Annotated in this window: 48 protein-coding genes (1 of these 48 running past the window's edge); 26 read left to right on the plus strand and 22 right to left on the minus strand. The window is 48.1% G+C overall.

Going from position 1 to position 57,671, the window contains the following annotated elements; genetic code table 11:
• Positions 1-180 precede the first annotated feature (180 nt).
• Both ACUZ8J_RS09685 and ACUZ8J_RS09690 read left to right on the plus strand, forming a co-directional pair.
• The gene (locus ACUZ8J_RS09685; protein ID WP_446694927.1) at positions 181-645 is read left to right on the plus strand and encodes a hypothetical protein; all 465 of its coding nucleotides are present in this window, start codon (positions 181-183) and stop codon (positions 643-645) included.
• Between the two features lie 91 nt (positions 646-736).
• On the plus strand, positions 737-1,093 hold the full coding sequence (locus ACUZ8J_RS09690; RefSeq protein ID WP_374919190.1) for a hypothetical protein: 357 nt from the start codon (positions 737-739) through the stop codon (positions 1,091-1,093).
• Between the two features lie 156 nt (positions 1,094-1,249).
• On the opposite strand, the gene crr is transcribed toward ACUZ8J_RS09690, so the two are convergent.
• The 5 genes from crr to ACUZ8J_RS09715 all read right to left on the minus strand — a co-directional run bounded on the left by crr (position 1,250) and on the right by ACUZ8J_RS09715 (position 6,052).
• Positions 1,250-1,759 (minus strand): PTS glucose transporter subunit IIA, encoded by a 510-nt coding sequence (gene crr / locus ACUZ8J_RS09695; protein WP_011622534.1) that lies wholly within the window; start codon positions 1,757-1,759, stop codon positions 1,250-1,252.
• A gap of 72 nt (positions 1,760-1,831) precedes the next feature.
• Entirely contained in the window at positions 1,832-3,535 is a 1,704-nt protein-coding gene (ptsP, locus tag ACUZ8J_RS09700) for a phosphoenolpyruvate--protein phosphotransferase (RefSeq protein ID WP_446693698.1), read from the minus strand.
• Between the two features lie 32 nt (positions 3,536-3,567).
• Positions 3,568-3,825 carry an HPr family phosphocarrier protein gene (locus ACUZ8J_RS09705; RefSeq protein WP_011622536.1) on the minus strand — a complete coding sequence of 86 codons (258 nt, stop codon included), beginning with the start codon at positions 3,823-3,825 and terminating at the stop codon, positions 3,568-3,570.
• Positions 3,826-3,848: 23 nt separating this feature from the next.
• On the minus strand, positions 3,849-4,244 hold the full coding sequence (locus ACUZ8J_RS09710) for an ACT domain-containing protein (RefSeq protein WP_086903282.1): 396 nt from the start codon (positions 4,242-4,244) through the stop codon (positions 3,849-3,851).
• Positions 4,245-4,414: 170 nt separating this feature from the next.
• Positions 4,415-6,052: a methyl-accepting chemotaxis protein gene (locus ACUZ8J_RS09715; RefSeq protein ID WP_446693699.1), complete on the minus strand. Its 1,638-nt coding sequence runs from the start codon at positions 6,050-6,052 to the stop codon at positions 4,415-4,417.
• Between the two features lie 345 nt (positions 6,053-6,397).
• Here ACUZ8J_RS09715 and ACUZ8J_RS09720 point away from each other — a divergent pair, with 345 nt between their 5' ends.
• Together ACUZ8J_RS09720 and ACUZ8J_RS09725 are read left to right on the plus strand one after the other, a co-directional pair.
• On the plus strand, positions 6,398-7,126 hold the full coding sequence (locus ACUZ8J_RS09720) for a DUF3334 family protein (RefSeq protein ID WP_446693700.1): 729 nt from the start codon (positions 6,398-6,400) through the stop codon (positions 7,124-7,126).
• A 261-nt stretch (positions 7,127-7,387) separates the two neighbouring features.
• Complete coding sequence (locus ACUZ8J_RS09725) at positions 7,388-8,428, plus strand: LacI family DNA-binding transcriptional regulator (RefSeq protein WP_086903285.1); 1,041 nt, start codon at positions 7,388-7,390, stop codon at positions 8,426-8,428.
• A gap of 112 nt (positions 8,429-8,540) precedes the next feature.
• Here ACUZ8J_RS09725 and ACUZ8J_RS09730 read toward each other — a convergent pair whose 3' ends face one another.
• The 10 genes from ACUZ8J_RS09730 to ACUZ8J_RS09775 all read right to left on the minus strand — a co-directional run bounded on the left by ACUZ8J_RS09730 (position 8,541) and on the right by ACUZ8J_RS09775 (position 26,305).
• Complete coding sequence (locus tag ACUZ8J_RS09730; RefSeq protein WP_041408762.1) at positions 8,541-9,179, minus strand: 3'-5' exonuclease; 639 nt, start codon at positions 9,177-9,179, stop codon at positions 8,541-8,543.
• A 169-nt stretch (positions 9,180-9,348) separates the two neighbouring features.
• Positions 9,349-10,656 (minus strand): methyl-accepting chemotaxis protein, encoded by a 1,308-nt coding sequence (locus tag ACUZ8J_RS09735; protein WP_446693701.1) that lies wholly within the window; start codon positions 10,654-10,656, stop codon positions 9,349-9,351.
• Between the two features lie 529 nt (positions 10,657-11,185).
• Positions 11,186-11,848, minus strand: a complete 663-nt coding sequence (locus ACUZ8J_RS09740; RefSeq protein WP_446693702.1) for a class I SAM-dependent methyltransferase — start codon at positions 11,846-11,848, stop codon at positions 11,186-11,188.
• Positions 11,849-11,928: 80 nt separating this feature from the next.
• Entirely contained in the window at positions 11,929-12,309 is a 381-nt protein-coding gene (locus ACUZ8J_RS09745) for a hypothetical protein (protein WP_446694928.1), read from the minus strand.
• A gap of 67 nt (positions 12,310-12,376) precedes the next feature.
• Positions 12,377-14,509 carry an exodeoxyribonuclease V subunit alpha gene (gene recD, locus ACUZ8J_RS09750; RefSeq protein WP_446693703.1) on the minus strand — a complete coding sequence of 711 codons (2,133 nt, stop codon included), beginning with the start codon at positions 14,507-14,509 and terminating at the stop codon, positions 12,377-12,379.
• Positions 14,506-18,300 carry an exodeoxyribonuclease V subunit beta gene (recB, locus tag ACUZ8J_RS09755; protein ID WP_446693704.1) on the minus strand — a complete coding sequence of 1,265 codons (3,795 nt, stop codon included), beginning with the start codon at positions 18,298-18,300 and terminating at the stop codon, positions 14,506-14,508. The genes recD and recB overlap by 4 nt, the downstream gene beginning before the upstream one ends.
• On the minus strand, positions 18,300-22,004 hold the full coding sequence (gene recC, locus ACUZ8J_RS09760) for an exodeoxyribonuclease V subunit gamma (RefSeq protein ID WP_446693705.1): 3,705 nt from the start codon (positions 22,002-22,004) through the stop codon (positions 18,300-18,302). Before recC ends, recB begins: the two co-directional genes overlap by 1 nt.
• A gap of 109 nt (positions 22,005-22,113) precedes the next feature.
• Positions 22,114-24,261 (minus strand): transglutaminase TgpA family protein, encoded by a 2,148-nt coding sequence (locus ACUZ8J_RS09765; protein WP_446693706.1) that lies wholly within the window; start codon positions 24,259-24,261, stop codon positions 22,114-22,116.
• Entirely contained in the window at positions 24,258-25,343 is a 1,086-nt protein-coding gene (locus ACUZ8J_RS09770) for a DUF58 domain-containing protein (protein ID WP_446693707.1), read from the minus strand. Before ACUZ8J_RS09770 ends, ACUZ8J_RS09765 begins: the two co-directional genes overlap by 4 nt.
• A 50-nt stretch (positions 25,344-25,393) precedes the next feature.
• Positions 25,394-26,305: an AAA family ATPase gene (locus tag ACUZ8J_RS09775; RefSeq protein ID WP_279773048.1), complete on the minus strand. Its 912-nt coding sequence runs from the start codon at positions 26,303-26,305 to the stop codon at positions 25,394-25,396.
• A 343-nt stretch (positions 26,306-26,648) separates the two neighbouring features.
• Here ACUZ8J_RS09775 and tnpA point away from each other — a divergent pair, with 343 nt between their 5' ends.
• Complete coding sequence (gene tnpA, locus ACUZ8J_RS09780) at positions 26,649-27,083, plus strand: IS200/IS605-like element ISShes8 family transposase (protein ID WP_039978090.1); 435 nt, start codon at positions 26,649-26,651, stop codon at positions 27,081-27,083.
• Between the two features lie 472 nt (positions 27,084-27,555).
• On the opposite strand, the gene ACUZ8J_RS09785 is transcribed toward tnpA, so the two are convergent.
• Positions 27,556-28,479 carry a LysR family transcriptional regulator gene (locus ACUZ8J_RS09785; protein WP_446693708.1) on the minus strand — a complete coding sequence of 308 codons (924 nt, stop codon included), beginning with the start codon at positions 28,477-28,479 and terminating at the stop codon, positions 27,556-27,558.
• 80 nt (positions 28,480-28,559) lie between these two features.
• Here ACUZ8J_RS09785 and ACUZ8J_RS09790 point away from each other — a divergent pair, with 80 nt between their 5' ends.
• From ACUZ8J_RS09790 to ACUZ8J_RS09800, 3 genes are all read left to right on the plus strand, one after another.
• A complete protein-coding gene (locus ACUZ8J_RS09790) occupies positions 28,560-29,465 on the plus strand; it encodes an alpha/beta hydrolase (RefSeq protein WP_446693709.1) in 906 nt (301 codons plus the stop codon).
• Between the two features lie 330 nt (positions 29,466-29,795).
• Positions 29,796-30,728: an alpha/beta hydrolase gene (locus ACUZ8J_RS09795; protein WP_446693710.1), complete on the plus strand. Its 933-nt coding sequence runs from the start codon at positions 29,796-29,798 to the stop codon at positions 30,726-30,728.
• Positions 30,729-31,116: 388 nt separating this feature from the next.
• On the plus strand, positions 31,117-31,371 hold the full coding sequence (locus tag ACUZ8J_RS09800; RefSeq protein WP_269471840.1) for a transposase: 255 nt from the start codon (positions 31,117-31,119) through the stop codon (positions 31,369-31,371).
• Positions 31,372-31,435: 64 nt separating this feature from the next.
• On the opposite strand, the gene ACUZ8J_RS09805 is transcribed toward ACUZ8J_RS09800, so the two are convergent.
• The gene (locus ACUZ8J_RS09805) at positions 31,436-32,527 is read right to left on the minus strand and encodes an AraC family transcriptional regulator (protein ID WP_446693711.1); all 1,092 of its coding nucleotides are present in this window, start codon (positions 32,525-32,527) and stop codon (positions 31,436-31,438) included.
• On the opposite strand from ACUZ8J_RS09805, the gene ACUZ8J_RS09810 reads away from it, so the two are divergent.
• The 11 genes from ACUZ8J_RS09810 (at position 32,487) to ACUZ8J_RS09860 (ending at position 43,098) form a co-directional block, all read left to right on the plus strand.
• Complete coding sequence (locus ACUZ8J_RS09810; RefSeq protein WP_446693712.1) at positions 32,487-33,422, plus strand: alpha/beta hydrolase; 936 nt, start codon at positions 32,487-32,489, stop codon at positions 33,420-33,422. The two genes, ACUZ8J_RS09805 and ACUZ8J_RS09810, sit on opposite strands and share 41 nt — an antisense overlap.
• A 520-nt stretch (positions 33,423-33,942) precedes the next feature.
• A complete protein-coding gene (locus tag ACUZ8J_RS09815) occupies positions 33,943-34,716 on the plus strand; it encodes an SDR family NAD(P)-dependent oxidoreductase (RefSeq protein ID WP_446693713.1) in 774 nt (257 codons plus the stop codon).
• A gap of 17 nt (positions 34,717-34,733) precedes the next feature.
• A complete protein-coding gene (locus tag ACUZ8J_RS09820; protein WP_446693714.1) occupies positions 34,734-35,600 on the plus strand; it encodes an oxidoreductase in 867 nt (288 codons plus the stop codon).
• A gap of 27 nt (positions 35,601-35,627) precedes the next feature.
• On the plus strand, positions 35,628-36,497 hold the full coding sequence (locus ACUZ8J_RS09825) for an oxidoreductase (RefSeq protein ID WP_446693715.1): 870 nt from the start codon (positions 35,628-35,630) through the stop codon (positions 36,495-36,497).
• Between the two features lie 305 nt (positions 36,498-36,802).
• On the plus strand, positions 36,803-37,759 hold the full coding sequence (locus ACUZ8J_RS09830) for an SDR family NAD(P)-dependent oxidoreductase (protein WP_446693716.1): 957 nt from the start codon (positions 36,803-36,805) through the stop codon (positions 37,757-37,759).
• 44 nt (positions 37,760-37,803) lie between these two features.
• A complete protein-coding gene (locus ACUZ8J_RS09835; protein WP_222745315.1) occupies positions 37,804-38,574 on the plus strand; it encodes an SDR family NAD(P)-dependent oxidoreductase in 771 nt (256 codons plus the stop codon).
• Between the two features lie 20 nt (positions 38,575-38,594).
• Positions 38,595-39,455, plus strand: a complete 861-nt coding sequence (locus tag ACUZ8J_RS09840; protein ID WP_446693717.1) for an oxidoreductase — start codon at positions 38,595-38,597, stop codon at positions 39,453-39,455.
• Between the two features lie 133 nt (positions 39,456-39,588).
• Positions 39,589-41,520: an FUSC family protein gene (locus ACUZ8J_RS09845; protein ID WP_446693718.1), complete on the plus strand. Its 1,932-nt coding sequence runs from the start codon at positions 39,589-39,591 to the stop codon at positions 41,518-41,520.
• Complete coding sequence (locus ACUZ8J_RS09850; RefSeq protein ID WP_126513177.1) at positions 41,513-41,743, plus strand: DUF1656 domain-containing protein; 231 nt, start codon at positions 41,513-41,515, stop codon at positions 41,741-41,743. The genes ACUZ8J_RS09845 and ACUZ8J_RS09850 overlap by 8 nt, the downstream gene beginning before the upstream one ends.
• Complete coding sequence (locus ACUZ8J_RS09855; RefSeq protein WP_446693719.1) at positions 41,740-42,615, plus strand: efflux RND transporter periplasmic adaptor subunit; 876 nt, start codon at positions 41,740-41,742, stop codon at positions 42,613-42,615. The genes ACUZ8J_RS09850 and ACUZ8J_RS09855 overlap by 4 nt, the downstream gene beginning before the upstream one ends.
• A 360-nt stretch (positions 42,616-42,975) precedes the next feature.
• Positions 42,976-43,098 (plus strand): hypothetical protein, encoded by a 123-nt coding sequence (locus ACUZ8J_RS09860; RefSeq protein WP_269471839.1) that lies wholly within the window; start codon positions 42,976-42,978, stop codon positions 43,096-43,098.
• Positions 43,099-43,295: 197 nt separating this feature from the next.
• On the opposite strand, the gene ACUZ8J_RS09865 is transcribed toward ACUZ8J_RS09860, so the two are convergent.
• Complete coding sequence (locus ACUZ8J_RS09865; protein WP_446693720.1) at positions 43,296-44,180, minus strand: AraC family transcriptional regulator; 885 nt, start codon at positions 44,178-44,180, stop codon at positions 43,296-43,298.
• A 207-nt stretch (positions 44,181-44,387) separates the two neighbouring features.
• Between ACUZ8J_RS09865 and ACUZ8J_RS09870 the strand changes: the two genes are divergently transcribed.
• Together ACUZ8J_RS09870 and ACUZ8J_RS09875 are read left to right on the plus strand one after the other, a co-directional pair.
• The gene (locus ACUZ8J_RS09870) at positions 44,388-45,281 is read left to right on the plus strand and encodes an aldo/keto reductase (protein ID WP_446693721.1); all 894 of its coding nucleotides are present in this window, start codon (positions 44,388-44,390) and stop codon (positions 45,279-45,281) included.
• 165 nt (positions 45,282-45,446) lie between these two features.
• Positions 45,447-46,601: an NAD(P)-dependent alcohol dehydrogenase gene (locus ACUZ8J_RS09875; RefSeq protein ID WP_446693722.1), complete on the plus strand. Its 1,155-nt coding sequence runs from the start codon at positions 45,447-45,449 to the stop codon at positions 46,599-46,601.
• Between the two features lie 254 nt (positions 46,602-46,855).
• On the opposite strand, the gene ACUZ8J_RS09880 is transcribed toward ACUZ8J_RS09875, so the two are convergent.
• The 3 genes from ACUZ8J_RS09880 to rmuC all read right to left on the minus strand — a co-directional run bounded on the left by ACUZ8J_RS09880 (position 46,856) and on the right by rmuC (position 51,367).
• The gene (locus tag ACUZ8J_RS09880) at positions 46,856-47,557 is read right to left on the minus strand and encodes an EAL domain-containing protein (RefSeq protein WP_446693723.1); all 702 of its coding nucleotides are present in this window, start codon (positions 47,555-47,557) and stop codon (positions 46,856-46,858) included.
• 225 nt (positions 47,558-47,782) lie between these two features.
• Entirely contained in the window at positions 47,783-49,708 is a 1,926-nt protein-coding gene (locus tag ACUZ8J_RS09885; RefSeq protein WP_446693724.1) for a transglycosylase SLT domain-containing protein, read from the minus strand.
• A gap of 93 nt (positions 49,709-49,801) precedes the next feature.
• On the minus strand, positions 49,802-51,367 hold the full coding sequence (gene rmuC, locus ACUZ8J_RS09890; protein WP_011622873.1) for a DNA recombination protein RmuC: 1,566 nt from the start codon (positions 51,365-51,367) through the stop codon (positions 49,802-49,804).
• 274 nt (positions 51,368-51,641) lie between these two features.
• Between rmuC and msrP the strand changes: the two genes are divergently transcribed.
• A complete protein-coding gene (gene msrP, locus ACUZ8J_RS09895) occupies positions 51,642-52,676 on the plus strand; it encodes a protein-methionine-sulfoxide reductase catalytic subunit MsrP (protein WP_446693725.1) in 1,035 nt (344 codons plus the stop codon).
• 113 nt (positions 52,677-52,789) lie between these two features.
• The gene (gene msrQ, locus ACUZ8J_RS09900; protein ID WP_279768644.1) at positions 52,790-53,437 is read left to right on the plus strand and encodes a protein-methionine-sulfoxide reductase heme-binding subunit MsrQ; all 648 of its coding nucleotides are present in this window, start codon (positions 52,790-52,792) and stop codon (positions 53,435-53,437) included.
• Between the two features lie 92 nt (positions 53,438-53,529).
• Here msrQ and gloA read toward each other — a convergent pair whose 3' ends face one another.
• A complete protein-coding gene (gene gloA, locus ACUZ8J_RS09905; protein ID WP_011626085.1) occupies positions 53,530-53,940 on the minus strand; it encodes a lactoylglutathione lyase in 411 nt (136 codons plus the stop codon).
• Positions 53,941-54,669: 729 nt separating this feature from the next.
• Between gloA and ACUZ8J_RS09910 the strand changes: the two genes are divergently transcribed.
• The 3 genes from ACUZ8J_RS09910 to ACUZ8J_RS09920 form a co-directional block, all read left to right on the plus strand.
• Entirely contained in the window at positions 54,670-55,848 is a 1,179-nt protein-coding gene (locus ACUZ8J_RS09910; protein WP_446693726.1) for a cation diffusion facilitator family transporter, read from the plus strand.
• Complete coding sequence (locus ACUZ8J_RS09915) at positions 55,848-56,309, plus strand: MarR family winged helix-turn-helix transcriptional regulator (RefSeq protein ID WP_279768640.1); 462 nt, start codon at positions 55,848-55,850, stop codon at positions 56,307-56,309. Before ACUZ8J_RS09910 ends, ACUZ8J_RS09915 begins: the two co-directional genes overlap by 1 nt.
• A gap of 549 nt (positions 56,310-56,858) precedes the next feature.
• Positions 56,859-57,671, plus strand: the 5' end (the start) of a protein-coding gene (locus ACUZ8J_RS09920; protein WP_446693727.1) for a prolyl oligopeptidase family serine peptidase. The gene runs 1,281 nt beyond the window's last position; the window shows 813 of its 2,094 coding nt (coding positions 1-813); the start codon lies at positions 56,859-56,861; its stop codon lies off the right edge, out of view.

The raw sequence follows: 57,671 nt of genomic DNA on the forward strand, positions 1-57,671 counted from the left end.
GCTCTTGAGCGCGTGCGTGCTCAACGAATGACCATTATGGCCCGACATGTTCGGGCCATTTTTTTACTAAATGTCTCAGTAACAGTGTTAGCATTTTTAACCCTATGATAAATTTGCCTTAATAAAATCGTGTCTCGGCAAAGAACCGCAATGCCAGACATCTTGCAGCAGGGACAGGGCATGAGTATTTGGAAAGAGTTATACGACATTTTTGATAAAGAGCGCAGCCGCTGGCAGCAATCGTCGGCGGGCAAGCAGGCCATCAGCTTCGAGTTAAAGGCTAATTTGGGTTTCCTCGCCGATGCGTTGAGCAGTGGTTTGCCACAACAGTCGATCATTCAGGGGCTTGAGTGCACACTCTTTGAGGCCAAAATCAAAGAGGGCCTAGCGTTGACTAGCCTGAATCGCCGTAAAGTGGCACTGAAATTTATCGGTGAATTTGCCGAGTTTGCTAAGTATGTGGGCAAAGAGAATGCCGAGCTGGTGGAAAATGCCTACTCAAAAATCAAATCGTTACAGAAACTCGCGTCGGCAAAACCCGATAACAATTACGATCTTAAAATTAAATCACTGTTTCGGTTTCTGGTGTTTATTGTGGCGCACCTTGAGGATCGACCGCTGACTCGCCAATCTGCCAAAGGCTAATGCTTTCACGCAGGATTGAGCAGAGTGTCTAGCAATACAAAAACGATTGCCAATCCAAAGAGCTGTAAGCAGTAGCGTTTCAAGGATGAATATGAATAATACTAAGTGGCGAGAATGTTTGAGTATCTTGGCGGCGCATCGGGTTTATCTGCAACTACGCCTCGTGGGTGATGTTGATTTCCCTATGGATTATGAAGCCGCCCATCGAGTGATTAGCCAAATTGATACTCGAGATTTTGTGTTTGTCCGTAAGACTATCTCCTATAAAGATATTGCGGCGCTGCGGATTGTGAAGAATGTATCTCCCGCCGCCGAGACGCAAAGTTCAAACCAAGCAAGCGGGTCTTTATTTACTGTCGAACTTGCAGAACTAAGACGTAAGCTGATGCAACTGGGGCAATTGCCGCTGACAGAGGATGACGAGTCTATCCTGATCACGGCTTATTAATGCCGAAAATCGACGCTGACTAAAACAGGTGAGTTAACAGCGATGTCAATTCGTGAGGAGTTGTGCGTGGAGAGCTGTGGGTTATCTGGGAGAGCGACTGGCAGGCAAGGGGCACTGCCAGTATCGTACCTAAGCGGGCGGTAAAGCGGCTAACAGTTAAAGCTGAACGGTAAAAATCGCGTCTTTACCTGCGGTGACGCTACCTTGGGCCTTATCTAAGTATTTCACATCTTCCATATTAGCCAGCACAACGGGAGTGAGTAGGCTATCTACTTGATCTTTTAGGTAATCAATATCGAAAGACAGAATAGGATCGCCCACTTTGACCTCTTGGCCTTCCTCCGCCAAACGGCTAAAACCTCGGCCCCTTAGCTCAACGGTTCCTACGCCAAAGTGCACGAAAAGCTCTAATCCCTGTGGTGATTCGATACTAAAAGCATGATTAGTCTCAAAAATCTTACCTATGGTGCCATCGATTGGCGCGACAATCGTGTCTCCCTTTGGTGCAATGGCGATACCATCACCGACAATTTTCTCTGCAAACACCACATCGGGAACCTTTTCAATGGCCACAATTTCCCCGTTCACAGGGGCGTAAACCATAATGCCGCCAGCCAGTTGTGGTTGTCCTGATACCAATCGCCTTATTCGGCTTAAAAATCCCATTATCCTGTGCCCCTTCGCTTGTTTTTGTTGTTATCTTTTTAGTCTGTAAAGCAGCATAACCAATAAAATGTATTATTTATAGTTTGTTATACACTGCTGTAGTTCTGAAATTCTATTCTGTTGCATGGCGGTGTGCGCTAACGCAGAAAATTCCGCCAATTGCCCTTGGCAAACGGCGGCTTTCACCTCCAATAACGCACTTAAGTTCACGCTGAGTTCATCGAGCCCCATGCCGATAAGGAGGGGGACCATCTGTGGCGAGCTGGCAAGTTCGCCACAGAGTGACACTTTGACCCCGGCGGCTTTGGATTGCTCGACGGTCATCTTGATGAGCCCTAAAATTGCCGGTGACAGGGAAGGATAATCCCGTGTCAATTGCGGATTCGTGCGATCCGCCGCCATGGCATATTGGGTTAAGTCATTGGTGCCTATGCTCACAAAATCTAACCGTGGCAGCATGGAGGCAAGATTCATCACGGCGGCGGGCGTTTCGACCACTATGCCATAACTGAGTTCACCGAAGCCTTTTTCTTCCTCTTCGAGGGCATCTTGGCATTCGGCGATGAGGGCAAAAATCTGATCGAGTTCTTCGACCTGATTCACCATGGGAAACATGAGTCGAATGGGACCATGGTTGGCCGCCCGTAAAATCGCCCTAAGCTGGGTCTTAAACAGCTCTGGATGCGCCAAGGTGTATCTAACCCCGCGTAGGCCCAGGGCGGGATTGTCCTCAACCTCCTGGCAGAGGCAGGGCAGCTCTTTATCGGCACCAATATCTAAGGTTCTGATCGTAAAGGTCTTACCGCCTAAAGCATGCAAGGCTTCGCAGTAAAGATTGTATTGAGCCTTTTCATCCGGCAGTGTGCTGGTGTGCATCAGCATAAACTCGGTGCGAAACAGGCCAATGCCATCGGCACCCACATCGCCAACATGGGTGATATCGTTCAAGTTGCCGACGTTGGCCATCAGACCCACGAGGTGACCATCTTGGGTCTTGGCGGGAACATCACGGTATGCTTGCAGGGCAGCGCGTCTGGCTTGCTCATGGTGCAATGTAACGGTTAAGCGTGCCTGCTGCTCGGGCGCAGGATTAACAAAAAGCTCGCCACTTAGGGCATCGAGCACCAATGGCGTGCCATTGGGAATAAACTCGGCATCGAACTGGCAGCTCAGAATGGCGGGGATCCCTGCCGCGCGGGCCAAAATCGCCGTATGACTGGTTAAACCGCCGGTTTTAAGCACTATGCCGCTGATCTGCTCTTTGGGTAGCAACGCAAATTCGGCGGGAGTGAGGTCTTGCGCTAAAAGGATCGTCGGCTCCGTTAGCTGCGCTAAGCCTTGATCTAAGCGGCCGTTGATGGCAGTAACTAATCGCTGGCCAAGACATCGCACATCTTGGGCACGATTAGCAAGATATGGATCCTCTAAGGATTCAAGCTCGTTGGCCTGGTGGGCGAAGACCCGCTCAACCGCGACACTAGCAGATAACTGCAGGGTGCGGATTGCTTCCTTCACTTGGTCGATAAGCTCTTCGTCCTCTAGCAGTAACAAATCGGCTTCAATTAACTGATAGTTTTCGCTTTGTGGGTCGAGCTTTGTTTGGCTGTGGCTGAGTTGCTGCTGCAGCGCCTGTAGGGCTTTGGCAAATTTACTCTGTTGCTGCGGGATCCGAGATAGGGGAACGGGACGATAATCGAGGTGGTGTTCGGCGTGGGTAAGGTGGAGTGCCTGTCCGAAGGCAATCCCCGATGACACTATGATCCCCGTAATCGACATATTCGTTCCTATTAAGCTGGCTAAGTTGCCGTTTAACTTAAGGTGATGAGCAGTTCCGAGACTTTCTCGACCGCTTCCTGCGCCTGCTCACCCTCGGCAAACACCCGCACGGTTACCCCATGATACAGGCCTAATGTTTGCAATTTGAATAAGCTTTTGGCGCTGGCTTGCTTGCCATTGCATTCAACTAACACATCACAGTTGAAGGTTTTCGCTTCTTTCACTAACAGGGCGGCAGGGCGGGTATGAATACCATGTTTTGCGGTGATAGTGACAGATTTTTCGTACATAGTGGGTTAACTCTTTATCAATATTATGGCGCTTCGTTCGACTCAATAATCTTGTATCCCGCCTTTTTTAAGGCGGCAACAGCGCTTTGGAGACAATTTTTCTTTACCAAAATATAGTCGGTATCGAAGGTGGAAAGGGCAAAAATACTGATTTGCACATCGGCTAAAGTGCCGGATATTTTCGATAAAATGCCTGTCATCGAAAATCCCAGCGGGCCTAATACTTCAAGACAGCACCAATGGGTTTCTTGCTCCAAACTGTCGAGCTCTAGTTCGCTGGACACCACCACAGTTAGCCCTTCCTCGGTTCGGCCAATAAAGTAGACTTCTTCGGCAAACACTTCGCTAGGTAATTGAGCATTAGGGCTAAAGCTATGAATCGTATACTGCCGTGGGTGAACGGCTAAGGTCATGCGCATGGGCGTTCCTCAATCGGCAATAAAGGTTTAGGGTAAGGTCACATCCTAGGTTATAGCATGAATATCCCGTTAGATAGCAGGCATTCACCCCATGAATTGGCGTATTTTAAACTAAAAGAGGACGTTCTAATACGTCCTCTTTGGTGTAGTGTGGCTTTATCTCAATGGGGTTAAATTTTGAATTGGCCTAAGGTGTGCGACATATCTTGGCTGATATCCTGCAATGACTGCGCCGCGCGGCTATTGCCTTCGTTGGCCTTGACTGAGACTTCGGTTAATTCTGAGATATTACAGATATTACGATTGATTTCCTCCGTCACCAGCGATTGCTCCTCGGTCGCGCTGGCGAGTTGAGTATTCATGTCGCTGATATGGGCGATAAGCTGCAAAATTGCCGCCATAGCATTACCCGCTTCACGGGCTTTAGCTTGCAATTCATCGGATTGAGTCTGTGTTTGGCTATTGCTCTTCATCACAGAGTTCACGCCCATTTGAATATCCGAGATGATTTTTTGGATTTCGTTAGTGGAGTCTTGGGTGCGATTAGCCAGTGCGCGCACTTCATCGGCGACCACGGCAAAACCGCGGCCATGGCTACCCGCGCGGGCGGCTTCGATGGCGGCATTGAGGGCTAACAGGTTAGTTTGTTCGGCAATAGAGCGAATGACATCGAGGATACTGCCAATTTGCGCCGAAGATTGCCCAAGTTTTTGGGTGATGACTTCTGATGCTCTTAACTCTTGCACCAGTTTTTCGGTATCACGCACCGTATCATCGATCACCGCTTGGCTTTGCTGGGCCTGATTTTTCACGCTGTTAGCGGCATCGGCGGCCTGCTGGGTGTTGCTTGCCATCTCATGGGTGGTCGAGAGCATCTGATTCACTGCGGTTGCCACGCTACCGGTTTCACGGTGGATATGCTCGGCGCTTTGGTTCGATTCTTCAACGGCTAGCATTAACTGCTTAGCATCATTGTCGAGTGACTGTCCCAATGGTTGCAGATGGCCCACCATGTCGCCAATCTTCTGGGCAAACAGGTTAAAGGCGTGGGCAAGGTGCGCCACTTCATCTTTGCCTTGGGTACTCAAACGTTGGCTTAAATCACCTTCACCTTGGGCTATGTCTTCAAGGGCGTGAATAGCATCATTTAAAGGGGAGGTAATGGAGTGATTTAATACCAGGAAGAAAGCGAAAATAGGCACAGAAATTAAAAACATGATAATCAAATAATCGATAATCACGCTATCGAGGCTGTCTTTCACATCACTTAGATAGGCTCCGGTAATGACTGTCCAGCCCCATTCTGGGTAATAGCGGGCTTCGGCGAGTTTGTCTTCGATGACTTTAGAAGCTGGGTTGGCAATCGGGTATTCCAGCATGGCTTTACCCTGTTGACGTGCTTGAGACAGCATAGTGATCAGCGGATTGGTGCCATTGGGCAGCTTAAAGTTTTGCGCCGAGGTGCCAATGAGGTTTGAATTTTCGCCGTGGGCCAAGATTTGGTTGTTATCGTCGATCACAATAAAGTAGCCGACACCCGCATAGCGGGTCTGGTCAATAAGTTTTGCCGCCGCTTGTTGCGCTTGTGACTCTGTTAATTTTCCGCCGACGGCATCTTGGCGGTATACGTCAATCACACTCAGGATACTGCCAAGCTGGCCATCGATTTGCAGCCATTTTTGCTCAATAAGATTGCTGTATTGCTCTTTAATGGAAAAACTCGCAAAACAAACAGTACCAATGGCCGCCATTACTAGCATCATCATGAGTCGTTGCAAAATGGTGAATCGGCGCAAGAATGTGATCATTTAGGTTCCTTAAGGCGCAAAAGAATGGCGTCCAATATACCTTCGAATCGGTATCAAATGAATCAAACTTGAGTTTATTTCGTGTAAAGCCGTTAAGAATATTAGGATTCTTTGATCTCGAGCAGAATATTTTGTGCATTGTGTTCAATCGATGATTTTATCGCTAATCTGTGATTTTTAAAGCGCCAGCAAGGCGAAAATCATACTAAGTATTGAACAAATTCAATTGGTTATGTGGTTAACGAGCACCGCTGCGTGCGCTGTGTTTCTAATTAGTTGTTTTAGTTTTGATTTTTTACTCTTTTACGCGCAAGATTAATCAACTGTTAAGTTTGAGAATCGATTATGACGACAAATACTATTGTGACTTCTGATGACATTCTGTTGAAGTTATGCCACTCAGTTGCCCACGTGTTATCCAGCACCAGTGCCAGCCATGTAAGCCACGCCGGCATGGTGCAGAGCATTGCCCGTACCCGCTTAAAGCCCGATTTAGGCTGTTTTTCGATTTTTGATGGTGGCTTTTCGGGCCTCGTCGTGATCAACTTTTCTGCCCCTGCGGCCATCGAAATTTACCGCCGTTATATGCTCAATATGGGGATGCCGGAGGAAGAGCTTGCCTTCTCCCACACTTCCGATGAAGTGGGTAACGTGATGGGTGAGTTGATGAACCAAATCTTGGGTGACTTTATCAATAAGATTTCTAAGGAACTGCAAACCTCCATTAGTCAAAGTCAGCCAAAAATGTTAACGATAAACAAAGAGTTGACCATTTCAATCGATGCAAACTTAGACGATGCTGTCGCCAGACGCGTGTCGTTTAAAACTGAAAATAATCATATTTTCTACCTCGAATTTGCCATGGATAAGACCGAGTTTATCAAGCTGGATGAGTTTGAATTCGACGAAGAGTTCGACCCTGACAGCTTGCTAGAACAGCACGGTTTAGGCACGAACGGCGCTCAAGGCGCGTATACACCATCGCCTTGGAGTCGTATGGCGGACAAACCTGCGATCAGTCAGCAGCACGCCGGCATGGATGCCGATGACTTGCTCGATGAGCTAGGCATTTAGTTCGGCATTTAGCTTGGGATTTAGCTCTAGATTTAATACTGGCTGGCTCATAAGCTCGGCATCGCATTCTTAGGTATGTAGAGGTTAAGTGTTTGCAGAATGTCGATACAAGTATGCTTGTATCGACATCACAAAACCTTAGTATTTCCACTAAGATATTGATCTCTGCTAACTTGTTAGTCAGTTGTAAACCCTTCGGCTATACAAGTCATTCGAACTGTTTTAGTATCGCCACAAAATAATAATTATGGTGACCTTGCTATGGCATCGAAAGCGACCTCAATCGATATTGCTTATCGTGCTGGTGTATCCCAGTCTACGGTTTCCCGAGCTTTGAGAAATAGTCCGTTAGTCAATTTAGAAACCCGTCAGCGGATCCAAGCGATTGCCAAGGAACTCAATTACAAAGTCGATAAAAACGCCAGTAACCTGCGCACTCAAAACAGCCATACTTTAGCCTTGTTGTTGTGTGAAGATCCCACCAATGATGATTCACTCATCAACCCATTCTTTCTGTCGATGTTAGGCTCAATCACGCGGGCGACAGCACAACAAGGTTATGATTTACTGGTGTCATTTCAGCAACTTTCCAGCGATTGGCATGCCGATTACGAAGACAGCAATAAAGCCGATGGCATTATCTTACTGGGGTACGGCGACTATATGGACTACGAGCAAAAGCTCGAAAAATTGCTGGCACAGAACACCCACTTTGTGATTTGGGGCGCGGAGCATAACAATAAATCCGTATTATCCATCGGCTGCGATAACCATCAGGGCGGCCTGATTGCCACTGAACATTTGATTTCCCTCGGACGCAAGGATTTTGCGTTCCTCGGTGGCGCATCGAGTCATTGCCCTGAGTTTAGGGACAGATATTTAGGTCATGTCAAAGCACTGCAGTGCGCAGGGTTGACTGTGGACCCTCGTCGACAGATTTCGGCTATCAGCACCGAGGGCGCAGGTTACGATGCAGCCCTGGAGTTGCTTGATAAAGGATTGAATTTCGATGCGATTTTTGCCGCCAGTGATTTAATCGCCATCGGAGCCATTCGCGCCTTAAAAGAGAAGGGGATCTTGGTACCGGAGCAAGTCGCCGTGGTGGGATACGATGATATTCCCGTGGCAAGCTTTGCCAATCCGCCGCTAACAACGATTAAGCAAAATACCCAGTTGGCGGGTGAGATTTTAGTGGAAAGCTTACTTAAGCTTATTCGTGGTCAAGCGGTGACCCCGCAATTAATCCCAACGACCTTAGTGGTTCGCAGCTCCTGCGGGATTGATCATACGCCGCTCGCTTGAGTCGCATCCAGTTTGATTTAATCACTAAGCCGAGTGTTAACAAACACTCGGCTTTTTATTGGACAGTTTTCTAAGCGTGTCAGATAGGAGCCTAAACTGAATCGATGACAGGCTAACCTCTGGCGTACTGGCGCAAAAACTTAGGCACCTCGGCCTTAGTCTTGGTCATGATTTTCTGCATCAGGCTAAAGGGCGGCTCAGTAATCGCATAGCCTTGTTTAAGATCGGCCAGCATGCGCAGCCATAAATGCCCCGTCATTTCCGCGTCCGCCAAGGCACGGTGAAAGGTGCCATCGCTTGGTAGCTGCTTATGGCGCACTAGGGTTGCCAACTGATGATTGATAGCCTCAGGGTATAACCGTCTTGCCAGCAGGAGTGAGCAGCCAAATTGACCGGGATAGTGGTGGCCTATCTGGGCAAATTCGGCATCCAGAAAACGTTGATCGAAAGCCGCATTATGGGCCACCAGATGATGTTTACCGATAAACGCGGCAAAACGTGCCATCACCTCGGCGCAGGGCGCCGCATGGGCGAGCATTTGATTGCTGATCCCGGTGTAATCTTCGATAAAACTGTTTATCCGAAAACCTGGATTCATTAATTCTGAAAAGCGCGCGGTTATTTGCCCTTGTTCAATCAACACTGCACCAATCTCAATGGCGCGCGCCCCTTGATTGGGTGAGAGCCCTGAAGTTTCAAAATCGAGTACCACAAGGGTATTCGCGGGCGAATAGGTTGGCGTTCTAGACATAGGCTCCACACTGTTCAATGTTAGTGTCTGAGAACATTCAGACGATGGCATTGTAACAAAGGCATGGCGCGATTTCGCATAGTTTTACCCATTAATCGCAAATGTTCGCCCATTTAGGAGCTGCTAACCTATTGTAAATTAAATGTACTCGACAATTCATTGCCCTATATTAGGGTCTAAGCTGCTCAACCATGGCCACAAACTGGCTGACACCATTTCCGACATCGGCAAGGCCGGCTGCGACATGATTGATACTGTCTTCCCCATGCAGCGCCACATTGGTGATATTGCTAAGCTGATGATCGATGTTCTTGATTAGGTCGGTATTTTGCTGCACTACATTTGCGATTTCGCTGGTGGCCGTGGATGTGCGTGAGGCTAACTTTCTGACCTCATCGGCAACGACGGCAAAACCTCGCCCAAGATCGCCCGCTCTTGCGGCCTCAATCGCCGCATTAAGCGCGAGTAAGTTTGTTTGTTCCGCAATGCCGCGGATGGTGACCACGATATCGTTGATATTCTTGGATTGGACTAGCAGTTCACCTCCAATATCTGAGGCGTTTTTCACTTGTTGGGCAATTTGATGAGAAGTACACACGGCTTCGTTAAGCACTTGCACCGCATTAGTGGTGATTTGTGAGGTTTGCTCTGACGTTGCCGCAGCCATATCTACTGCTTGCAGGGCAGTATTGACCCTGTGGGAAATATCCGAAGCAAACTTAACGATTTTATACACTTTGTTTGAAGCATCACGGATGGGATTATAGGTAGCTTCCAGCCAAATCACATTGTTATGTGCATCGATGCGTTTAAAGCGTCCGGTGAAGTGTTCACCAGCGGCCAGTCGTTTCCAAAAGTCGGGTTTTAGCCGGTAAAAATCGTTTTCACAGAACATCTTATGATGCCTACCTTGGATCTCATCTAGACGGTAATGCATAATATCCAAGAAGTTTTGATTCGCAGTAATCACAGTTCCATCGGGTAAAAATTCAATAACGGCTTGGGAACGATCGAGCGCATCGAGAATGGCGTTTTTAGCGATTAAATTCAGTTGGGATGCCGTGACATCATTGGCTATTTTTATGATTTTTACGACTTGGCCTGCACTGTTTTTCACCGGAAAATAACTGGCTTCGACATAAACTGGGCTCTGGTTTTTCTTGAAACGTTGAAATGTGCCCGTAAACGCTTTTCCCGCGGCAAGGTCTTGCCAAAACTGTTGATATTCAGCAGAAGTTGAGTATTGTGCTGCGCAAAACATCCTATGGTGTTTACCAAGGATTTCGTTAGCACTATATCCCATCACATCTAAAAAAATATCATTAGCTTCAATGATTTCACCATTGGGCGTGAAACAAATATAGGCAGTGTAAGCCCGAATCGCCGCCAGTTCATTCTCAAGCGTCTCCGCAGCAGTAAAGCGTGATAAATCGTTGTTCTCATCCCTGATATTTGATTTAACTTTCCACCAAAACATAATGTTATTCCTTTATTAATCATTTGGTTATTAACAAGAAAGCATCAAAGCTGCACTGTGCCATCTACTTTTACATCATAAACTCATTAAATCTTTATGCAGGAGGTAAGGGGTCATACTCATTATAAAATTAATCTTTTATTAACATATCGTATGATGCTCTCTATATCCATATGATATTTATTATATTTTTAACTCAACATTCAATGTGCTATTTAGTCGTATCGAATGGGTTTTCAACAAAGCCTAGTTTGTGGTGCTGTTATTTTCCGAGTTGATATGCAAAAAAACTGCTTATTTTAGGAATGGCAAATATACCAAGCCTTTATTGGCTCAGTCTTTTGACTGGTTATATGGCGTTAAAATAATCAATAAAGAGGGCGGCCGTATTTTAAGGATGAATACCTTTATCGGCAGATCGTTAACCAGAAAGTGATAAGTTTTACGGAATTAATAGGGGGTTACTCGGTTTATCGTCAGCAATTTAAATCGCTGGCAGATTTCCAATGACCAAAGCATGCTTAAGCCTTTAACTAAGTGTCTGTGCCAGCAAAAATAAATCCGTGGTGTGGGGGTTACCCTCAGGAGTTTGAAAGGTTTGCCGCTTGGTCTCGAGGATCCTAAAACCATTTGCTACGAGTAACTGTTCGATTACCGCATACTGATGATAATGCACATAAACACTGTCGCCAGTGCTACCGATTTGTAAACCAGAACGGCTAGCTTCACCTTCCATGGTGCTGAGATACACTATTCCCTGCGGCGCAATAAGCTCACGAATATGCGAAAAAAATGCGACCAGATCAGTTTGAGATAAATATGGCAGAGCAAAGCCACAGGCAATGATATCAAACGGTGGCATGTTACGGTCGATAAGCCCATAAAGATGGCGGCAATCCATGACTTCAAAATGGCCCGAGGGGACATTTTGTTTCGCGAGTGCAATCATTTGCGGAGCGAGGTCGATACCAAAGACCGTTAATCTAGGTTCCTTCGCGACTAAATAGCGACTGATATTGCCTGGTCCACAACTGATATCCAGTAGGCGGCTATGTTCGGTGAGATAGCCCAGGAGGCTTTCATAGGTTTGAATGTATGGGGCAAATTCCAAGTATTTGTCCTGATACTGTTTGGCATATTTATCAAAGGTCGCCACTGTGACTTGATAGTGATCCTGTGCTTGCGCCTTCAAACCTTGCTTCCTTTATCAGCGACCAAAGACTTTGGTGATAATCAGTCTAGTACAATTCATTTCAGGCGAACACAGTGAGACTAGACTGGGTAATCCAAATCGAGGTTGATATTGAGTCCTAATTGATAGGCGTGGTCTTGCATCAGCTTGGTCATTAACGCGGTATCTGTCAGTTGTGGCAGGGTGATAGGTCGAGCCTCCCATCGCGGTGCGTGACCAGCATAATTACAATGGGCAAGGTATAAGCGGTGCTGACTTTGATGCAGGGTAAAAAAACGCATATCACAGGTGGCAGCTATGGTTAAATAAGGTTCAAAATCAAGCTCATATACTTGCATTGCATCAAACTCAGACCAACGAATATAACGTGAGCATTCGTAGTATTGTGCGGGTAATTGTGCCTCAGCTTTAATGCCATCAAATAAATTGATGACATCTTGCATCTGGTGCAGTTTAATCATGGCTTGTTCCGTCAATCTAAATCTCCTTTATCCTTAATTTTATTACTGTTAGTCAATGAGTTAACCATTAATCAGTCATCGCGTTACCGCGCCAGAGTCTATCGGCTAAACCTGAGGCTCGCTGGGTAGCTTGCAGGCTTGCGCGCTCAAAGACTTGTTGTGTGCCTAAACAGCTAAAGTGTTGTTTTGCACGGGTAATAGCGGTGTAGACCAGCTCCTTGGTGAGCAATTGCCACTGTACTAGGCTCGGATTGGGTGGAAGAACGAGAGCGACTCGATTAAATTCACTGCCCTGACTTTTATGTACCGTCATGGCGTAGCAGGTTTCATGGCTAGGCAGCCTTGCGGGGAGCACTTTAAGCAGTTTGCCATCGGCTTTGATAAAGTGGGCCATCAGGCGCTCTGGCCTGTCTTCATCCTGTAAAATCAAACCAATATCACCGTTAAACAGGCCTAAGTTATAGTCGTTGCTTTGGATAATAATTGGCCGGCCAAGGTAAAACTCTTGCTGGGGATGGATAAGCTTGGCCTGAGACAGCGCTTTAGTCACGGCTTGATTGATACCTTCGACACCATAATCGCCACTGCGCATGGCGCATAGGATGCGATATTGGTTAAAGCGGGCAATGGCTTCAATGGCGCTTGGCACACTGCTTGGATCTGAAACTTGCAGCGGACGTAAATACTCGGCGTATTGCTCACAGGCTTGTGTTAGCAGAGCGTGAAGGCCAGTGTTGTTTGCAGGCTCGCTGATTTTGGCTTGGGTCTGGCTCAGATCCATACTGTGTTCTAGCCAAGTAAGCTCGGCCAATCCCCGTTGCCATACGGCCAAAATCCCCGCGAGATCGGAGCGATTTACCGCACTGGCTAATAGGCCAATGCCCGCATCGCCTTTAAATCTGTGGCTGTGGGTCAACATACACAAACTGTCACCAATTTTTGGTTCGCGATGAATATAGGCGCGTAAGTCAAAGCCTGTGAGCTTGCTCAATTGCTCGGCCTGGGCTTGGCTATAACGCATTCTCCATTCAGAGTGTTGTTCCGACTCGTGTTCCGACTCGTATTTTAGCCCTGCGCAAATATCGGCGAGCACGGCGCCTGCTTCTACCGAGGCGAGTTGGTCCTGATCCCCAAGCAGTATCAAACCCGCCTGTTCGGGGAGGGCCGTGAGCAGCTTATACATCATAGGCAAATCGACCATTGAGGCTTCGTCGACAATCAACAGATCTAGCCGCAGGGGATTGCCTTGATGGTGACGAAACTGCGCCGAATTGGGGATAACCCCCAGCAGACGATGTAAGGTTGATGCCTCTTCCGGCACTTGCTTGAGCGCGGCTAACAGTACTTGCGTTTCGTGACTGTGTACTTGCTCGTTTGTCGCTTGAGCCTGTTTGAGTTCCTGCTCGAGTCTTGCTTTCGAGGCTTTTATCGATTCACTTAAACGGGCGGCGGCCTTGCCTGTCGGGGCGACGAGTCTTATCTGTTTTGGTGAGTCTAATTGCTGTAACAACAGTAGCTTAGTTACTGTGGTGGTTTTGCCCGTACCCGGGCCGCCGGTGATCACCGCCAGCTTCTTGCCGAGCGCCGTTGCCGTCGCGACTTTTTGCCAGTCGATATGAGGCTCAAGGGCTGAGGTTGCATGGGAAGATGCGGCGCTTGGAAATAAGTAATCGAGCTGCCTACGTAGCGGCGCATCTGAATCTTTATCGGTGTTGTTGACGGGTTGACTCGAAGAGAGCCTCGTCAGGGCACTGGCCACCTCGGTTTCGAAATGATGATAACGCTCAAGATAGAGTCGGCCGCCATCAAAAATCAGTGGCTTATTACTGTGAGGTTCACCAACCGCTTCAAAATTTTCTAGCCTTGCAATCAGCTCTGGCAGGCTCAAACGGATCTGGCAGTGATTAACCGGCTCTGCCAGCGGATTGGCTGGCACTATATGTTCGAGCACTAGGCAAGTATGTTGGGCAGAGAGCTGTTGACTTAACAGGGCGCAAAGCAGCATAAACAGCGGCTCTTGAGCATCATTAGGGTGAAGCCTTGCCATCTCAAGGGCAAAATGGCGATCCAGCGGGGTGATCAGCCGCTCCTTTTCCCAGTATTTGACTAGCTCTGTGAGCGGCGCCTTGAGTCTGAGTGCGCCAGCTTCGACCCATGGGGTTGATGGGGCTTTAGGGTGATTGAGTTCGCTGCTAATCATGCCATTGCTCCCGTATCCAGTTGAGCATCGGACTTTTTATTTGAGTCAGTTGTTGCCTCTAGGCTGCGCTGAAACAGCGCATCTAAGGCCAAAATAAGCGCCTTGGGTGGTTTATCGTAATAAATCCCAAAGCCTGGATATTGCACCGACATTCCCCGTAAAAACAAATAATAACAGCCGCCGATATGGGTATCGTAATCATAATTGGGCAAGCGCATCGCTAAATAGCGGTGTAGCGCAAGGGAGTAGAGGATATATTGCAAATCATACCTATGGTCGCTGATCGCCTGTTTCAGCGCGCTATGATGATAGGCTTGAATATTATCCCCCAGATGGTTTGACTTATAGTCGGCAATATAAAACTTGCCTTGATATTCAAAGGTTAAGTCGATAAAGCCCTTGAGCATGCCCTGTAATTCGTCAAACTGCAGCTCGGTATCGTAGCCAAATTGCCCAAGGAGTTGATTAAGCTCTGTGTCCTTTAAGCGATTCAGAGGCAGGTAAAACTCCATCTCAACTAAGGTGTGCTGCGGCGCGAGTGCGGCTAAACACAGCTCGGGATTGATAAGCTGATTATCCTGCGCCATTAATGCCAGTGGTGCTTGTAATACCTCAAGATACCAATCCTCTAATACGGGCTGCCATTCGGGGGCAATGCCGTATTGCAACATGGCCTTAGGTAGCTCTCGGGGTAAGTCGATTTGAGCTTGGGTAAAATCAATTAACTCAAGCACTAAGTGCATAAAGCTACCCGCGTTGGCGCCGCGCTCAAAACTAAAGCGATTGAGCAGAGGTTGTGCTTGCTGTGGATCTGCTTCTTGCCACAAGGGGTCAATAGAGCTGTTTGTTGTATCGGTGCCCAATACGGCATTCACTTCATCATCGGCACCAGGAGTGGCTTTAGCGTGGGGCGCATTTTTAACTAAGCCGGAATAACTGCCGACGCGCCATGGAGTGCGATACTGACGGCTGACCTTACGGGCACTCAAGGTTTGAGAATCACTTCCCCCCGTATGCAGCTTGTTAGCCGCAATGTCGTCGGCCACTACCTCAATGCTGATCGCAGATTGACTCGCCTCGAGACCCGCGACCAGCGCCTTGGCGGCATTTTGCAGACGCGAAAAATCACAATCAGTGTCAGTGATCCCAAGCAGATAACCGATGGCGGTTTCATGCAGCTGGCTTTTAAGCCCCGCCTTTAACATGCGGCTATGGTTGGCTATGTACAAATAACACAGGTACACGGGGCGGGTGAGCGCCACATAGAGCAGACGCAGATCTTCGGCTAAGGTTTCCTGCTTTGCCTGTTCCCAACCTTCATCCGTGCACTCTAAATCCCACACCAGTTCCTGCGCGCCATCGGCATTGGTTCTGTGGTAGAGCATAGGCGTCGGGCGACGGCGATTATCCCGCGCAAGGCTGACAAAGGGCACGAAGCACACTGGGTATTCCAGCCCCTTACTCTTATGGATGGTGACGATTTGCACTAAGTTTTGCTCGCTTTCAAGGCGTAGCTGCTGCTCATCTGTCCCAGTGTTATCAATCAGTTGTTGCTCATACCAGTTGAGCAGGGCACTGATCCCATCAATTTCGGTCGCCTTTTGCTGCAACAGCTCGGCTAAGTGGCGAAAATCCGTGAGTCGACGTTCGCCATTGCTTGCCTCAAGCTGAGCGGCCGCATCTTGCTCCGCTTGGTCAGTGCTTGGCAGAATAGGTGAATGCAGCAGCCGCGCAACCATCTGGGTGGCATTGGCTAGGCTAAGCAGCGCCGGCATAATGCCGCGTTTTTGCCAGATCTGGTGCAACTCAAAAAACTGCTCTAGCAGCCTTTGGCGCTGCTCTTCATCTTGGTTAAAGGCATGGATTTGCTCGGCACGATAACCAAGCAGGGCGGTAGCAAGGGCGCTACGCAGGGCGCGCTCGTCCTTGGGGCTGGCCAAGGCGCGCAGAATGAGCGCCATTTCCCGCGCTTCGACGGTTTCAAATACGCTGTCGCGGCTTAAAAAGACGGCGCCAATCTGACGCTTGCTCAGCGCGGTTTTCATCACGGCCGCTTCGTTTCTATCGCGCACTAAGATGGCGATATCTTTGGCAATTAATGGCCCTTTGGGCGTGCTGCATTGGCCATTGGCGGCCTGCGTCAGTAAACGGGTGATTTCGGCGGCGGTGTCTTCGGCCAAGGTTTGCCGAGCACTGGCCTTATTAAGCCCCGTTTCGCCTTCACTCAAGAGTTTTAACCGCAGCGCGGCGCTATTGGGCGCATGCTCAACGAGTTGTTTGGCCGCCGCACTGGCAGGCGTTTTGACTGGATCGAAGGGAATAGATTGGCTGATAAAAGGATCCGAATGCTGGGCGAATAAATGATTCACCCCCATAACCAGATTGCGGCTCGAGCGATAGTTAGTGTCGAGGAAATAGTGTGCCTGGGTCTGTCTGCGCGCCTCGATATACGTGTAAATATCGGCGCCGCGGAAAGCATAAATCGCCTGTTTAGGGTCGCCAATCATCAGCAGGCTTAATTTGCTATCCGTGCGAGGCTTAGGTTCAGCAGCCGGATCTTGAGTATCAATCCCCAAACGGGTTTGATAGATCCCTGAGAAAATAGCAAATTGCAGTGGATCCGTATCTTGGAACTCATCGATAAGCGCCACGGGGAAGCGGCTCGCCACCGCCTTAGGCAAAGAGTCGGGATTGGCCTGCATTGCTGCGGCCAAAGTAGTGAGCAGATCATCGGGTGTCAGTACATTTTTCTGCTGTTTTTGCTTGGCAAAACGCTCGCTGATCCCTTGTTTGGCGCTATAGAGAAATGCGGGTTTAATCGTGTTAATCAGCGCGGCTAACTGCTCCATATGGTCAAGTAGTGGCGCCTCGCTCGCACTTGGGAGCACGCCGCCTTTATTCAGCTTAAGCTCGGATAGCGACAGCGCTTCGAGCACTTTGAGCGGCGGTAAGCCGTGACCAAAGGCTAAGAAGTTATCCAGCTGGTCGAACATTTCCGCGAGTTTAGGGTAATTGTCGCTCGCCTTACCAAAACGTTGGCCGTTAAGTGGCAGGCTATGAAGTAACTCTAACAGCGCATCGCGGCCACGGGGCCAGGCGAGCTTAAAGCGCTGCACACTCTGGCTTAAGGACTCTGCCAAACGAGCAAAGGGTTGCACGGGTTGAAGCGGTTTGGCCTCACTGGCACCGAGCAAGGCTCTCAGCTGCTTGACTAATCCGTCGGGATCGCCAAATTCGCTGGCAATAATTTGGGCTAAATACTCCGGCAGCGGATAACAGGCCTCACGCCAAAAATCCCGTACCGCATGGTGCAAAAACTCACTGTCGTCCAAGGTGAAATCCGACTCAAACAACAATGATGATTCGAAGGCGAGATCGGCCAAGATCCGTTGGCAAAATCCGTGAATGGTAAAAATCGCTGCTTCGTCGAGGGATTTGAGCGCCAAATCGAAGCGTCTCAGGGCGATAGCGCGCTCGGCTTCAGGGGTCTTATCGTACAGCGCCTGCACAAAAGGATCGTTAATCTCAAGCCCTAAGAAACACTTAAAGGCCACCTGAATGCGGCGGCGAATCCTGTCCCGCAGCTCCTCGGTGGCAGCATTGGTAAAGGTCACGACCAGAATTTGTTCACAATTGAGCGGTTCGCCTAAGCCATCCCCAAGCAGTAATCTGAGATACAGGCCTGAAATGGTATAGGTTTTACCCGTGCCCGCACTGGCCTCGATTAAGCGACTGCCGCCAAATGGCAGGGTGAGCGGATCTAACGGTAAAGCGGGTGATACCTTAGTCATCAGTCTGCTCCCTCTGTCGTGGCGGTTGTGGCTTCATTTAGGGCAAATTCCTCGAGTTGGGCGAGGGTATCCTTGTGGTACAGGCTAAGCATTGGCCGATAAATGTCATCGGCGAGCTTGCCAAAATGTGCCTCGGTAAAGTCGTCGGGAAAATGAAACAGCCGCTGATAATGGGGATCTGTGCCTTCGCCAAGTTCACCTTGCTCGTCCAGCCATTCGCTTTGCGCCGCTTCGAGCCGGGCTTTGTGTGGATCTGTGCTTGTGTGTTGGGCTTCCTCTTCATCCGCCTCAGTGCTGGCATAGGCGAGGGAGGTTCTTGGCATAAAACACAGGGGATGAATTTGTCCCTGATAAAAAAGCTGTAATAAGTTGGCGAGCTGCGCATGGGCAAGCGCTGGCGTAATGGGTGCGAGGGCATGAAAATGCCCCATATCCAGCAAATAGCTAGGTTGCAGGTAGCTAGGTTGAGCCACTCCTGCGGCCATCAAACATAAATGACGCAAATACAAGGCTAAAATGTCCCGCCCATGGGCACTGCCGGGGCGGCAAGTGACCAATCCCTTAGGGCTGATATCATCGATTCGACCTTCGAGGATCACCCGCTTGGCTTTTAACTGAGACCCAGCGTTCTGGTGGGGTAACTCAAAGCTGAGCCGAATATCGGCATGGCGGGGAGCGACATCGCCGCGCATAAACAGGGTTCTGCCAATCAGCGGCGCAATATCATGGCTGTATTGGCGCAGCAGCAGATCATCAAAGGGCTGCATCGGCAAATTACCGCTGGCCTTAAGGCGTTGTAACAGTTCAGCGCTGGGTTCGTTTTGCCCTTGTTCGAGCGCATCGCCAAGGAGTTGAGCCTGTAATAAATAACGCTCTAACGCATTAAGACTAAAGGGCTCATCGTTGTCATCCGCTTGAATATTCAGGTTTAAATCGACTTTCAGGGTACGATTAAAGAAATACTGCGCGGGATTGCGAAAGAAGCGAATAAAGGCCGAGATATCGACATGCTCAGCTTCGCCAAGGGGCTCAATATCCTGAACACTATCACCAATTGCGTCATCTTCGAGCACTATCTGGGTATGGGCTTCAATAAATCGGCCATGATGCAACTGACTGTGACTATCGGGCGGACACCACTGCTGGCTATAACTCTGTTTTATCCCGTGGAAGGTGGGGGCTTGCGGCAGTGCTGCTTGATACAGTTTAGGATCAAAAGGTTGCAGCGGCTGATGGCTCACAATAGCCTCAAGTAATGCCTGTTGGGCGACTTCGTTACTGACAGTAGAAGCTTCTGCCGCAAGGGATTCAGGCAGATAACATAACTGGCAATATTCTATTAGCTCGGAGACCAGCATAGATGGAATACGCTCCGAGTTATCCCGTTCGCTACGGCCAATATAACTGATGTAAAGCTGCTCCCGCGCCGAGAGTAACGCCTCTAAAAACAGGTATCTATCATCTAATCTGCGGGAACGATCGCCTTTGCGCGCACCAAAATGGGCCATCAGATCAAAGCCCACTGGATGTTGCACCCTAGGATAGACACCATCATTCATCCCCAGCAGGCAAACGACCTTGAAGGGAATCGAGCGCATCGGCATTAAGGTACAAAAATTCACGCTGCCCGCAAGGTATCGCTGGCCGACACGTGACTCGGTTAAGCGTTGATTAAACCAGAGCGCCAGCACTTCGATGCTTAAATCTAAGTCGTTGGCCTGTACAACCATATCGGCAGGGCTTGCGGCAAGCAGCTCTTGCTCTAGGGCGGCAATCGCATCGCGAATTTCTTGCAGCTGCTCACGCTCGTCCTCATCGGGGGCGTAAAAGGCATTTAACAGCTCGGTGAGTTCGAGTAACCGCAGTGAGGGCGCTTGCGCCTTGGCTAATACTTGGGTGGTCTCATCGAGGACTTCAATAAAATTCAACAGTTTGCCAAGGGCCTGTGCCGATTGGCCCTCCACCCCTGCCACGGTTAAATAGTGCATTCCCTGCGGGGATGATTGATATAGCGGCGCATCGTCCCTTAAGGCATAGCCTAAGATTAAGCGTTTTATACCAAAGGCCCAGGAGTTTTGCTCGAAAGCAGGCACGCCCTGTTTAAGGCGGCTCTGTTCATCGCGGCCCCAACGCACGCCTGCTTCATCTAACCAACGGCGAATGAGTGGCAGCTCGTCTTCTTCGAGCTGAAAACGTCGCAAAATGGCTGGGACTTCGAGAATGCTTAAAATATCGGTCAGTCCAAATCGGCTCTGATTGATATTGAGTAAATTCAAAAAGCTATTTATGAGTGGTGATTCCTGCGCCGCGCCGCGGTCGGCAATGGCATAGGGGATATATTCCAGTCCCTGTTTGGCTGCAAACACCGCATCGATATAAGGCGCGTAGGCGGCGACATCCGGCATCATTACCACTATGTCTTTGGGCGTGAGTTGGTTGTCGCTATCCAGCAGGTCGAGTAAATGATCGTGCAGGGTTTCGACTTCCCTAAGCGGGCTGTGGCAACTCTTGATTAGAATCGAATCATCGTCGGCTGTTAATACTCGGCGATTCGCGACCTCTTGATATAGCTCAGCATCTGGCCCGAGTACCCGATCGAGTGTCTGCATTTCTAAAATATCGTATTGCACCCCGGCCAGCATGCTGGCGCGAGCGTGGGGATCGTTAGGATCGCCGCAGGGCTCGCAGTACACATCGTCGCCAAAGTCACAGTGCTCTGGGGGCAGTTCGAGCAGCATATCGAGTAATTCGCGGCCCATCTTGCCATTGTTGGCGAGCAGGGGATTGCCGACTTCGAGTTTATCTTCCCATTGCTCAGCTAATTGGCGTTTTCCGGCATATTGCAATGCCATACGCGCCCGATGGCGTGGGTCGATAATGTCGCCCCAGTAATGCTGACAGGGGCTAAGGCTTAAGATAATCACATCGATGCGGCTCGCGAGCTGGTGGAGCACATCGATGGTTTGGGGCGCCATGGAGGAGATCCCAAACACAAATAAACGCTGCGGCAATTTTGCGAGGGAATTGGCGCTATCCCCCAATGCAGCAATCAAATCCTGATGCAGATTGGCCCTGTGGTAGTGGCTTTGACGCAGCTCATCGCGATTATAGGCAATCAGCGCACGCCAGAGGATGGGTTGCCAGCTTTGCTCCTCGTTCAATTTGAGTGAATCGAGCGGTTCATTGGCTTCCCACGCGGCAATCCAATCGGGGCGGTAAACCAAATACTGGTCGAAGATATCGGCGATGCGACCGCAAAGCTGGTAAAGCTTAATATCATCGGCGCTTACGGCACCAAGCTGATGGTTGCTATGGGGGTCAGCCGCGCTCGATTCCAGATTATCTATGGTATGGCCCAAATAATGGCGCAGTGGCCCAAAGGAAGGTTCATTCAGTAGCCGTGGCAGTAGTTGCATCAGCTTCCAGGTCATTGCCGCCTTAGTGAAGGCGTTTTCCTTGGGGACATTGGGGAGTAAATCGTGGCACAGTTGCCAAATAAAGCTGGAAGGTAGCGGGAACTCCAGTGCGGCGGCAATACCATTTTGTTTTGCAATTTCAAGGCGTAACCAAGTCGACATCCCGGGGCTTTGTACCAAAATATGCTCACTTTGCAATAACGCTGCGCCGGGTAGCGGCTGGCGCAAATACGCGGCAAGATGGGCACAGAGCACTTCCATTTGATTGGATTGGATTAACTTCAGCATATTCGACTCACGATTTGGGATTGCTGTTATGCATAGCAAAGTGGCTTGGCAATTCTATGTGACTGATTTATAAGATTCAACAATCTTGTCCGCCTGCGGTTTATCCCGCCTATTTTAACTGTTTACTCGGGCCAAATAGTCGCCAGTTAAGGGTTTTAGCGGCGTTATTAAATCGCTTTAGCGCCACTTGATAGTCACCGTCCGCAAGTTGTTGGTATTTTAGCGCGACATAGCTTTGGGTCAGGGTGTCAAACTCGCGGCAAAACTCTGGGGATTGCTGCTGGTGCGTGTCAATAAGCTGGGCTGCAAAGGCGTTCGGGCCAAGGTGAGCGGGGCGATTGATGCCAAATTTACTAAGGCGCTGACAAATGCCTTGGTACTTGGCGCTGATGGGATCCTGCTCCCGTTTAAAGCGAAACAGCCCCACGCTATAGGCGATATAGAGGCCGATAAGGCTAATACAGACACTCATAAACACCGCCACCTTGGTTTTAGTGACATCCCCTAAAATGCCGCTTAACACTTTGTTTTGCCGCTCCTGATTAAAACCGAGCACCCAGAGACTCCAGTAATAATCGAGGCTGGCAAAGCGCTGCCTTAACTCGTTGAGCCAAGGCATAGATTTAAACCGCAAACTGCTAAAAGGGCTTTCTTGTAGGTAGCTTTGCTCGGGGGAGAACTCGGCATCGAAGCCTTGTTCGATACGGTTGGGGGCGACCATGGCCGTTGGATCGAATCGTACCCAACCTTCATTTTCGAGCCAGACTTCGGCCCAAGCGTGGGCCATGTATTGATACACGCTCAGGTAATCGGCCTGCGGGTTGTATTCGCCCCCTTGATAGCCGGTGACCATACGCGCGGGTAAGCCAGTGGCGCGCGCCATAAAGATAAAGGCGGAGGCGTAATGGGCGCAAAATCCGGCTTTATTTTCAAACAGAAAATCATCAACTTGCTGCGGGCCAATGGGCGGCGGGGTGAGGGTGTAGAAAAACGGTTCGCGATTAAAATAACCCATCATGGCGAGCAGACGCTGCTTGGGCTCGGGATAGTTGGCCTTAAACTCGGCGGCGAGCGCCAGAGTTTTGGGGTTAGTGCCCTCGGGCAGTTTCAGGTTTATTTGCCGCTGTTTGGCCGTTAACTTGAGATCCATTTGGGCCTTGGGCCAAGAACGGGCACTGTAGCCCATGCGCTGATCGACATTACGTAGGGAATAGAGTCGATAATCGGGTAGGTTAATGACCTTTTCATCTTGGCTATAAGCCACATCGAGCCCAAATAACCAAGGCTGGTGGCTAGGTTCCACAATCACTTGATAGTCGTATCGCTGCGGCGCATGGCTGCCTGTATCGTCCGTCATGGCTGTGGGGAGTTGCCGCGCGGGATCGGGTCTTGAGGGCGGAAAAAACAGCGCATCCTTTTGAATTTGTTTGATGCCGACATCTTGGCGCCAGGTTTGGCCGTCGTAATCTTCCAGCACCAGCGCGCGCCAATAGAGTTCGGCTTGGATGGGGCTCGCCTCGGTAAAGCTCACCCTAAAGGCCAGTGCGGAGGAGCGGGTGAGTTTGCTGATATCGCTCACGGAAAGGGTATCCGAGAGTCCAGTTTGGGCTTCCTTCATATTCGGGACCAGCCAAAGCGGGGCAAAGCGCGGCAAGACTAAAAACAGCAGTAACGCCAGTGGCACACTCTGCAGTAATAATTTAGCGCCAATCCAAGCGGTGTGTTGCCAGTTGTGTTTGCTTTGATAGAGAGTAACCAGCACGCAGGTATTGATGATAGTGACCCCAATTAAATGCACGGTATTGAGCATGGATTGGTGATCGATAAAGGTCAGCGCAATTAAAAAGTAGCCCACAATCACCACGGCCCGCACATCTCGGACACTGCGCATCTCAATGTATTTTAAGGCATAACCTAAAATCAGCAGGTTGACTAAGGCATTTAATAGTCCAATCTCACCCGATACCAACGCAAGGGTAATAGCGGCGCCAATAGCAAGGCTTGTGACCAAGTAGCGCGGTGGCTTTGCCACTTTACCGACATAGATGCCGACTCGCCACACGAGGCAAATGGCGCAGATCCCAAGGGTCCAAGGTGTCGTTTTATCGAATAAGGGGCTGAGTACCGCAATATTGGTCAGCAGCAGCCAAAACAGCGTTTGGCGGCTGATATTGTCACCCGTCTGCGGCCCATTGGCATGATAGCTCGTTAACTTAGGAGGATTGGCCTTGTGATGTGTCGAGGCTTGCGTTGTCATCGCCGCGGCTCCATTGTTGTAGGACGCACGTTTTGCCCATGGGGAGGAAGCGGATGCTGATGCTTAACACCTTGGTTATTCATCAATTTATCGGTTTTATCCAGCGTGCTGAGATCTTGCCCGTAGAGTGCGAGCGCCCTTTGGCAGGCGATACGATGGGCATTGCCCGTATCGGGTGTAAGGATCAGATCTTCCGCCCCAACACGTTGCAGCCACAGACCAAAATATTGCTCCTGCTGACTTAAATGGTTGACTTGCCAGCTGAGCTGACCTAATTGCTGTTCAAGCTGCGCGGGATCGGGGACTAAGGTTAACCATACGGGATCGCCTTGAGGCTGCTCGAACTCCTTGGTTAGCATGCCACGCCCTTGAGCCCATTGTTTCCATGCCACTTGTTTAAGGGATTCACCGAGCACATGGGGCTTAAGCCCTTTGTATTCATCGATGCCAGCGATGTATTTTCCAGCTCGTTCTAACCGTTCGTCTTCACCGGATTCGGTGGCTGCTTTTAGCTGCAAAGGGCTTTCAATCGGGTGGGCGTAGACGATGTGCGAATTATCGAGATCAATATGGGACCAAGCGCGGCAAAGCCCTAAGGGATAAAAGGATTCAATCTTAAGTCGGCCAGGCGATACCAGACCACGGCAGTCATGGGCAAACGAGACCAGAGCTTGCACCTCATCGGCGCCGACCTGTTTGAGTAAGTACGCCAAATTATTGGGGTAATTTAAGCTGATATTGTGGCTGCTGTGATTTGAGGTGAGCAGGACCGGAAAGGTGATGGTTTCGCCCGCATACACCTCTGGCGCCGTGAGTGCGCGAAGGCGCAAACCCGCAAGATTTTTATAGCTGTAGAGGATGCAGGTATTAAATAGACTGAGTAGCAAAATGCTCAGGCCAATTACAAGATTGTTTTGATAGTTAGTGCCAAACAGATACAGCAGCAGTACCAATCCAAGCCAGACTAAACCAAAGCCACTGGGCAGAATAAAGATGCTGCGATGGCTGAGGACAAACTCAGAACTAGGCGGCATGCGCCTTGCCAACCAGCGTTGCCAGAAAGCCGTCAATACTCGTTTCATCCTGTCCTCATCATAGTGTGAGCATCCTTATCGATATGATTAGCAAGGCATTACATGATGGGATTGACGCTGGCGAGGATCCGCTCCGATAGCGCTTCCCCCTGCAATTGGCTGCTGGTGCGCAGTCGATGTTCAGCCACGCTACAAAAGACCGCTTGCACATCTTCGGGGACTAAATAGTGTCTGCCTTCTAAAAATGCCCATGCTTTAGCGGCTTGCAATAGGGCTTTGGTTGCGCGGGGCGACAAGCCGACGGCATCGGTTTGATTGCGCGAGTCATGCACTAAGGCCAAGATATAATTGAGCAGTGCATCGGACGCCGCGACTTTGTCGCATTGCTCCTGCAACTGGGTTAACGCCAGCGGGGTTAAACATTGGGGTAAATTATCGAGGGTTTGCGGCGTTTGATCGCTTTTTAGCATCGCTAGCTCCGCATCGTGGCTGGGATAACCGATGGAAATCCGCATCATAAAGCGGTCTAGTTGGGATTCGGGCAGCGGAAAGGTGCCCGATTGCTCCGTGGGGTTTTGTGTGGCAATCACAAAAAACGGATTGGGTAATCTGTGGGTGACGCCATCGACAGAAATTTGCTGCTCGGCCATGGCCTCGAGCAGGGCGCTCTGAGTCTTAGGGCTGGCGCGGTTAATCTCATCGGCCAGCACCATCTGTTTAAAAATAGGGCCGGGATGAAACACAAATTGCGCTTGGTGTTTATCAAAAATTGATACCCCGAGAATATCGGCGGGCAGCATATCACTGGTAAATTGAATACGTTGATAGCTAAGGCCGAGGCTTTGGGCGAGGGCATGGGACAGGCTGGTTTTGCCCATGCCGGGCAAATCTTCAATTAATAGGTGCCCACGGGCGAGAATACAGGCGAGGGCTAAGCGAATTTGCCGTGGCTTGCCTAATAATACTTGTTCAAGTTGTTGTAATAGTTGGCTTAAACCAGAATGTGCCACGGGAGACTCCTTGTGCATGGATGAGGTCATTCGCTCTACCACTATGGCGGAATATGACGCGCTTAGCCAGTCGCTTTTACTGTGAAATCAATCGGCTTAGTGAGATTTCTATCGTCCACAGAGGGTGAGTCAAGGCATTCGATTATCTGCACATTGTATGATTTGTGAGACTTAAGAGCGTTAATAGAGTAGATAAAGGTGCAAGTGGGTAAACTTTTGGTTTATTTTTAGCCCAAAACCACCTACTTCAGTAGGTGGTTATCATCATTTGAGGCTTTGCCTGTATACCTACCCATGTTAAATGCATCTTTGATTTTTAGCGAAGTCAAAAGAGGCAAATAACATGAGTAGATACGAGCAAGCATCGCATGTGTTCTGGCGATGTCAATATCATATAGTCTGGACACCAAAGTACCGCTTTCGGATATTGAAAGGTAATGTCGGAAAAGAGGTTTATCGATGCATTCAGGTTTATTGCCATCAAATGGGATGCATAGTCATGGAGCTAAATGTTCAAGTTGACCATGTCCATTTAGTGGTGAAGGTACCTCCGAAGATATCTATATCGAATTTAATGGGGGCGTTAAAAGGTAAGATAGCGTTGAAAATATTCAGTAAATTTCCTTACCTACGTAAGAATAAACTTTGGGGAAATCATTTTTGGCAGAGAGGATACTTCGTCGATTCGATTGGAATTAACGAGGAAATAATCCGTAGATACGTTAGGCATCAAGAGAAAGTAGAGCGGCAAGAGCAGGGTCAACTTGCTCTTGAATAAAGGCCCCCTTTTAGGGGGTTAAAACAAAGCCACCTTCTTCAGAAGGTGGATTCTTTACTAGTTTTTTGGTTCTTTTTGCTGCGATTTATCGGTGAACCATGGTATTTGCTCGCCGACGCGGTGAATAGAAACCTTAGGTTTCTGAGCTTATGAACGAGAGCCATGGATGGCGAACTGGCCGTTAAACAGGGATGTTGTTCAAGTCCATCCGTGGATGCAGGGCCGCCCAGTCTGATGTGAATGGATTCACGAATGCCGCGATGGCATGGATGCCAAAGAGCGGCCGTGGGTCGGATGGTCGTCTCGCTAATCGCCACGGCTCACCTTTTTAGCATTAGCTTAACCTGTAGATTTAAAAGCTTTACGCAGCACGCTTTGGGACATAAACGATTTAGGGATATTTTTACAAGCAGCTTTATAGCATTAGAAAAAGTATCTTAAATCCACATTCAGGCGAAAGATATTTTGTTCATTATTTTGTGTGTTTAAGTGCGTCTAAGATAACCTTAAAAGCAGCCGAGGATTGGAGTCGACTGGTATAGTAAAGATAATAGCCTAGGTGCGTGATACAATATGAAGGCAACACTGATATGAGTTGACCCGAGTCGATATACTTCGCAACTAAGGCTTCGGGTACATATGCATAACCATAGCCATCAACCGCCGCTTGCACGACTTGATTTATACCATTCACGACGACTTGTCCTTTTACGCGGATCCTATATTCTTGCTCATCGACGCTAAATACCCAAGGAAAGTTATCGCCATGAGTCGGGAGTTTTAGATTAATACAAGACAACGAAACTAAATCACTTGGGATCTCAGGCAGAGTATTTTGCTGTGAACATTCAGGAGAAACAACAACAGACATTTTATGCTCGTTGCTAATTGGCATTGCAATCATATCTTTTGCAATTAGCCCGCCTCGACGGACTCCTGCATCAAAGCCTCCTTTCGCAATATCCACTAAACCATAATCCGTGATTAACTCGAGGTTTATTTCTGGAAACTGTCTAAGGACGGGGGCAAGCTTAGGCCAAAGGACTTGCTGAATCGCGTATTCATCGGCTGAAATACGCACTGTTCCAGAAGGCGTATCACGTAACTCCCCTAACTGTTCTAGACCAAGGTTAATGTCTTCAATTGCTGGTGCCACTAGTGTAACTAGCCTCTCACCAGCTTCTGTCAACGTTAGGCTACGTGTGGTTCGATTAAGTAACTTGAGTTGTAGACGTTGCTCTAAATTACTCACTGTTTGACTTACTGCTGACTGCGAGGTTCCTGCAAGAGCAGCAGCACGGGTAAAACTTCCCTCTTTGACTACGTTCAAGAAAGTAACAAGGTCACTCAAATTCTCTTTCATAGATTCATAAGCTTTTCTTATAAGAATGTTCACATTATTGGCTCTAATCAAAGAGTATGTCTAGGGCTAATATATTTCTGAACAAAACAGACAACACGCGAGAGTGATTCATTATGAAACCAGTAAACTTTATGAATGCAAACATCAAAATGGCTGCAAACCTGTTTTTCCCAGAAAATTTTGATGAAAGAAACCAATACCCAGCGATTGTATTTGTCCACCCAAGTGGCGGCGTCAAAGAACAAACTGCAGGGCTTTATGCTGAAAAACTGGCACAACATGGGTTTATCACATTAGCCTATGATGCATCTTGTCAGGGAGCGAGTGAGGGTTTGCCTCGACACTTAGAGAACCCTTACCAGCGTGTTGACGATATCAGTGCTGCCATTGATTATTTGATCACTTTGGAATACGTAAACTCTGACCGTATCGGCCTTATGGGCGTATGTGCAGGTGGTGGTTATGCTACTCATGCAACGATGGTTGATCGTCGAGTAAAAGCGTTAGGGACTGTGAGTTCCGTCAACTATGGTGATATGTATCGCTTTGGTTGGGATGGCACCCTAACTCCAGATGAAGCAATGCCTTTGTTAGAGATGGCCGCAGAGCAAATGAGTGCAGAAGCCAAAGGGGCGGAGATTGGCTATTTACCAACAACACCGACCTCTATTGAAGAAGCGCCTAACAAAGACTTTGCTGAAGCGTATGAGTACTACCGCACGGAAAGAGCCATGCACTGTAATGCGCCGAGTAAAATGACGACCCGCAGTTTAGCGCAACTTGTTACTTACGATGCATTTAATAATGCTGAAATTTTACTTACGCAGCCATTATGCATTATTGCTGGTAGTGAAGCTGGCACACGCTGGTTAAGTGAACGAATAGTTGAACGAGCAGCAAGTGAGGAAAAATCTCTTCATATCGTTGATGGTGCAACGCACATCAGTATGTACGACAAGCCAAACAATGTTGCTGAAGCGATCAGCAAACTTGCGCCATTTTTCCTATCGAATTTGTAACCCATATAAGCGCGCAGCAAGTTACTGTGTGTTTGCTAAGATATTTAGCTGGTCAAAATATGAAATATCCACTAATTACAGGCGCTAGCTCAGGAATTGGGAAAGCCTTGAGCTTTCAGCATGCAGCGAAAGGCCATCATTTAATTCCCCATTAACTCCACAAGCCACTTTGAAAAGTGGCTTTTTCGTTTAAAGAAAACACGTTCAATTCATAAGAACTTCTTATAACTGCGTTCTGATTATTGCATCTAATAAAACAAACAGTTCAAACCTATACTCATTTCACTGTCTTAGGATACGTATTCTAGTTATCAAACAAGGGCTAATAAAATGAAGAACGTAACTTTTAAAAACCGAGATTGGGATATCGCCGCAACGATTCGATTCCCTGCTAATTTTAATTCACAAAAAAGTTATCCAGCTATTATTTGTGCACACCCAATTAGTAGCTGCAAAGAACAAACGGCAGGGAATGTCTATGGTGAAGCACTAGCAAAAGCAGGCTTTATTACTCTAGCATTCGACGCTTCGACCCAAGGGCAGAGTGGCGGTCAACCTCAATACAGTGAAGATCCTGGCACACGTACTGAAGACTTCCGTTGTGCAGTCGATTACCTCGTAACACTCGATTATGTTGATGCGGACCGTATCGGTGTGCTTGGTGTATGTGGTGGTGGTGCTTATGCGGCTAATGTGGCGATGACAGAAAAACGTATTAAAGCGGTTGGTACAGTTGTCGCAACTAATTACGGTCGCATGATGCGTGACGGAGATATGTCACCTGATGCTGCTCTAAACTTGCTAGAAACGATTGGTCAATTACGTACAGCGGAAGCTCGAGGAGCAGACCCTCTTATCGTTGGTTATATTCCGTTCAACAACCAGGTAGAGCGAGAAGGTGCTGGTATTACAGACGTTGATATGGTCAATGCTATTGATTACTACCTGACACCACGTGGCCAACAGGCTGGTTCACCAAACAAACTGCGCTTATCGAGTACAGGGCCAGCTGTCGGTTGGGATGCTTTTCACCTTGCAGATAAACTTCTAACACAACCCCTACATGTTGTCTTGGGAAGTGTTGCTGGTGCCTTTGGCTCATACCGAGATGGCTTTGAGTTGTATACAAAAGCACGCTCAAGTGAAAAATCAATTCAAGTTGTTGATGGCGCTAGCCACTATGACCTCTATGATCAGCCTGAAGCAACCTCAAAAGCACTTGAACAACTAGTACCGTTTTATCAAAAACACTTGATGAACTAGAGTGAATATGAACAAAGAAGACGTCACAATTGACGTCTTCTTTGTTTCTGTAATTACTTAATTTATTCTGTAACTTCCCTCATAAACTGATGTTTGAAATTAGAAATTTTCAAAAACTGGAGTGTGCTTACACCGATATTTTTCGGTATAAACATGATGAGAAAAACTAAGTCAAAGAGAATCTAAAATAAATGCTAAAAATACATGCCCAAAGAAGAAAAGCGGCATAAACGATTTGTGCTGTGGTCGACTTTGACATAGAACAAGTTGAGAATATAATTTTCTTTCTTCTGACATCTGAACGCTGATAGCAACAAAAAATTATATCAACTTATGGTTTTAGAAAGTTCCTAACTTAATGATGTATAAAAGGCGGCTATGTCAACTTATGGCTTCAACAACATTACGAGCATTTATTAAAGCTCAAGGTTGCGTGGCCAATATTCCGAGGAAAGAGAACAGTAAAACTGGGAATGGCCATATGGACTGGTGCTTTTATAAGTACCGGCACTTAGTTGAAAACGCTTTTTTAAGGATTAAAAAATATCGGGCTATTGCGATTCGCTACGACAAACTGGCAAAAAACTACGCCAGTAATGTCGCGTTAGCCTTTGTCATGGTCTGGTTACCAATGCATTGCTGAATAAAATTTAAGCAAAGATCAACAGCCTCTAGTAAAACACGAATAACTTTAAGTATCGCAAACATTAATCAGTTGTGATGAACTTGCGTCGATACTGGCTCGGTGAACTGTTCATCACACGTTTAAATGCGGTACTAAACGCGCTTTCAGATTCATAACCAAGAGAAAATGCAATTGTGGCAATGTTATCGACCGTATTTTTTAGCCGGTCGGCAGCGAGTAACATGCGCCAACGTAATACGTACTCCATTGCGGTACTTCCCACAAGAGCCTTAAAACGTTGTGCAAATACCGTACGAGATAAACCTCCGATACGCGCTAACTCTGCTAAGGTCCAATTATGTTCTGGCTCTGTATGAATAGCACTTATGATCAGGCTAATTTGTTTGTCTGTGAGGGCGGAAAACCAGCCTATTGGCATATCTTTCGAAGTTTCCAAATATAAACGCAGTACCTGAACTAACATTAAATGCGCCATGTGAGTAGCAACAAGTGCTCCTCCCGGTTGTTTATTTTTCAGTTCCTGCGCCCAAAGAGTTAATGACCAGCGTATAACTTCTGCCTGCTCCGTTGCTTTAGATATTGAGATTAATGAGGGCAATGCATCCAACAATACTTCAACGTGACTATTTTTAAACGAAAACAATCCGCTAATAATAAAAACATCCCCACCACCATTGTGTATAGCAAGTCCATCGTTAGCTGCTGCTTTCGCCAGTGCTTCACCATCCTGAGTTTCCAAGCCAGGCTGGGACGAGAGAATTAATCTACTACCACTATTAAGCAAAATACAGTCACCTGCATTAAATTGAATTGGTTCGTGAGAATCTTCGGTCATTCCCCAGCAAGAACCTTTGGTAATTGCCATAAACTTTATACTGTCTTTGTAGGGAGGGAAATTAAACGACCAATCTCCAGCAGCATCAAATCCAGCGTAATATTGGTTATGCGGTTGCAACAGTGACAAGACATCAGAAAGAGGATCCATAGCCAACTCGTACGATCTAAAAGGTTTAAGGTACTTTAAAGCATGGTTTGTACCAAGCGCAAGAGATAAATTAATAAACAGGGCAACTATATTGTTGTAAATATCTTCGAACTTTGGAGCAATCATTATGGTCAAATCAGTCACTTTCAAAAGTAATACTTGGAACATTGCTGGTACTTTACGTCTACCAGAAAATTTTGATGAAAATAAAAAGTACCCTGCGATTATTTGTGCCCATCCAATAAGCAGTTGTAAAGAACAGACTTCAGGTCAGATTTACGGGGAAGCATTAACACAATCAGGGTTTATTACCTTAGCTTTTGATGCCTCGACTCAAGGTGCAAGTGGTGGTGAACCCAAATACAGTGAGGACCCTTCTCAACGTGTGGAAGACTTTCGCTGTGCAGTAGATTATCTCGTGACCCTTCCTTTTGTTGATGATCAAAAAATTGGTGTATTAGGCGTGTGTGGCGGTGGTGGCTATGCTGTAAATGCCGCAATGACAGAAAGACGAATTAAAGCCGTCGCTACTATCGTAGCAGCAAATTACGGGAGAATAGTCCGTGAAGGAGACTTAACGCCTGATAATGCTCTAAAAGCCCTCGAAGCTATAGGTGCACAACGCACCGCAGAAGCAAGAGGCGCCGACTCACTAATTGTGCCCTACGTACCGTTCTCTAGCCAAGTTGAGCTGGACGAAGCAGGAGTCACTGATGTAGATCTGACTGAAGCGGTTGATTACTACCGTACGTCTCGAGGTGAGCAACCAGGCTCTCCAAACAAGCTACGTTTTACCAGCTTAGCGCCAGCATTCAGTTGGGATGCGTTCGCAATGGCAGAGCAACTACTTACCCAGCCTCTACACATTGTAATTGGTGGTGGTAAAGCTGGTGCTTTTGGTTCATACCGAGATGGCTTTGATTTATTTAATCGAGCGCGTTCAAGCCAAAAAACCATACAAGTGGTAGACGGCGCTACGCATTACGATTTGTATGATCAACCACAAGCAACTGAACAGGCTTTGGCTCAGGTCGTTCCTTTCTTCAAGCAGTTCCTAAGTTAAATCATAGCCATGCTATCACTCTGGTAACGCCCAGGGTGATAGCAAATTAGATTATGTTTTAACCGAAGAATGTTAGTAATCATATCCAGTGCAACATGGGCTGGTGACTAAAGATTCATTTCCATACAGAAATCTTAACCTTAATTCATGGCTGTTAATTTGAATGTTCCTTTTTAGGAATTAAATCTGTAACTCCTGTTATGAAAAAATCTAGTCGAGGCTCCATTAATCATATTGTCTCCACGGGAACCCTGATTGTTTTCTCCTAACCTTTCCCCGTATACACATCATCAAAAGGTGCTTGCTAGCACCTGCAAATAGGCCGTCATTGATTACACAAAACAGATCATATGAGTCAATACCGTTTTCCCTGAACGGGCCCAACACTCAAAATCCGTACGATCTACAAAAATAATTAGACTTTTTAGCATGGGTGGTACGAGTTGGCTATTGCATAATAAATCAACGTCAACTAGGCAGCGCCGCTTCACTACGCTCTAACCCGAACAGGAGATTAACTATGAAACGTCTAGTCAACAAAGTCGCAATTATAACAGGTGCCGGCAGCGGCACTGGTATGGGAGCAGTCATTGCCCGAGTATTCGCAGCCGAGGGCGCGGTGGTTGTCATTACTGGTAATAAAAACCGCGTTGATAACATGAATGCGCTGGTTGATGAAATTACCGTTAAAGGTCAGATCGCATCTATGGCAGTACTTGACGTCACTAGTCAAGCACAATGGGATGATGTCGTTAACGACACCATCAGTCGCTACGGAAAAATTGATATTCTTATTAATAATGCTGGCACCCCGGGCCCCAGAGACGGCAGTTGGGACAATGCAACGGCGGAAGACTTCCACCATGTAATGAACGTCAACCTCAACAGTCAGTTTTACGGTATTAAAGCAGTAACGCCGTTTATGGAAAAGTCTGGTGAAGGCGCCATTGTCAACATTGGTTCAGCTGCAGGAATCATTGTTTTTCCTGATGTACCACCGGGTTATAGCGCTTCAAAAGGGGCAAGTCGTCACTTAACAAAGGCCGCAGCTGTCGATTTCGCTCGACGTGGCATACGTGTGAACGGCATCAGTCCGGGGCTAATCGCAACGCCTATGGCGACACATTTTACTGAAGACGAAGAAATGAGGAAAACCTTGTGCCAAGGCATTCCCCTAGGCCGTGCTGGAACATCTGAAGAAATTGCTAAGGTGGCGTTGTTCTTAGCGAGCGATGAATCATCTTACATCATCGGCTCAGATCTTGTTGTCGATGGCGGAATGACACTTATTTAACTTGGTGCAAAGAAAATATGGGTATTGATAAGAAAGTATGGCTAATCACAGGCGCCTCTTCAGGTTTTGGCAAATCACTCGCGCAGGCGGTGATTAAACAAGGAGATTATGTAGCCATCACTGCGCGACGTCTAGAGCGCCTAGCTGAATTGGCTAAAGGCAACGAATCACAAGTCTTGGTCTTAGCTGTAGATATGACCGACAGTGAAGCAAGAAATCACGCAGTTAACGAAACCATTTCACACTTTGGCCGTATTGATGTGCTGGCTAATGTTGCAGGTAGTGGCTCTCTTGGTGCCGTTGAAGAGTTTAGTGAACAAGAATTAAGGTCACAATTCGAGCTGAACTTCTTCTCAACAGCAGAGCTTACCCGAGCAGTCTTGCCGCACATGCGAGAACAAGGTAGTGGCCATATTCTTACGGTTACAAGTGTTGCTGGATTAGCACCTATTACTGGCGTTGGTCCATATTGTGCGAGTAAGTTCGCGCTAGAAGCATGGACTGAAACACTTGCTCAAGAGGTTGAGTCGATTGGGATAAAAGTCACTTTAGTTGAACCTGGCTCATTTCGAACAGGGTTTGCAGGCGATGCAAACGTGCGACCTAAAAATCGTATTGACAGCTATCAGGATATTGTCGGGCCAGTGGAGGACTTTCTTAAGAATAATGCAGGTAACGAGCTGGGTGATCCTAACAAAGCAGCTGAGGCGATGATTAAGGTGACCCAGTCACCGCGAGCGCCAAAACGCCTGATGCTTGGTGCTGACGCTTTTGCACTTTGGGAGAGAACCATTGCAGATCGAATAGACGACATCAATGCGTGGAAAGAATTGGGCTTAGATACAGCGTGTGAAGGCGCTCAGCCCAAACCCATCGGCGAATGATAACTTAGAATATAAGAGTAATAAAATATGACAGTTAATACCCAAAACGTATGGTTTATCAGTGGTGCTTCATCAGGACTAGGAAAGTCTCTGGCAGAAGCCGTCATCGCTAACGGTGACAAAGCCATTATCACCGCTCGCAGGCTAGATCGACTCGAAGCAATCGCAGCCGGGCATGAGGGAAACGTATTACCCCTTGCGATGGATGTCACTGATGAACAAGCTCGTAATCAGGCCATAGCACAAGCAATCCGTCATTTTGGCAGAATCGATGTGCTTGCCAATATGGCCGGAAGCGGCGTTGCCGGTGCATGTGAAGAATTTAGCCTATCGCAAATGCGCCAACAAATGGAACTTAACTTTTTTGCTACGGCTGAACTTACCAAAGCTGTGTTACCGCAAATGAGAAAGCAGGGTTCCGGCAATATTCTCACTGTAAGCAGCATTGCGGGTTTAGTGGCGATGAATGCAGCAGGCCCTTATTGCGCCGCGAAGTTTGCGATTGAAGGTTGGACAGAGTCGCTCGCACTTGAGGTAAAGCACATGGGCATTGATGTTACGTTGATAGAGCCTGGGGCATTTCGCACCGAATTTGCAGGTGATGCCAATATGCGCCCTGAACACAGTATCGAAGCCTACCGCCCCGTGGTTGAACCCTTCGAAACCTACTTAAAAGAATCGGCTGGTAAGCAAATGGGTGATCCAGCAAAAGCCGCTCAGCGCATGCTCGAGGTTGTCGCTAGCGATAATGCGCCGTATCGGCTCATGCTGGGTCGTGATGCCTATAGCATGTGGGATAACACTATCAACAAACGCTTGGAAGATATAAGCAGTTGGCGTGAGCGTGGTGAAAATACCGCCTTCGATGATGCTCAGATAGTTGATATTCAATTGTAGTTATCTATTGATTGCACTGAAGTACGACAATGATTGAATCAAAGTAGGCAACGTTGCCTACTTTTTACTGCAAGTAAATTGTCACGCTTGCTTTAACCCACTTTTATAAGACCAACTTGAATCGATCACATTATGGCGAGCATTGCTCGTTGAGCTGTTATAACGATTTATGTGTCCAAAAGTCGACACTCCTACCCGTACGATCGAAAAGATATTTAGGATTTATCGGCATGTACCGTTCATGGTATGGCGCCTAAAATAGATCTCAACTGCTCGACACTTAGAGCGACATCTATGAGGCTATTATGAATTCAGAACAATTCCCACTGAGCTCCGGGTTTGGTTTCAAATCAACGGCATTTGAAGTTGTACAAGACATAAATCTTCAAGGCCAGTTGGCAATAGTTACCGGCGGCCATTCAGGTTTAGGACTTGAAACAACGAAGGCTCTTAGCTCAGCCGGAGCAAAAGTTCTGGTACTGGCGCGTAACCCACAAGCCGCCCGCGAAGCACTTGAAGGCATAGAAAACGTCGATGTTGATCAGCTTGATTTAGCCGATTTAAGTAGCGTTCGCGCCTGTGCTGAGCGCTTTATTGCCAACGGCAAGCAAGCCGACCTGGTTATCTGCAACGCAGCAGTAATGGCAAATCCTGAAACCCGTGTGGGCGATGGCTGGGAATCGCAATTCGGCACCAACCACTTAGGCCATTACGCTTTGGTTAACCTGCTGTGGCCAGCCATTGCCGAAGGTGCGCGTGTGGTGTCGCTTTCATCTATGGGGCATCACTATTCGCCAATGCGCTGGGATGACGTGCAATTTAACAACGGCTACGACAAATGGCTGGCGTATGGGCAATCAAAAACCGCTATTGCGCTGTTTGCCAAGCAGTTGGATATCTTGGGGCAAGCGAAGGGCGTGCGCTCTTTTGCGGTGCATCCGGGTAAAATTTACACGCCTTTACAACGCCACATGGATATGGCCGAAATGCAAGATCTTGGCTGGTTTGATGTTGAGGGCAACCTTATCGACCCAACTTTCAAGACGCCAACACAAGGCGCAGCCACCACAGTTTGGGCAGCAACGTCACCGCAGTTGGCAGACAAAGGTGGTTTGTATTGCGCCGATTGCGATGTTTCCCCTTTGAATGACGGTGATGAAGCGGAAGAAATCGCGGTTCGCAGCTACGCCATTGACGCTGAGCAAGCGCAGCGCTTGTGGGATTTATCAGTCGATTTAACCGGCATCAATGCTTTTGCGTAAACGATTTTACGAGAAGAAACACCATTTTTACGAAGAGAAAGACAATGAAAGCACTTCTACAAGGTAAAACCGCCATTATTACAGGTGGCAGCGGTGGTATTGGTCGCGCAACGGCCGAGTTGTTTCTTGCTGAAGGGGCAAACGTGGTGATCACCGCTCGTAGACAACAAAAATTGGATGAAGCAGTGCAAGCACTGAGTGCATCAGGTGGCAAGGTGATTGGTGTGGTCGCAGATTCTGCTGACCGTGATGCGCCAAAACGGGTTTTTGAACAAGCCATTGATGCGTTCGGCAAGGTGGAGATTTTGGTCAACAATGCGGGTATTGCCGATTTATGCTCAATTGAAGAGACCACTGATGAACTGCTAGAGCAAGTCGTCAATGTGAACTATCTGGGTGTATTCCGTTTCTGCCGCGAGGCGGTACAACATTTTATGCCTAATAATGCGGGAGTGATCGTGAATGTGTCATCCGTCAATGCGGATTTGCCGGTGTGTGGCCCCGCTTATACCTCCACCAAAGGAGCGGTGAATAACTTAACACAGAATATCGCGATTCGTTTTGCGGGCACGGGCATACGTTGTAATGCTGTGGCACCAGGCGCAACGGAAACTGAACTCGCTCAAGCTTACTTTGATGGCAACATGCTCGGCGGCTGTTCGGGCATGGCGAAATATGGGGCGCTCTACAGCAATCTGGAGCTGCCTGCCACCCAAGCAGAAGATCAAGCCAATGCCATTTTGTATCTCGCCAGCGACATGTCGCGCGCGGTAACAGGGCGTGTGTTAACGGTTGATAATGGTATCAATTTCTAACCTTCATAGGAACGAACACAATGAATAAAGTTTGGTTGATTACCGGTGCTTCATCCGGTTTTGGTAAAGAATTAGCGAAACTGGTTTTGGCAAAAGGCGATAGCGCGGTGCTGAGTGCCCGCCGTCTTGAGTCACTACAAGAGATCGCTGCTGAGTTTGGCGAACGTGCTTTGGCAGTACAGTTAGATGTCACTGATGCGGATAACCGCGCCCAAGCATTAAATGCTGCCATTGCGAAATTTGGTCGCATCGACGTATTGGCGAACATTGCTGGTGCTGGTTCTTACGGTGCGCTGGAAAACTTCACTTCGGAACAGATCCGTCAGCAGATGGAGCTAAATTTCTTTGCGGCTGTAGAGCTATCCCGCGAAGTTTTACCATATATGCGTCAGCAGCAGTCCGGCCATATTCTTAACTTAACAAGTATTGCTGGCATGGTGGCATTCCCCGGTAGCGGTTTGTACAACGCCTCCAAGTTTGCCTTGGAAGGCTTTACCGAAGCCCTGCATCACGAAGTAAAACACTTGGGCATTCGCGTTACTTTGATCGAACCCGGCGCATTTCGTACCGATTTTGCCAGCAGCGCAGCAATGAAAGCAGAAGGTCAAATTGAAGCGTATGCTCCACTGACAGCGGCTATGGATGACTACTACACCACTCAAAATGGCCAGCAAATGGGCGACCCGATTAAGGGGATGCAAGTGGTTATCGACATGGTGGAAAGCGACAGCGCCCCAGTGCGTTTATTGCTGGGCGAGGATGCGTATCAGTTGTGGGATGGTGCAGTTGAATCACGCGCCCGTGATCTCGCTAAATGGCGTGAACGCGGCAAAGCAACGGCAATCCCCGGGGCACTGAAGAATCCGGTTGAAGCTCTTTAAGCAACTTGCCAACTGAGTCATTGAGTCATCAATGGCTCAGTAATTTAGCGAACTAAGCCTGATCTCAGCACAACAGATATCACAAGATATTATCGACAATCCTCATTCCATACTAGCTGTACAAATCGAACAAATGAATACTTCGCGTCAACAGTTGTTATTCTCCGCCAAAGTCTACATTTCGGCGATGCTTGCCTATTTCGTCGCAGTAGAGATGGGATTGAGCAATCCGTATTGGGCGATGGTTACCTGCTGCGTACTCAGCAACCCGCTATCTGGTGCCGTTCGTGCCAGAGCTACCTACCGATTGGCAGGCACACTTTTCGCGGGATTCATCTCGTTACTGCTTTCGGCTTGGTTCGTGAACGAACCGCTCATTTTGATGATAGTGACGGGGTTGGTTTCATCAGTGATTCTGGCGTTATCTTATGCCGATCGAACCCCTAGGGCCTACAGCCTGCAACTCACTGGCGTGACAATTATGCTGGTTCTGGTGGCTTATCTTAGCCAGCCAGAAAACATGTTTACCATGGTGGTAACACGCGTAGTCGAAATTTGCATTGGTATTCTGTCGGTCACCTTGGTGGATGCCTTGGTTTTCCCAGGGACCACGCAGCCGATGCTTCAATCACGCGTCGATAACTGGATGCGCGATCTCAAAGCATGGCGTGATGATTGCCTGACCGGCATCGCAAATCACACCACAGAATCGGATCGACTGGCCATACTTGCCGACGTGTCATCACTGTCTCAGTTGGTTTCGACCATGAAGTTAGACCACGCTGTCGACCGACAAACTCGCCAAGCCATAATCGCGCTGCAAAGACAGATCATGGCGATGATCCCGACCTTGTCTGCACTCGGAGATGCCATTCATAGCTTGTCGTCAGAGACACGCGCTCGCTTGTCGCCCAGTGTCGAAAGCTGGAAAGCAAACAACGAAGTCATACACCCCATTGCGATACCAAAAACGGTTTATCAACACGCATCACCTTGGGAAAAACTGGTTCTTGAGCGTGTGCAGCGACTGCTCAATCAGCACCTCACCGACTGGGAATCGGTCACAGCGTTTCAAGATCTTGTGGCAGGGAAACCAACACACGCTTATACGCGCTACACTGCACTCAAAACCAAGGCATTTCCACTGCCGCCCGATACCGGATTAATGCTGCGCATGTTCATGGGAATATTGCTGACCTACTCGTTGCTCAGCGCGATCTGGTACTTCACCGGATGGAACCAAGGCCCCAATATGGTCTTGCTGGGTGTCGTCGCCATCAGCTTTTTTGGCGGGAGCGATGAACCCGGCATCGCGATCACGCACTTTGGACGCTTTGCCTTTATCTCAGCGTTAACGGCATTTACGTTGGGCTATGTGTTATTACCGCTGGCCAATAGCCAAACCAGCTTTCTGCTCATCATGGCGGCTTTTATGTTGCCAATGGGCGTATGGGCCTCGAAGAATCCGTTAGCGATGTTGGTACTGGCATTAAGCCTGAGTAACGTCAACTTCCAGAATCATTACACCCCATTCAACATTGGGTTCTTTCTGGAAAGCTCCGTTGCGACGTTGGTGGGCGTATTTGTGGCGTTCATTGCTATCGCCTTATCCAGACGTTGGGGAGCACAACATGCCCTACAGCACTTGCTCAAGCGCGAGTATCAGGATCAACAAACATTGGTTCACACCTTCGATGATGCCGCAATTGAAACCTACGCCACACGTTCTTTAGATCGCATGGCCTTACAGGTCTCAAGACTGGGTGCGTCGCTAGGCAAAGAGAGCCTTATTCTGCTGAATCAACTGAAAGCCAACATCACGATGGCCAAGTTGAGGCAGTTGAACAGCGCTCACCCGATGTCGTCGACACTGCAACCGCTATTGCAAGCGCTCAGTCAGCGAGACAAACGCGCTGTGCAGTCGAGCGACGAATTACTCCGTCAACTCGATCGCGCCCTCGAACGAGCAAACCACGAACACCAAACGGACGTTGTCCACCTATTAACGGGATTGAGAATCGCGCTTTATCCAACGGCACCCAATTGGACACCTTTGTATGCTTAACGAACTTGATATTCTGGGGATATACATTTCACCATTGCTGCTGTGCATGGTGTTGGCCTTCTTTCTCCGCATCCTCCTCTCGAGCCTTTTCGTCAAGGCGGGAATGTATCGGCTGATCGCACAAAGACCCATTTTTGATTCCGCTTTATTTATTTCGCTCACTGGTTTGCTTTTCCACCTGTTTGCGCTCATTACCACACCAATAGGTCACTCACTATCATGATGAAACACAAAATTATGTCGAGTTTTAAAATCCTGATGACGACAGGTGCCGTGTTACTGGCGGGTTTCGTCGTATGGAACCTCTACAGTTACTACCATTACGCGCCGCAAACTCGCGACGGAAAAATTCGGGCAGACATCGTACCGCTTGCCACCGATATTTCAGGCACTGTTAACGCGGTTTACGTGCACGACAACCAGATTGTCAGCAAAGGCACGCTACTGTTTAGCTTGGATAAACAGCGTTTGAGTAGTGAAGTGACACAAGCCAAAGCAATGGTGAAGCAAGCACAGGCGACTCTTTACGCGGCGGACCGCGAATACAAACGCTATCAACGATTGAATAGTGCCGTTTCAGCGCAGCAACTAGACGATAAACGCGACTCACGCATTTTGGCACAGGCTCGCTTAGACAAATCTTTGGCCGATCTTGAACTGGCGGAAATCAACCTAAATCGGGCCGATATATACTCACCCGTTGATGGCGTAATCACTAACTTTTCGCTCAGACCAGGCACCTTTGCCTCAGCAGGTGTGCCCGTGATGGCACTGGTTGATCAAGACAGCTTCTATGTCTCAGGCTATTTTGAAGAGACCAAACTGAGCCGTATTAGAAATGGCGCCGTCGCCACCATCTATGTGATGGGCGAACATCAACCGCTCTTCGGACATGTGGAAGGTTTATCGGCAGGTATCAATGATAGTGAGAGAACCACTGCCTCCGGGACGTTACTGGCCAACGTGAACCCAACATTCAGTTGGATTCGCCTCGCTCAGCGCATTCCCGTTCGTATCAAAATCGACACGATTCCAAAAGGCTTCACACTGATTGCTGGACGCACGGTCTCTGTCTCTCTTGAAGAATTTAACTAGGTACGGATTCTACTGTTATCCATGTTCGTCGGCGTATCATTAGCTTAGGGGCTGTGCTCCAATTAATCCACCCCCCATATTTAATAAACGAGTTATTCCGAATTGCTAGGTTATGTCGATAAACTTCACTAATGCACAAAAACTGCATAAATGGTCAGATTTTAACTTATCCCATACAACTTTATCGCTTAGAAGGACAAAGCATGTCAACCCACAACGAACTCAAGCTCACTTTGGGACACTAGTGCATTACTCGCCAGCTCTTGGTTTGTAACATTACCAAAACTAAGCCAACCAAGTTATTGCCAAGAGAGTCTAAAGTTCTCTCTGGCACGTTTTGGGGCAAAAGCCTTTCGTCAGATGAACAGTTCAATGGTCGTTAAGATTGCCTCTATTGCAACCGTGACCGTTGGCGTGCATTGCGGTGTTATTGACCGTATTGGGTTTGTCGGTGGCGTTTGTGGTGATGTTGATGGAGACTGACCGCGACAGCCACGTCTGTCGGTTGGTTGGCTATTTGTGACTGTCGTGCAGTTAGCCATAGCCCTAGGTTCAACATTGGGAGGGGGTTGTTCGATTTAGTCAGCTTTATTCGTCAGCGTTAAAGTCAGGTTTTTGATCAGTATGAGCATACTCATCTGCGCGGCGTTGCTGACGGCCCTGGCAATGCGTCATCAACCTTAAACTAGCGCAGCCTCCTCATGATGAAGCTCAGCAGGGCCATAACCAAAATAACGCTTAAACTCGCGGCTAAATTGTGACGGGCTTTCATAGCCTACGCGATAGGCTGCGACATAGGCCTTGGTTCCTTGCTGCGCGATAAGGTATTTGGCTTTGTTTAAGCGCAACTTCTTAAGGTATTGCAGCGGGGTCTCGCTGGTCACGCCTTTAAATGCTTTATGGAACTTTGATGGGCTCATGCTGGCGAGTTCTGCTAGCTGCTCGACATCTATTTTCTCCGCATACTGACGCTCAATAAAACGCAGCACCTTTGTGATTTTATCAAAATCACTATTCGGTGTTGCGAGTGAATAAAGCACCGCCGCCTGATCGCCATTAAGGGCGCGATAGATGATTTCATTTACTATTGAGGGGCCTAAAATTTGCGTGTCATTTTTAGACTTTAAGCAACTGACCAAGCGACACACGGCGTCTTTCATCTCTTTATCTAAAAATGCTGGCCCAATGGCGCGATTCAATTTTTTGCTGTTGTCACTATTGGACCGCTGAAAACCAATTTGATCAATCATGTGGTACAGCTGCTCAACATCAATCTCAATGTAAATACCTAGGAGCGGCTCTTCCTTGCTGCCGAATGTTTCACATTCAAAGGGAATCGACACCAGATTAACCAAGTAATTATCTACGTTGTAGACGAATGATTCTTTGCCTAGATAGCCCACCTTATGACCTTGCGCCACTATGTAGATCCCCGGTTCGTAAACCATTGGGGTTCTTGGGCTTTGGGTGACGACTTTGAAAAATCTAACCCCCTTCAATGCGGTTTCAGTGGCATCATTTTCAATCAGGTCTAAGTCAGCCATTAGTTCGGCGAGTGCTGTCATGGTCTATCCATCTGCAATATTGATCCACCGAGAATCTATAAAAATCTGCTCCAAATAGAAAGCCTAAAACAGGAATAGGCAAGTTACTGCGAGGAACGTGCATTCAAGGTTTTACTGTCGTTGCTTAATATCATCAAAACGAACTTAGCTCGTACTGCCCCGAATGAATAACGAGCGTCGTCCCAAATCGTTGAAAGGAGCAATAGCATGATATTGAACGAAACCTTCACACTTTCAAACGGTGTGCAAATTCCTAAGCTGGGTCTCGGCACTTGGATGATTGGCAACAATGATGCGGCGCAAACTGTGCGCAATGCGATTGAAGCGGGCTACCGCCATATTGATACGGCACAAGCTTACGGCAATGAGGCTGGGGTAGGCGAGGGCGTGCGAACCAGTGGTGTTGCCCGCGATAAGATTTTTGTTACCACGAAACTCGATGCCGCAGTTAAAACCTATGCTGAAGCGGCGAATGCAATTGATGGGTCCTTGCAGGCGCTAGGTCTGGATTATATCGATCTCATGATCATCCATAGCCCTCAACCTTGGACGGATTTTCGAGCAGGTGAACATTTCTTTGAAGGTAATTTGCAGGCGTGGCGGGCGCTAGAAGATGCCTATCAAGCCAATAAACTTCGCGCTATTGGTGTTTCCAATTTTGAGCAGCCTGATTTAGATAACCTGCTTAAAAACGGCACGGTTAAACCTATGGTCAATCAGATCCTCGCCCATGTAGGCAATATGCCTTTTGAGCTGATTGAGTATACCCAAAAGCAAGATATTTTGGTTCAAGCCTATTCGCCAGTCGCACACGGTGCGGCCTTGGGAAATCCGACATTGCTGGCATTGGCGACTCAATACCAAGTGACTGTGCCACAACTCTGTATTCGATACTGCTTACAGCTTGGCTTGCTGCCACTCCCTAAAACCGCCAATCCCGCACATATGCGTGATAATGCCCAAGTTAACTTCAGCATCACGGCCGCGGATATGGCGCTGCTGCAACAAATTGAGCCATTAACTCACTACGGCGAGGCCAATATTTTTCCTGTGTTCGGCGGTAAGTTACTCGCCGACGGTACATGCGTTGTCCGGGATTAACTCCCAAACCTTGTCTATCAGCACGCATGGTTAGACAGAACATCGCGCCATAGCGGCAAGGTAACAACGGAATTTAGCGCAAATATTAATGCTATCGCCTGTAGCTGAGCGCGTTCGCTCAGCTACAGGCACGACATTATTCATACTCGTTAAGGAGATAATCAAATGTGTGAAGATACAGATAAAACGCGTAGAAACGTTATTAAACTGACCGGCGCGATTGGCATAGGCGCTATGCTGGGCGGCTCTATGAATGTGTTTGCGAGCGAGTCGTCAGGCAAAATTCAATCCCGTGGTTATGCCGCGTTTGATGAATCAGGCAAACTCAAACCATGGCAGTTTGAACGCCGTCCCGTTGGCGATAATGATGTGTTAATCGATATCAAATTTGCCAGCATCTGCCACTCGGATATTCACCAAGAAAAAGGTCATTGGGGTAAACAGCAATATCCACAAGTACCAGGCCATGAAATCGTCGGTATTGTTGCCGCTGTCGGTAAGAATGTGACCAAGTTTAAAGTCGGTGATCGTGCGGGTGTCGGCTGTATGGTCGGTAATCATAATCACAGCCATCAAACCAATGAGGAGCAATATAGTCCCGACACTATTTTTACCTATGGTGCTAAAGATGACCGCTCGCCAACGGGTATCACGCAGGGTGGTTATGCAAACAATATCGTTGTTGAAGAAAACTTTGTTATGCATGTGCCTGAGAGTGTCGATCTAGCAGACGCCGCACCATTGATGTGTGCGGGGATCACCACTTATTCACCACTGATGCGTGCAAACCTTAAACCTGGCACTAAGGTTGGCATTGCTGGTATCGGCGGTTTAGGGCATTTGGCAATCAAGATTGCAGTATCAAAAGGCGCAGAAGTGTATGCCTTTACAACCTCTCCCGATAAAGTGAAGGATATTCTCGCGTTTGGTGCCAAAGAGGCCATTGTGGTGAAGGATCTGAGTAAGTTGGCAGATTACCGCGGTCAAATGGACTATTTGCTCAGCACTATTCCCTATGAGTACGATGTGGCCGCTTATGCATCGGTAGTTAAACCTTATGGAACGTTCACGCAAGTGGGTATGCCCAATGGTTTCGAAGTCAATATCAACGCCCTGAGCCTTGCTTTCTCACGCGTGAATTTCAATGCTTCCCTGATTGGTGGCATTAAAGAAACTCAGGAAATGGTGGATTATTGCGCCACGAACAAAGTGTTGCCAAAAATCCAAAAGATTAAAGCAATGCAGATTAACGATGCTTGGGAGCGTGTCGTCAACAAAGAAGCCAGATATCGCTATGTGATCGATGCTTCGACCTTCTAAGTTGTACCATCGATAAGATATCGTTTAAAAAGGGTGCTCTAGAGAGCGCCCTTTTTGTTGGAATGGCTTCGGTGCTGTAAACGGCTATGGTGATATCAACCAATTGTTTTTAGGTAAGTAAATGTATTTTGTCCGCAGATATAAGAACCAAAATCTGAGCTTAGTTTACCGTTGTTTGGGTATTCGTTTTTAGCACGATGAACGGGCCGACGATATCAATGCCGCCATCGGCATCCGCAACCATTTTTTTCTACCTAACAAATTAACTTTTCGCTTTGTTCTGGGCGGATAAACCAAGGTTTGAATAGGAATCCTTGAACCCAATCGACATTCAGCTCGCGGGCCTGCTGGAGCTGGGCCTCGGTTTCTATGCCTTCTAAAATGCACTGCTTACCCGTGCGTTTGCCAAATTCAATCAGGGCGCAGAGCAGGGCGATACCATGGGGCGCGTCGATTAATTTAAGCCAGTAGCGGTCAAATTTGAGGTAATCCACATTCATCATTAAATCGATAGAGAGCATGGAGTGGGGCGCGCCGATATCATCGAGCGCCACTTGAATATTGGCCGCTTTAAATTGATGAAACAAGCGATTCGCGAGCTCGGCATCACTCACGCAAGTGTTTTCAATGATTTCCACCGTCAATTGCGGATGCTGCGATAGCAGTTCGAGTAACTTTGGGGTATGCGCTCCATCTACTGCGTGGGGATCCACATTCACAAATAACCGCTGCGCCTGAGGGGCGTGTTTGAGCTGAAAGGCTTTTGCCTGAAACTCAACCGCCGCCAGTTGTGCGCTGGCTTCGTGTAATTGCTCAAAGATTAGATTCGGGGCGATGGCTTGACCCTGCTCGAGGTAAAAACGGGCGAGTGCTTCATAGCCATGAATGCGTTGAGTGTGGGGACAGACAAAGGGCTGGTATTCGCAACTTAAGGATAAACCGCTGAGATTGAGCATCGAAACTGGGGGGGGTAAATGGCTAATCGCTAATTATTCGCATTTAGTGGCCAAGAGTGCAAACAAGTTTACCTCGCTTGAGTGCGTTTGCCGATTTAATACTCATACGGTTAAGCGTGAGTGTAAACGGCATTTTAATACCTCCAAAAATAATCAAGGTGGCCAACGCCACCTTGATTACTGTTTGATTACTATTCGATAACTATCCCATTTCCGCCATGCGACTTAGTAATGGAACTTGAGCTCAGCCTCGTTGAATAAAGGCTGCGGCTTTTGTTTTTGCGCTTCGTAAATCAACCGATAACTTAACACGGCTTGCACATATTCACGGGTTTCGGTGAAGGGAATGGACTCGATAAAACTCATGGCATCGAGTTGACCATTCGACTCCGCTAACCAGCGGCGAACCCGCGATGGGCCAGCGTTATAGGCGGCGGTTGCTAACACGCGGTTTTGATTGAAATCATTCAACAATTGCGCGTAATAGGCACTGCCTAAGTTTAAGTTAAGCTCGGCGCTGTAGAGATCCTTTGGATCGCTGTACTTAGCCCCGTGTTTCTTCGCGGTCGCCTTAGCGGTGGCAGGCATGATCTGCATTAAACCGCGGGCACCGACACCAGAGGTTGCATAGAGGAAAAACGCACTTTCACGGCGGCTAATGGCACGAATTTCATCAATATTGACCTTGTGCTTTTTACTGGCATGTTCAAAGCCTGATTGATGCGCCATCGGGAAGCGCAGGGGAATATCATCCCAGAGCTTGCCTTGGATACTGGCCTCCACGCCAAAGTCATACCAGCCTTGATCGTGGGCATAACGACCATAGCGGGCGCGCATCTCATTATTGCTGCGTTTTAGCAGGGCAACCCATTCATAGCGGGCATCGAAGTAACGGTCCAGCGCCATCAGTTCCAATACGCGCACAAAGCCTAAATCGTCTTCGAGTTTTTGGCTGGTCCCATCCACCACAGGCTCTGGGCTTTGATTTAAGGACACGGGCTTATTCAATAACTGTGACGCGGCAAAACCGTAAAAGTTACGCTCATTACTGACCGCCGCTAATGCCTTGGTGGCGCTTTCGGGGGCGTGTTTCGCGTTGGTGCGATACAGCCAATATTGCCAGCGCTCTTTGGCTAAGGTCTCGGGCGATAATAAATCTAAGTAGCGCGCGATATGGGTGTTGTCCTGCTCGCGGATCGCCCAGCGTAAGCGGCGCTCGAACATATCATCGCTTTTCATCTCGGGCAGCAGGTTATCGGCCCAGTCTTTAAAGTTATCATCCTGCTCAATCAACACGCGGCGTACCAAGTACTTTTGCAGCTGTTGATCCTGCGCTGGGGTAAAGCGTTTCGCTTTTTGATACCGAGTATATAAATTGATGGCTTGGTCGAGATCCTTACGGGCAAGGCGTTTTAAACCCGCGGCAACGATATCGCCAACAATAGGATTTTTATCCTTAAATTTTTCGGTATGGCGCAGGCTATTGGGATCTTTAAATACTGCCACTAAGCGTTTTGCCTCGGCGCTATGCACGGTGATTTTTTGCGATAAGTAACTGAGCAGGCTGGTTTGGCCCTCATCGAAACTCAGTAACATCCGCGCCCAAATCACATCTTGAGTGCGCTTACCGGCTTTGGTCCAGGCATTGAAGAGGGGATCGCATTCTTTGGGACGGGAATCGCCATAGACCCAAAGTGACTGCGCCGCCGTGTAGGCGGTTTGGGTTTCGCCCTTGGCGAGTTTGGCTTCATAAAAATAACACTGCAGCCTGACATCGGTTGGCGCGTCTTGAGCGAGGCTCAAAAAGTCATTCCAACGCTTTTGGCCGCCGGCATTTAATAAATATTTTGAACGAAGGCGCTGATACATAGGCGTGGTTTGATATTTATCTATCATGGCCTTAGCGTCGTTGCCGCGTAAATCGTTAAGCTTGCCAATGTCGATATCATGGTCGAGATAAATCGCCAGCGGATAATCGCCTAACTTAGCACGCAGGGGCTTATAGGTGGCATAGTCTTGTTTCTTTAAGGCTTTTTCAGCCTCAAGAAAGGTCTTCTGGGTAGAAGTTAACGCGAAAGCCGCAGAGGCATTGAATGCCCCTGCGATGATAATTGCGCTGGATAACACCATCTTTGTCAATGGGTTGCACATGCAGAACTTGCCTCCGGGCATCAAGGTTACAATCGACTTTTCCCTATCGATTCAGGATTATGAGTTATTGGCTTTTAAACTGCGTGGTTATCGTTATTGTTCGAGTGCGGTGGCATCCTCAGTATGGGTCAAAAGCGTATCGCGATTTGTGTCATCATCACTGCTGTCCTGGGCATCACCCTCGTCTAAGGCTTCATTGAGCGCCTTCTCAAGTAACATCTTATCGAGTTGTTTGCTGGTATCAACACCTAGTTGCTGCATTAAATGCGCTTGACGCACTAAATTGCCTTTGCCCGATGACAATTTGTTCATGGCACTGTGATAGGTTTTTTCGGCGTTATCCAGAGCTCGGCCGAGTTTTTCCATATCATCGAGGTAGCCACAGAGTTTGTCGTAGATGCGACCCGCCTGTTTGGCAATGGTTTGGGCGTGCTGGTTTTGATACTCGTAACGCCAGATATTATTGATTGTTCTCAGGGCAACCAAGAGGTTGGTTGGACTGACCAGCATAATATTTTGCTCGAGGGCAAAGTTAACAAGGCTTGGGTCGTGCTCTAGGGCCAGTAAGAACGCGGGTTCAATCGGGATAAACATCAGCACATAATCTAAGCTTTTGAGGCCGTGTAAACGCTGATAATCCTTTTGACTCAATCCCTTAATATGATTGCGGATCGATAAAACATGTTCATTGATGGCCTGTTCACGCACCAGTGGATCTTCGCTATTAAAATAGCGCTCGTAGCTGATAAGCGACATTTTGGCATCGATAACCACATCTTTATTTTCAGGCAAATGTACGATCACATCTGGCTTAAAGCGTTTGCCGCTGTCGTCTTTAAGATCCTGCTGGGTGTGGTATTCGTGTCCTTCGCGCAGGCCGCTTTCTTGCAGCACGCGGTCTAAAATCACTTCGCCCCAGTTACCTTGCTGCTTGTTATCGCCCTTTAAGGCTTTGGTCAGGTTGATGGCATCCTGGCTCATTTTTAAGTTGAGCTCGCGCAGGTGTTCTAATTGATGTTTAAGGGCGCTGCGTTCCGACTGTTCATGGTTGTAGGATTCGCGAATTTGCTGTCTAAATCCTTCTAACTGTTGCTTTAACGGCCCGAGCACGCCTTCTAACTGGTTAGCATTTTGATGTTTAAAGCTTTCGCTGCGCTCTTCGAAAATACGATTGGCAAGGTTCTCAAACTGAGTTTGCAGGCGCACTTCGGCCATTTCTAAAGTGGCGATTTTTTCCTGCATCGCGGATTGCTGGGCATCGGCCTTGGCTTGAATGGTTTGTTGCATCGCATTGGATTTGGATAAGGCCAGCTGTAGTTCGAGTTGGCGGCGATGGCTGTCGGCAAGTTGTTGCTCTAAACTCGGCAGGCGCTCGGCCATGGCTTCGGCTTTGCCCAGTTGTTCTATCTTTTGCTCTAAGCGCTGTTGGCACTGGCGCAGTTGGCTGTCTTTATCGTCGACTAAAATTTGCTGCTGGGCGAGGGAGAGCTCGGCGTCTTCGTTTACCTGCCGCATTTCTTGCTCTAATTCGTCTTTAAACTGTTGCCAGCGAGAACGGGTGAGACGTTGATTGAGCAGGGCACCGATTAACAGTCCTAAAAAGGCCACGGCGAGTAGGCCGATGATCTGGGCGAGGGAAAAAGATTGAGAAAATGGCATCTTACTAGCACTCCTTTAGCTGTGGCGCCTAGGGTCGCATGCCCCAAAAAAGGCTTCAAGTGCTTTAATAAACAATCTGTTTAGGCTATGACTCAAATGAGCAAGACTTAGTCGCTTAAGTTGAGATACTGTGAGGGATGAAATTTTTTTGCTGTTATCTGTGTCTATATCCCTACAGCTTATCAACACAGGTAAATGTACCTGAGGTTTTTGGGCGAGCGCTGAGGGTGAGTTAAGCGTCGGTAGATAACATTTATTTTTGCAGAGGTGTCCATTGGCTAATCAATCACGTTTTACACCGGGTATTTTGAAAAAAGCGCGCTGGCATATTCAAGATAATCAAGTGACACCCGAATCGGTGTTTAAGGCGCGCCGCCATATAGTCAAAGCCATGGGCCTTGGCGCGATTGGGGCGAGTATTCCGGGTTATGTGCAGGCGGGATTATTCGATCTGTTTGGCGAACAACCCAAAACCAGCTTTATCACCACGCCATTAACCTTTGAGGCCAATGCGCGCTTTGGCCAGGACGAAGTGCTAACGCCCGTCGATAAGGTCACCACCCACAATAACTTTTATGAGTTTGGTACCAGCAAGCAGGATCCGTCTGATAACGCCCAGCAGTTTAAGGTCGACCCTTGGCAATTACGTATTGAAGGCGAAGTGGAGCGCCCGATGACGCTCGATTATCAAGATCTCACTAAGCTATTTCCGCTAGAAGAACGCATTTATCGGCTGCGCTGCGTCGAAGCTTGGTCCATGGTGATCCCTTGGGTGGGCTTTCCACTCGCCGCTTTATTGAAAAAAGTCGGGGTGACCAGTAAAGGTAAGTATGTTGCCTTTGAAACCGCCTTCGATCCCGAGCAAATGCCGGGACAAAAGAGCCGTTTAATGGGCGGCGGTATTCATTATCCCTATGTGGAAGGTTTAACCATTGCCGAGGCGATGAATGAGCTGACGCTGATGTCGGTCGGACTCTACGGTAAAACCTTGCCGCCGCAAAACGGCGCGCCAATCCGCTTAGTGGTGCCTTGGAAATACGGTTTTAAGAGCATTAAATCCATTGTCCGCATTCGGGTGATGGACAAGCAGCCGCCCACAAGTTGGAATCAACTCGCGCCCCATGAGTATGGCTTTTATGCCAATGTGAATCCTGCGGTGGACCATCCCCGTTGGTCGCAGGCGAGCGAGCGGCGCATCGGCGAGGGTGGGTTGTTCTCGGCAAAACGCATCGATACCTTGCCCTTTAATGGCTATGGTGAGTTTGTCGCCTCTTTATATGAAGGCATGGATTTAAGGCAATTTTATTAAGCGATGGCGACCGTATCCTAGGCGCAATCGATTGCGCCTAGTGAACGAGTGGCAATATCTATCTCGCGAGAGAGTTGTTAGCACCTTTAAAGGGCAAGAACAGTAGGAGTCTTATGTTCAACATCACGGCGTTAAGAGTCACGCCAAAACAGCTGCTCTGGGTCAAACTAGTCTTTCATTTGATTGGGCTTATCCCGATTGCTTGGTTGGTTTTTACTGTGCTGTCGGACCGTGCTGGCGGCGATCCCGTGCAGCATATTATCCACTTTACTGGCATTGGCGCGTTGAATGCGTTAGCGGCGACGCTGTTGATTTCGCCCCTTGCTAAGGGATTAAAGTTAGGCTGGTTAATGCAGACGCGCCGCTTGGTTGGCTTGTATGTGTTTGCCTATGCGACTTTGCATATTGTGGCGTTTTTTAGTTTAGATCTGCTGTTTGCCTGGGAGTTATTCTTCAGCGAGGTGGCGAAACGGCCTTATATTTTAGTCGGCGCACTGGCCTATGTGATAGTCACCGCGCTCGCGCTGACGTCCTTTAAAGCCTTGATGCGTAAGATGGGTCGCCGTTGGCAAACGCTACACAATGGGGTGTATGTCGTGGCGATTCTGGCGCCCATTCATTTTTATTGGTCGGTAAAATCCGAGATTATCGAACCGAGTTTGTATATCCTCGGCTTTGGTTTGTTGCTCGCGTGGCGTTTACCCATTTGGCAGAAGAAACGCAGCAGCCGTATCGCGATGGCCGCCGAGGGCAAGCGATAATCTGCAGTGTTGGCATTTATCAATGAGCAAAGAAAACGGCGTTTGCAGGGCATGCAAACGCCGATTTTATATCAGGCGGGAAGATTAAAGGCTTAACCTAAACCTTGGGTCGCCGACTTCATTTGAATAAATTCAATCTTATAACCGTCGGGATCTTCCACAAACGCGATTTCAGTGGTGCCGCCAGCAACAGGGCCGGGCGCGCGAGTGACTTTACCACCCGCAGCGGCAATGGCTTCGCAGCGGGCATAAATGTCTTCATCACCGATGGCAATATGACCAAAGGCCGTGCCGAGATCGTATTTTTCCGTACCCCAGTTGTAGGTTAACTCGATGACGGCCTGACCCGTTGATTCTTCACCGTAACCCACGAAGGCGAGGGAATATTTGTACTCTGGATTTTCGGAGGTGCGTAGCAGCTTCATGCCCAGCACTTGAGTGTAAAAAGCGATACTGCGTTCTAAGTTACCGACGCGAAGCATGGTGTGTAACAGTTGTGACATAGGATTATCTCGGTCAATGAATTACGTCGGCAGTATATCAAAATTTGCCAAAAATCATGCCGGAATGTTAATCGAATAAATGGATTGCCCAATCTTGATTTCGATAATTACGTGCGCTAGGGAAGAGGGTGTAATGTGAGCGGTATCACTTTGTCAGCCCGAGCGGTGTGAAAAGTGCACTATTATTTAGCTCTTGCTCACAAAATAACTATCTCAATATAGGCATTTTTCTCAGCCTTGATAATAATGGGTTATACCAACTAGGAGAGTGAATATGAACACCGAACTAAAAATGGCGCTAGGTACGACAGTTGTAATTGCTTTATTTTTCAGTGCATTCTTTGTATCCATATTCTGATATTGCATTCAAATCCCTTCCCATGCAGAGGCGCTTAAGTCGAATGATTTAAGCGCCTTTGTGTTATTTCTCCCATAGCGTTTATCCCGTTCTTTATTTCAATGTCATGAGCTGTCGTGCTTAGGGCCGACTAAGCGATGGCGTAATTGCTAAACACCCGCGGGGCTGGTTTTGCCTGGGTTAAATCCTGTGATATTTAGCAACAGTTGTGCAAATAGTTTGAAAAATGATTATTTTGATATTTATATATTTTGATTTTCAAACTAAACTGACGACAGAAGTCATCAATCACCACAGCGTGTTTGCTCTTGCTGCATGAATTTACGCTCACTCGTTTATGCAAGCTAGGGAAAATCGCTTAGGAAAAAATAATGAAAACAACATCTTCAACCGAGAAGCCGATGCAGAGTACCGGGCTTGGGCATTCTGTCGCGCAGTGGCAGCATTCCCATGGATTTTCTAACCAAAATACGGCGGGCGAAAAAAACACTCGCTATGTGTTGTATCTCACCGTGATTACCATGGTGGCCGAGATTGTGGCGGGGACAATTTATGGCTCTATGGCCTTGCTGGCCGATGGTTGGCATATGGGCACCCACGCCGCTGCCTTTATGATCACCCTGTTTGCCTATTCCTATGCCCGTAAGCATGCCAATGATCCGGCCTTTGCTTTTGGGACTGGAAAGGTGAGTGTGCTTGGCGGTTACACCAGCGCCATCGCCTTAGGCTTAGTGGCCTTAGTGATGTTAATTGAATCGGGCATGCGCTTGATTAATCCTGAGGATATTCACTTTAATGAAGCGATTTTTGTCGCCCTGATTGGCTTAAGCGTGAACGTATTGAGTGTGTTCCTGTTGAAAGACCACCATTCCCACGACCATGGGCATTCACACGGCCACTCGCATGGACATTCACACAGTCACTCACACGACCATGATCACGACGATGATGATCATAAAGAGCATCAAGATAATCATTGCTGCAATGGGCACGATCATCATGCTGCTGGCCATGACCATGACCATGACCATGACCATGACGACCATTCACACAGCCACGCACAGGGCCATTCCCATGGGCATTCACACGGGCACACGGGCCATGATCACAACCTGAGGGCCGCCTATTTCCACGTTTTAGCCGATGCGTTAACCTCAGTGCTCGCGATTGCGGCGCTGTTATTCGGTAAATATATGGGCTTAACTTGGCTCGATCCGATTATGGGGATTGTTGGCGCGATTATTATCAGCCGCTGGTCATGGGGTCTTATCCAACAGACCAGTCCAATTCTGTTGGACGGTGGGGTAAAAGCCTCGCTACAGCGCAAAGTGCGTGAGACCATAGAGGCGGTACCGGATCATCAAGTGGCCGATTTACATATTTGGCGCGTGAGTGCCGATCACCATGCTATTATGGTGTCCATTGTGTCTCACTCACCGAAAGAAGCCAGTTATTTTAATCAGTTACTGACTAAGTTCCCTGAGTTATCCCATATTACCATTGAGCTGCATACTTGCCGTCAACGTGAGTGTGTGGCTAAGGAAGCCTAATGACAGTTGCACACCCGCATGATGCTTTATCTGCCACGTCCGCTCATTCTACGGATCAGGCCTTGAACCATGTGATTATTGAGTTTTATGAAAAATTATCATCGTGGGAGCATGCTATTGTGCGCGATAAGGGTTTTAGCTTGTCGCAGGTACACACGATAGAGTTGTTGGGTGTGCACGGTGCGATGCGAATGAAGGAACTGGCCGACAAAATCGGTGTGACCACAGGCACGCTCACCGTACAAATCGATAAAATGGTCGAGTCCCAGTGGGTGATGCGCCGTCCCCATGAGAGTGACAGACGCTCGATTCTGGTTGAGCTCACCGAGAAAGGTCAGGCGCTGTTCCTCGAGCATGATGCACTGCATTTGCAATTAACGACCGATCTCACCGCTAAGATGAGTGCAGAGGAGCGAAGCTTACTGCTGAGTCTGCTGACGCGGATGAATCAAGAGTTTTAATGGCAGCGTTTACTCGCGATTCAGTATTGATTAAAGCGCCCCGATGGGCGCTTTTTTTGGCGGGCGTGTTGACGTTTCAGGGTTATTTTTGCAGCAATGTGGCTGGCTTTTATGCAAGGCAAAGTCCGTGCAGTGTAGTTATTCTACATAAACGGACGATAACGCGGCAGAAACGCCAGCCAAATGCTGCCCGAAGGGTTCGTCTGGCAAGCCCTTGTTCTTACTTTCTGTCATAAGAGCCGCTCGTCATTTGAGTAGACTACACTTCATTCCTCGTTTCGCGAGTACGTACTTGCCAGAGCGAACAAAATCTAATCTCGAAACGTTAACACGCTCGCATAGCATCTCGAATATTTTCGATTCATTCTCGATTAATCATCCGTGATTACAATATCTTACCTTTTGTTACATTCTTATTGTATTAAAGGTTGAACTGGAGGTCAATTAAGGTAATGTAGGGCAGAAATCAAGATGGACTCAATCTAAGGGCTCTGGTCAAGGACTCTGTTCAAGGACTATGTTTAAGGGCTCTGTTTAAAAAGGAATAACATGAATCGTAAATTACTGCCTTGGTGCATCGCAGGGGTACTCACTATGAGTGGTCAACTCCACGCCGAAGAAGACAAATACCTTTGGCTTGAAGAGGTTGAAGGCGCAAAGCCAATGGAGTGGGTTAAGGCCCAAAATGCTACTTCTGCCGCTGAAATTAAAGCCTTCAAAGGCTTCGACACCTTAGTCGCCAACAGCCTCGCTATCCTCAATGACAAAGAGCGTATTCCTTACGCCACCCATATCGACGATAAGCTGTATAACTTTTGGAAGGATGATACCCATGTGCGGGGGATTTACCGCCGCACTACGATGGAAGAATATGCCAAGGCGGATCCTAAGTGGGAAACCGTGCTCGATGTCGATGCCTTAGGCAAAACCGAAGCGGTGAACTGGGTATTCAAAGGCATTGATTGCCAGTATCCACAGAATCAGCGCTGCTTTGTGTCCTTATCCCGTGGCGGCGCCGATGCGGTCGAAGTGCGTGAATTTGATTTAACCACCAAAGACTTTGTGCCTGCGAAAGACAAACCTTTCTTCTTAAAAGAAGCGAAATCTAGCCTTAGCTGGATTAATACCGATCAGGCCTTTGTCGGTACCGATTTTGGCGATGGCCAAAGCATGACGGACTCGGGTTATCCCCGCGTGGTGAAGTTATGGCAACGTGGTACGCCGCTTGAGCAAGCGAAAACCATTTTCAGTGGCGACAAAACTTCGGTCGCGGTATCGGGTTGGGTGATGTTTGACGACAAAACCCCACTGAGCCTAGTCACCGAGGCGCATACCTTTTACACCGCCACTCAATATGTTTAC

Source organism: Shewanella sp. Koi 1, assembly GCF_052907445.1.

What these genes read in the sequence shown, in the direction of transcription:
- ACUZ8J_RS09685 (WP_446694927.1), top strand. Translation starts at nt 181, where the DNA reads ATGAGTATTTGGAAAGAGTTATACGACATTTTTGATAAAGAGCGCAGC.
- ACUZ8J_RS09690 (WP_374919190.1), top strand. Translation starts at nt 737, where the DNA reads ATGAATAATACTAAGTGGCGAGAATGTTTGAGTATCTTGGCGGCGCAT.
- crr (WP_011622534.1), bottom strand. Translation starts at nt 1,759, where the DNA reads ATGGGATTTTTAAGCCGAATAAGGCGATTGGTATCAGGACAACCACAA.
- ptsP (WP_446693698.1), bottom strand. Translation starts at nt 3,535, where the DNA reads ATGTCGATTACGGGGATCATAGTGTCATCGGGGATTGCCTTCGGACAG.
- ACUZ8J_RS09705 (WP_011622536.1), bottom strand. Translation starts at nt 3,825, where the DNA reads ATGTACGAAAAATCTGTCACTATCACCGCAAAACATGGTATTCATACC.
- ACUZ8J_RS09710 (WP_086903282.1), bottom strand. Translation starts at nt 4,244, where the DNA reads ATGCGCATGACCTTAGCCGTTCACCCACGGCAGTATACGATTCATAGC.
- ACUZ8J_RS09715 (WP_446693699.1), bottom strand. Translation starts at nt 6,052, where the DNA reads ATGATCACATTCTTGCGCCGATTCACCATTTTGCAACGACTCATGATG.
- ACUZ8J_RS09720 (WP_446693700.1), top strand. Translation starts at nt 6,398, where the DNA reads ATGACGACAAATACTATTGTGACTTCTGATGACATTCTGTTGAAGTTA.
- ACUZ8J_RS09725 (WP_086903285.1), top strand. Translation starts at nt 7,388, where the DNA reads ATGGCATCGAAAGCGACCTCAATCGATATTGCTTATCGTGCTGGTGTA.
- ACUZ8J_RS09730 (WP_041408762.1), bottom strand. Translation starts at nt 9,179, where the DNA reads ATGTCTAGAACGCCAACCTATTCGCCCGCGAATACCCTTGTGGTACTC.
- ACUZ8J_RS09735 (WP_446693701.1), bottom strand. Translation starts at nt 10,656, where the DNA reads ATGTTTTGGTGGAAAGTTAAATCAAATATCAGGGATGAGAACAACGAT.
- ACUZ8J_RS09745 (WP_446694928.1), bottom strand. Translation starts at nt 12,309, where the DNA reads ATGATTAAACTGCACCAGATGCAAGATGTCATCAATTTATTTGATGGC.
- recD (WP_446693703.1), bottom strand. Translation starts at nt 14,509, where the DNA reads ATGATTAGCAGCGAACTCAATCACCCTAAAGCCCCATCAACCCCATGG.
- recB (WP_446693704.1), bottom strand. Translation starts at nt 18,300, where the DNA reads ATGACTAAGGTATCACCCGCTTTACCGTTAGATCCGCTCACCCTGCCA.
- recC (WP_446693705.1), bottom strand. Translation starts at nt 22,004, where the DNA reads ATGCTGAAGTTAATCCAATCCAATCAAATGGAAGTGCTCTGTGCCCAT.
- ACUZ8J_RS09765 (WP_446693706.1), bottom strand. Translation starts at nt 24,261, where the DNA reads ATGACAACGCAAGCCTCGACACATCACAAGGCCAATCCTCCTAAGTTA.
- ACUZ8J_RS09770 (WP_446693707.1), bottom strand. Translation starts at nt 25,343, where the DNA reads ATGAAACGAGTATTGACGGCTTTCTGGCAACGCTGGTTGGCAAGGCGC.
- tnpA (WP_039978090.1), top strand. Translation starts at nt 26,649, where the DNA reads ATGAGTAGATACGAGCAAGCATCGCATGTGTTCTGGCGATGTCAATAT.
- ACUZ8J_RS09790 (WP_446693709.1), top strand. Translation starts at nt 28,560, where the DNA reads ATGAAACCAGTAAACTTTATGAATGCAAACATCAAAATGGCTGCAAAC.
- ACUZ8J_RS09795 (WP_446693710.1), top strand. Translation starts at nt 29,796, where the DNA reads ATGAAGAACGTAACTTTTAAAAACCGAGATTGGGATATCGCCGCAACG.
- ACUZ8J_RS09800 (WP_269471840.1), top strand. Translation starts at nt 31,117, where the DNA reads ATGGCTTCAACAACATTACGAGCATTTATTAAAGCTCAAGGTTGCGTG.
- ACUZ8J_RS09810 (WP_446693712.1), top strand. Translation starts at nt 32,487, where the DNA reads ATGGTCAAATCAGTCACTTTCAAAAGTAATACTTGGAACATTGCTGGT.
- ACUZ8J_RS09805 (WP_446693711.1), bottom strand. Translation starts at nt 32,527, where the DNA reads ATGTTCCAAGTATTACTTTTGAAAGTGACTGATTTGACCATAATGATT.
- ACUZ8J_RS09815 (WP_446693713.1), top strand. Translation starts at nt 33,943, where the DNA reads ATGAAACGTCTAGTCAACAAAGTCGCAATTATAACAGGTGCCGGCAGC.
- ACUZ8J_RS09820 (WP_446693714.1), top strand. Translation starts at nt 34,734, where the DNA reads ATGGGTATTGATAAGAAAGTATGGCTAATCACAGGCGCCTCTTCAGGT.
- ACUZ8J_RS09825 (WP_446693715.1), top strand. Translation starts at nt 35,628, where the DNA reads ATGACAGTTAATACCCAAAACGTATGGTTTATCAGTGGTGCTTCATCA.
- ACUZ8J_RS09830 (WP_446693716.1), top strand. Translation starts at nt 36,803, where the DNA reads ATGAATTCAGAACAATTCCCACTGAGCTCCGGGTTTGGTTTCAAATCA.
- ACUZ8J_RS09835 (WP_222745315.1), top strand. Translation starts at nt 37,804, where the DNA reads ATGAAAGCACTTCTACAAGGTAAAACCGCCATTATTACAGGTGGCAGC.
- ACUZ8J_RS09840 (WP_446693717.1), top strand. Translation starts at nt 38,595, where the DNA reads ATGAATAAAGTTTGGTTGATTACCGGTGCTTCATCCGGTTTTGGTAAA.
- ACUZ8J_RS09845 (WP_446693718.1), top strand. Translation starts at nt 39,589, where the DNA reads ATGAATACTTCGCGTCAACAGTTGTTATTCTCCGCCAAAGTCTACATT.
- ACUZ8J_RS09850 (WP_126513177.1), top strand. Translation starts at nt 41,513, where the DNA reads ATGCTTAACGAACTTGATATTCTGGGGATATACATTTCACCATTGCTG.
- ACUZ8J_RS09855 (WP_446693719.1), top strand. Translation starts at nt 41,740, where the DNA reads ATGATGAAACACAAAATTATGTCGAGTTTTAAAATCCTGATGACGACA.
- ACUZ8J_RS09860 (WP_269471839.1), top strand. Translation starts at nt 42,976, where the DNA reads ATGAACAGTTCAATGGTCGTTAAGATTGCCTCTATTGCAACCGTGACC.
- ACUZ8J_RS09865 (WP_446693720.1), bottom strand. Translation starts at nt 44,180, where the DNA reads ATGACAGCACTCGCCGAACTAATGGCTGACTTAGACCTGATTGAAAAT.
- ACUZ8J_RS09870 (WP_446693721.1), top strand. Translation starts at nt 44,388, where the DNA reads ATGATATTGAACGAAACCTTCACACTTTCAAACGGTGTGCAAATTCCT.
- ACUZ8J_RS09875 (WP_446693722.1), top strand. Translation starts at nt 45,447, where the DNA reads ATGTGTGAAGATACAGATAAAACGCGTAGAAACGTTATTAAACTGACC.
- ACUZ8J_RS09880 (WP_446693723.1), bottom strand. Translation starts at nt 47,557, where the DNA reads ATGCTCAATCTCAGCGGTTTATCCTTAAGTTGCGAATACCAGCCCTTT.
- ACUZ8J_RS09885 (WP_446693724.1), bottom strand. Translation starts at nt 49,708, where the DNA reads ATGTGCAACCCATTGACAAAGATGGTGTTATCCAGCGCAATTATCATC.
- rmuC (WP_011622873.1), bottom strand. Translation starts at nt 51,367, where the DNA reads ATGCCATTTTCTCAATCTTTTTCCCTCGCCCAGATCATCGGCCTACTC.
- msrQ (WP_279768644.1), top strand. Translation starts at nt 52,790, where the DNA reads ATGTTCAACATCACGGCGTTAAGAGTCACGCCAAAACAGCTGCTCTGG.
- gloA (WP_011626085.1), bottom strand. Translation starts at nt 53,940, where the DNA reads ATGTCACAACTGTTACACACCATGCTTCGCGTCGGTAACTTAGAACGC.
- ACUZ8J_RS09910 (WP_446693726.1), top strand. Translation starts at nt 54,670, where the DNA reads ATGAAAACAACATCTTCAACCGAGAAGCCGATGCAGAGTACCGGGCTT.
- ACUZ8J_RS09915 (WP_279768640.1), top strand. Translation starts at nt 55,848, where the DNA reads ATGACAGTTGCACACCCGCATGATGCTTTATCTGCCACGTCCGCTCAT.